The sequence below is a fragment of the Kitasatospora sp. NPDC096204 genome (assembly GCF_044763205.1).
GTDB lineage: Bacteria > Actinomycetota > Actinomycetes > Streptomycetales > Streptomycetaceae > Kitasatospora.
Genome location: NZ_JBIWFT010000002.1, coordinates 56,908 through 112,690 on the forward strand (window position 1 = coordinate 56,908; position 55,783 = coordinate 112,690).

A 55,783-nucleotide genomic window follows, 5' to 3' on the forward strand; every position below is an offset into this window, starting at 1 on the left:
GACCCGGACCAGGGTCCGCGCCGTCGACCCGACCAAGCTCGCCGCCCTGCTCGGCGACCCCGACCACGGCCTCGACGCCACCGAAGTCGGCGGCGGTGCCTGGGAGGTGAGCGGCGCCGAACCCGAGCGGATCGCCGCGCTCGCCGCCGCCGGCGGCGTGGTGCTGTACGAGATCGCCGTGCAACAGGACTCCCTGGAGGAGGCGTTCATGCGGATGACCGTCGACAGCGTCGAGTACCGTGCGGAGGCCGCCGCGTGAACGCGCCGACCCCTGCCGGGACTTCTGCGACCGCTTTCGTGCCGACGCCCGTTGCGACATCCACCGGGGCTCCTGCCGCCCACGCCCTGCGCGCCGAGTGGATCAAGCTCACCACCCTCCGCTCGCTCTGGATCACCCCGCTGCTCGCCCTGGTGCTCACGGCGGGCGTCACCACCGCCATCGGCGCGGCCCTCGGCGACAAGGACCACAGCCTCACCGACGACCCCGGCGTCGGCATCTTCTACGGCCTCAACTTCGGCCAGGCGGCACTGATCTGCTTCGGCATCCTGCTGATCGGCCAGGAGTTCAACACCCGCATGATCGACGTGTCGTTCACCGCCGTACCGAGGCGGGGCCGTTTGTACGGCGCCAAGCTCACGCTCGGCGCACTGGTCGGACTCGTGGTCGGCGCCGCCGGGACGGCGGGCGCCTTCGCCGGGTACGCGGCCACCGTTCCCATCGAATGGGACGGGCCCGCCTTCGTCCGCACCGCCGTGGCCGGGGTGCTCTACCAGACGCTGCTGGTGGTGCTCTGCCTCGGGACGGCCGCCCTGCTGGGCAATCTCACCGCCGCCATGGGGCTGCTGGTCCCGTCCCTCTTCCTGCTCTCGCCGCTGCTCAGCGGTGTGCCCGGAGTGCGGCGGGTGGTCCAGTTCCTGCCCGACCGGGCCGGCCAGTACGCGCTGCGGTACGCCGACGACCCGGCGGTCGCCTACGGCCACTGGACCGGACTGCTGATCATGGCGCTCTGGACGGCCCTGGCGGCGTACGGCGGGCTGCGGGCGCTACGACGCGCCACGTGACGCCGAACGAAAGGGACTTGGGAGATCGGACATGGAAGACCGGAGTTGGGAGCGACAATGAGCACGATGGCCGACGCCGTACGCGCCGAACGGGTCAAGTTCACCACCCTGCCCTCGCAGTGGGCGGCCCCACTGGTCGCGCTCGCGCTGACCGTCGGGGTCACGGCGGCCGTCAACGCCGCCTACGGGGCGAAGGACCACACGCCCGGCGAGGACCCGGCCGGCGGGATCTTCTACGGGCTGTTGTTCGGCCACGTCGCGGTGGCCTGCCTCGGGATCCTGCTGATCGGGCAGGAGTTCAACACCCGCATGATCGGTACCTCGCTCACCGCCGTCCCCCGGCGCGGTCGGCTGTACGGCGCCAAGCTCGCGCTCGGCGCCGGGCTGGGCCTGCTGCTCGGGCTGGCGTCGACGGCGGGCTCGTTCCTGGCCGTCGGCACCACCGTCGGCCTGGACCTCTCCACCCCGGGCCTGGCCCGCAGCTTCCTGGCCGGGGTGCTGTACCACCCGATGATGGTGCTGCTCTGCCTCGGACTGACCGCGATGCTGGGCAACTTCAGCGCCGCACTCGGTCTGCTGACCCCGATGGTGTTCCTGGGCACCACCTGGCTGGCCGCCATCCCCGGCGTCCGCGAGCTGGGCCAGTTCCTGCCCGACCGGGCCGGCCTGTACGCGACCCGCACCCAGCCCGAGCCGGGCGTCCACTACGGCCACTGGACCGGACTGCTGATCATGGCGCTCTGGACGGCCCTGGCGGTCTACGGCGGGCTGCGGGCGATGCGGCGGTACGAGCGGAGCTGACGGCCGACGAGAAGCGGCGAACGGATGACAGCTGACAGATTTCGAAATCTGTCAGCTGTCATCCGTTACCTGTTATCTGTTCGCTGCCATCTGTTCGCCGTCAGCCCTCGGCCACCGCCGCCCCGTCACCGCAGTGCCGGGTGGTCCGCGATCACCGTGCAGCTGCCCGGCGCGATCTCGGTGAAGCCCGCGTCCTGGACCACCGGCAGCCCGCTGCGCACGAGGTCCTCCCACTCCTCCGGCGCGGCCGTCCGGACCGCGAGCGCGAACCCGGCCTCGGCCCACTCCTTGCGCTGCGCCTCGTCGAGCCGCCACCACGCGAGCTGGGCGGCGTGCCCGGTCTGCGCCATCGTCTTGCCCGCGCTCATCTCCAGCTCGGGGTTGAGCCACAGCACCGGCAAGCCCGGCTCGGGCGGCCCGACCTCGGCCGTCTCCTCCAGGTCCGTCCCGGACACCTGGAGCTTGGCGAGTTCCTTCGGCCAGCCGTCCAGCGGGATCGGCGGGAACACCCGCACCTCGGCCTCCCGCCCGCGCACCGTGACGCCCGGCAGCTCGCCCGCCCGACGCCACTCACCGCCCCGGGCCCGCCGGACCACCTTGCGGATCCGGGCGTCCTCCCAGGCGGCGACCCGCTCCGCCCACTCGCCGTCCGCCTCGGTCACCCGGAGGTCGGCGAGCAGGGTGAGCACCGCCCGCGCCGAGGTCTCCAGCGCGTCCGTCCGGCCCGGCGGAGTCGCCCGCTCCACCCGGACGACCAGCGGCAGCACGTACTGCGGCCGCTCGTCACGGTCCTCGCTCGACGGGGTGTCGCCGGGCTCCGCCACCGGGGCGGGGGCCACGGCGGCCGGCGACGGAACCGAAGCCGGGGCCGGGGTCGGAGCCGTGGGCAGGGACGGGGAAACCGGAGACGGAGAAGCCGGGGCCGGAGCGGCGGAAGTCGGGGCGTCGGAAGGAGAAGTCACCCGTCCAGGATGCCAGCCCCGCTCCGACCGACTCGGCCCACCCCGTTCACCCCGACGGTTCACCCCGACGGTTCGCCTCGACGCTTCGCCTCGACGCTTCGCCTCGACGCTTCGCCTCGACAGTGAGCCCGGCACTCGCCGTCCGCACCGCCGCACCACCGCACCACCGCACCGTTCACAGCGACCGCGACCGCGACGCCCGGTCAGCGCCGGTAGCCGCGCTGCGGGTCCCGCTCCTCCGCGTCCTCGTACATCAGGAACCAGCCCTCCGGGTGGGTGGCCGCCAGCAGCAGCTCCGTGCGCTGCTCCGCCGCGAGCTCCGGATCGCCGTCGTCCGGCCCGTAGACGCCGAACAGCTCGTCGTGGCAGCCGTCCCAGTCGTAGTCGTACAGGTCGGCCGGGAGGTCGCCCATCATGTCCGCCACCGACTCGGGCTGCGCACCGAGCAGGGCCCGGGCGTCCACCAGGGCCATCCGCAGCGCTATCTCCTCGGCCAGGCAGCGCGGCAGCGGCCACTCGCCGAGCGCGAGGTCGTCGGCGAGGTCGTCGAAGGCCCGGGCCATCGCGCGGCGCCAGCCCCGGTGCATCCGCCAGGTGCGCTCGGGCAGCCGGGAGAAGACCGTCCAGTCCGTGTCGTCGCCTTCGGAGACCGCCTCGTCCCCGTGCTCGTCGAAGTCGTCGTACGCGGCGTCGGCCAGACCGATCAGCTGGGCGTGGAGCAGGCAGGCGGTGCGCGGGGTGAGCGTCCAGTCCGCGCCCGCGCCGCCGTCCTCCTCGTCGCCCTCCAGCGGGAACAGGTCCGCGAAGTCGGGGGTGAAGTCCTCCGTGACGCTGATCTCCAGCGTGCCGCCGAGCGCCTCGACCCCGGGGATGGCGGCCACCAGCCGGTCCGGGTGCAGCAGCGCGCCGAGCGCCGCGTTGGCGTCCTCGGCCACCTCGCGCAGCAGTTCGCGGCGCTGGCCGGCCGGGTCGATGCCCTCGAAGTCCAGCTCCTCGACGGCCCTGATCGCGGCCGCGCGCAGGGCCGGCCAGTCGGTGATCCGAAGGCCCAGCACCACCGTCGCCTCGATCTCCTGCGCGCCGGAGTCCTCCGCCGCGCCCGGCCCCTGTGGATGATCGCTTCGCTCGCCCATGGGCCTAACGGTACGGCCTTTCGGGCGCCCGATCACGGGTCCGGCCCAGCTTCCGGAAGCCTTCTCGGCCACCGCCCGGCCCCGCCTCGGTCACTCGGACGCAGGAACTGGCAGGATGCGTCCCATGGCTGACATCAACGAGTACGGCGGCGGGCAGGGCCCGAACGCGGACGTCCTGGTCGTGACCACGAACGACATCCCCGGCTTCCGGGTCGACCACGTGATCGGCGAGGTCTTCGGGCTGACCGTCCGCAGCCGCCACCTCGGCAGCCAGATCGGTGCCGGTCTGAAGTCGCTGATCGGCGGCGAGCTGCGCGGTCTGACGAAGACCCTGGTCGAGAGCCGCAACGAGGCGATGCAGCGGCTGGTCGAGCAGACCAAGGCGCGTGGCGGGAACGCCGTCCTGATGATGCGTTTCGACGTCACCGAGGCGGCCGATGTCGGCACCGAGGTCTGCGCCTACGGCACCGCCGCGGTGATCTCCCCGGTCTCCTGACGCCCCTCCGCCCCGGTTCGGACGGCCTTCGGCCCGGTCCGGACGGTCTTCGGCCCGGTTCGCGGGAACACCCGCCGGTCCCCCGATGTTTCATGGGCGTGACTGTTTACGGTGCAACTAACAGTGTTCCGCGGCGCGTGGACGTCCTGGTGGTGGGCGCCGGGCAGGCGGGCCTGTCCGCCGCCTACCACCTGCGCCGTCGCGGCTTCGCCCCGTACCGGGCGGGCGTCGACGGCGGCTTCGTCGTCCTCGACGCCAACCCCGTACCCGGCGGTGCCTGGGCGCACCGCTCGCCGTCCCTGCGGATGGCCACCGTGCACGGCGTCCACGACCTCCCGGACGCCGAACTCCCGCCGCCGGACCCCGAGGCCCCCGCCCGCGAGGTGGTGCCGAAGTACTTCGCGGCGTACGAGGCCCGGCACGCGCTCCCGGTCGTACGCCCGGTCGCGGTGCGTGCCGTACGGGCGGAGTCCGAGCACCCGGACTCCCGGCTGCTGGTCGAGACCGACCACGGCACCTGGTCCACCCGTGCTCTGATCAACGCCACCGGCACCTGGACCCGCCCCTTCCTCCCGCACTACCCGGGCCACTTCGCGGGCCGTCAGCTGCACTACGCCGAGTACCGCGGCCCCGAGGAGTTCGCGGGCAGGCGCGTGCTGGTGGTGGGCGGCGGGGCCTCGGCGATCCAGGTGCTGTCGGAGGTTGCCGCGGTCGGCGAGACGGTCTGGGTCACCCGCTCCGAACCCGTCTACCACGACGGACCGTTCACTCCCGAGTACGGGCGCGCGGTGGTCGCCAAGGTGGAGGAGCGGGTCAGGCGGGGCCTGCCGGTGCGCAGCGTGGTGAGCGTGACCGGGCTCGGCCCGTCCGTCGCCTACCGGCGCGCCGAGGAGCTGGGCGCGCTGCACCGCCGACCGATGTTCGACCGCCTCACCGAGCACGGGGTCGCCTGGGGCGACGAGGAGCTGGCGGTGGACGCGATCGTCTGGGCGACCGGTTTCCGGCCCGAGGTCGGGCACCTCGCCCCGCTCGGGCTGCGCTCCCCCGGCGGCGGCATCGCGCTCACCGGTACCCGCGCCACCGCCGACCCCCGCGTCCACCTGGTCGGCTTCGGCCCCTCCGCCAGCACCGTCGGCGCCAACCGGGCCGGACGCGCGGCGGTCAACGACCTGGTCAAGCTGCTCGGGAACCCGGCCCTCGGGGCGCCGACGCCCGGTGACCCGACGCTCGGGGCGCCGACGCCCGGTGACCCGACGCTCGGCGGCCCGACGCTCGACGGCCCGACGCTCCGTGGCTCGGCCACGGAGCCGGCTGCCGTCTGAGGCTCAGCGGTCGTAGTCGACGGTCACCCGGTCGGTGAGCGGGCGGGCCTGGCAGGTGAGGACGTAGCCGGCGGCCAGTTCCTTCTCCTCCAGCGCGAAGTTGCGGCGCATCTCCACCTCGCCCTCGGTGACCAGGGCGCGGCAGGTGCCGCAGACCCCGCCCTTGCAGGCGAACGGCAGGTCGGGGCGGGAGCGCTGGGCGCCGTCCAGGATCGAGCGGTCGCGCGGGAGGCAGAGCGTGCTGCCGCGGCCGTCGAGGACGACGGTGACCTCGCTCTGCGGGCCCGCGGCGCCGCCGGACGAGGCGCCACCGGACGAGGCGTCCGTCCGCTCCCAGTCCTCGTCGCGTTCGGGGAGCGGCTCGTCCTCGGCGTGGAACAGCTCCTGGTGCACCCGCTCGCCCGGCACGTCCAGCTCAGCGAGCAGCTCCTTGGCCCCCGCAACCATGCCGAACGGGCCGCACAGCCACCAGTGCCCGACGCTGCCGACGTCCACCAGCGCCGCCAGCAGCGCGCGAACCCGCTCCGGGTCCAGCCGGCCGCTGAGCAGCTCGGCGTCCCTGGTCTCCCGGGAGAGTACGTGGACCAGCTGGAAGCGGCCGAGGTAGCGGTCCTTCAGGTCGGCCAGCTCATCCGCGAACATCACGGTGTCGCTGCGCCGGTTGCCGTAGAGCAGGGTGACGGTGGAGTCGCGGTCGGCGGCCAGCACGGAGGCGGCGATCGACAGCATCGGGGTGATGCCGGAGCCGGCCGCGAGCAGCACGTGGTCGGCCGGGACGCCGAGTTCGGGGGTGAAGAGGCCGGACGGCGTCAGCACCTCGACCTCCTCGCCCGGCTTCGCCTCGCGCACCAGCCAGCGCGAGAACAGCCCGCCGGGCACCTCCCGGACGGCGATCCGCAGCGGCCCGCCGACCGGGGCGCAGATCGAGTACGAGCGGCGCTCGTCGGTGCCGTCCACCAGCTTGCGCAGGGTCAGGGTCTGCCCGGGGCGGAAGGCGTACTCCTGTGCCAGTCCGTCCGGCACCGCGAAGGTCACCGCGACGGCGTCCTCGCAGAGCCGCTCGACCCGGTCGATCGGCAGCCGGTGGAAGGTCGGGCGCCGGGCGGGGCGGACACCGGTCGCCCCGGTGTCCGAGCCGGGGGTGGAGGCGGAAGCCGCAGTGGCGGAGGCCGGTCTGACGGACGCGGAGGCCTGACCGGCGGAGGCGGAGGCCGGACCGGCGGACGCGGAGACCGGACCGGCGGACGCGGAGACCGGACCGGCGGACGCGGCAGCGGGGGAAGCGGCGGGCATTCAGATCTCCTTGACGCGTTCGAACGGCTCGCGGCAGGCCCGGCAGCGCCAGAGCGCCTTGCAGGCGGTGGAACCGAAGCGGGACAGCTCCTCCGTGGCGGTGCCACCGCAGTGCGGGCACGGCACGGGGGGCGGGGTCGCGGTTCCGGTGCGGGTCGGGCCGAGGGTGAGCGCCACCGGACCGGCCGTGGCGACGGCGGCGGTGGGGCGCGGCGGGGCGATGCCCGCCTCGGCGAGCTTGCGGCGGCCCTCGGCGGTGATCAGGTCGGTGGACCACGGCGGGTCCAGCCGCAGCCGCACCCGGACGTCCGGGTACCCGGCCGCGCGCAGCCTGCGGTCCACGTCGGCGGCCATCTCGGCGACGGCGGGGCAGCCCGAGTAGGTCGGGGTCAGCCAGGCGGTCACCGTGCCGTCGGCGCTGCCGCTGCCGCCGTCCACCTCGACCTCGGCCAGGACGCCCAGGTCGGCCAGGGTCAGCATGGGCAGCTCCGGGTCCGGGACGGCCGCGGCAACCGCCCAGGCCAGGTCCCGGGCCGTCCTGCCCGCCGGGTTCGCGGCGCCCCTCGGGTCCGCGGCGCCCCTCGGGTCCGCCGTGCCCGTCGCGATGCCGCCCGTCACCATGTCGCCCCCGGGTGGGCCCGGGCCACCACCTGGAACTCGGCGAGCAGCGGGCCGAACGCCTCGGTGTGCACGCCGTCCCGGCCGGCCCGGCCCAGGACGGTGGCCAGCGGCGGCACGTCCGGCACGGTCAGCCCGGCCTCGGCGAGGACGGCGGCGAGCGAGCGCAGCACCGGTTCACGCAGCGTCGCGGGGTCGACGCCCGCGCGCTGCTCCACCGGGTGTGCCGTGAACAGCTCCTCCAGCAGTGGCCAGACCGCGTCCAGACCGGCCTGCATCCGCTCGGCGGAGTACGGCGTGCCATCGCCCAGGCGCAGTGTCCAGGCGGTGGCGTACTCCCGGTGGTAGGCCAGCTCCTTGACGCCCCTGGTCGCGACCGCGGCCAGTACCGGGTCGGGGTGCGCGCTCAGCGCCTCGTACAGGGCGCCGCGCGCGGTGGCGAACAGCAGCAGCCGGGCGATCGAGTACGCGAAGTCGCCGTTCGGCGTCTCCACCAGGCGGACGTTGCGGAACTCGTGCTCCTCGCGCCAGTACGCCAGGTCGTCCTCGGTGCGGCCGGTGCCGTCCGCCTGGCCGGCCCGGGTGAGCAGCAGGCGGGCCTGGCCGAGCAGGTCGAGGCCCAGGTTCGCGAGCGCGACCTCCTCCTCCAGCTCGGGCGCACGGGTGCACCACTCGATCAGCCGCTGGGCGAGGACCAGGGCGTCGTCGCCCAGCATCTGGCAGTAGGCGGCGAGGTCGGCGCCGTCCAGGCCTGCGGGCAGCGCCGTGTCCACGCCGAGCAGCGGGTCGGCGAAACCCGTCCCGTACGCCCAGCGGCCCTCGCCCTCGGGGCCGGGGGCGGCGTCGGCGAGGCTGAGGTAGACGTGGTCGTCCTGGTCGGCGCCGGTGGTGGTGTCGTTGTGCACGGTGGCTCCCCCGTCAGATGTGCGGGACATCCTCGGGGATGTCGTAGAAGGTCGGGTGGCGGTAGACCTTGTCGCCGCTGGGCTCGAAGAACGGGTCGCGCTCGTCCGGGGTGGAGGCGGTGATCGCGTCCGAGCGGACCACCCAGAGGCTCACGCCCTCGTTGCGGCGGGTGTACAGGTCACGGGCGGCGAGCAGGGCCATCCGGTCGTCGGAGGCGTGCAGCGAGCCGACGTGGACGTGGTTCAGCCCGCGCCGGGGGCGCACGAACACCTCGTACAGCGGCCAGCCGGCCTTGGACCCGGCCGGGGAGCCAACCTGGGGGTCGGTCACTTTCCGTTCTCCTGTTCGGTGGCTTCGGTGGCCTCGGGGACTGCGAGAGCTTCGGGAACTGCGGTGGTCTGGGGGGCTGCGGGGACTGCGGCGGCTTCGGTGGCTTCGGCGGCGCGCTTGGCCGCGTAGGCGACGGCCGCCTCGCGCACCCAGGCACCGTCCTCGTGGGCGGCGCGGCGGCGCTCGATCCGCTGGGCGTTGCAGGGGCCCTGGCCGTGGATGACCCTGGTCAGCTCGGACCAGTCCGGCTCGCCGAAGTCCCAGCCGCCGCGCTCCTCGTTCCAGCGCAGCTCGGGGTCCGGGAGGGTGACGCCCAGGTGCTCGGCCTGCGGGACGGTCATGTCGACGAAGCGCCGGCGCAGCTCGTCGTTGCTGTGCCGCTTGATCCGCCAGGCCATCGAACGGGCGCTGTTCGGCGAGTCGGCGTCCGAGGGGCCGAACATCATCAGCGACGGCCACCACCAGCGGTCCACCGCGTCCTGGACCATCCGGCGCTGGGCCTCGGTGCCGCGCATCAGCGTCATCAGCAGCTCGTAGCCCTGGCGCTGGTGGAAGGACTCCTCCTTGCAGATCCGCACCATCGCACGGGCGTACGGGCCGTAGCTGCAGCGGCAGAGCGGGACCTGGTTGCAGATCGCGGCGCCGTCCACCAGCCAGCCGATCACGCCGACGTCCGCGAAGGTGAGGGTCGGGTAGTTGAAGATCGAGGAGTACTTCTGGCGGCCGGAGATCAGCTTCTCGGTGAGCTCGGCGCGGTCGACGCCGAGGGTCTCGGCGGCGGCGTAGAGGTAGAGGCCGTGGCCGGCCTCGTCCTGGGCCTTGGCGAGCAGGATCGCCTTGCGGCGCAGGGACGGGGCCCGGGTCAGCCAGTTGCCCTCGGGCTGCATGCCGATGATCTCGGAGTGGGCGTGCTGGGCGATCTGGCGGATCAGGGTGGCCCGGTAGGCGTCGGGCATCCAGTCCCTGGGCTCGATCCGCTGCTCGGCGGCGACGACCGCCTCGAACCGGTCCTCCGGCGTCTGCGCGGGGACCGCCTCGGCCACCTCTGCTGTCACCACGGTCCCCTCTCGTGTCCTGCCCGGTCGGTCGGGCGTCTGGGCGCCGACCAACCGACTGACCGTTCGGTCGGTACCATTCTGCGCGGCGGGACGGGGGGATGGCAAGGTGCGGAACGGATAACAGCTGACAGATTTCAGAATCTGTCAGCTGTTATCCGTCGGCGATTCGCTGTTCGCTGTCAGCTGTTCGCTGTGAGTTGTTCGCTGTTCCCTGTCCGCTGTCGCCTGTCCGCCCGTCGTCGGCCGTCAGCGGTCGGCCGTCAGCGGCTCACCGGCGGCTCATCCCTCCGCGCGGTCGCGCAGTCGCGGCAGTGGTACGGCGAGTAGCGCTGCCAGCAGGGCGACCCGGGGGGCGATCTGGTCGAGCCGGATGTGCTCGTGCCGGGCGTGCGCTCCGGCGCCCACCGCACCGAAACCGTCGAGGGTCGGCAGCCCGCGCGAGCCGGGCAGATTGGCGTCCCCCGCCCCACCCGCCGGGGCGCCGTCCAGCTGCTGCCCGAGCATGGCGGCAAGCGAACGAACGTGCCGCAACAGCGGGTTGCCCGTCCGTTCGGGCCACGCCGGACGGCTGGACAGCACCTCCGTACGGACCCGGGCGCCCGGGCGCAGCGCGGTGAGCCGGGCGAGGTCGTCGAGCGTGCGGCGCTGCGCCTCTGCCGTGGAGAAGCGCAGTCCCAGCTCGGCCTCGGCCCGGCCGGCGACCACATTGGCGCGCGTACCACCGCTGATCCGCCCGGTGTTGAGCTCGGTACCGGGTTGGCCGGCGAGATCGCGCACCAGCACGAGCTGGTCCACCAGTTCGTCGACCGCGGACACCCCGTCGTGGGCGTCGTTGCCGGCGTGCGCCTCACGGCCGGTCACGGTGAGCCGCACCCGGGTGCTGCCGCGCCGCGCGGTCTTCAACCGGCCGTCGGGGTGCGACGGTTCGAGCCCCAGGACCGCGGCGGCGCCGCGCAGCTGGCGCTCGACCAGGCGCCGCCCGTCCGGACTGCCCACCTCCTCGTCGGAGACCACGACCAGGCGGACGGTGCGGTGCGGGCGCTCGCCCAGGTCCGCGAGCAGTGCCAACGCGCCCTCCAGGATGGCGAGTCCACCCTTCATGTCGACCACTCCGGGGCCGGTGAGCCGACCGTCCTGCTCGGTCACCGGCCAGTCCGCGAGGGTGCCGACCGGCCAGACGGTGTCGTGGTGCCCGACGATCAGCAGGTGCGGCAGGGACTCGTCCCGGCCCTCCCACTCCAGCACCAGGTGGTCGCCCGCCGGCCCGGGTTCACGGCGGGCGGTGGCACCGGTGGCACGGAACCCGGCCGCCAACTCCTCGGCCAAGGCGTCGAGTCTCGGGGCGTCACCGCTGGGGGACTCGATCCGCGCCAGGTCGGCGCAGCGGCGCCGGACGGCGCCGGCGAGGCTACGGGCACGGGTGCTGAGTGCCTGCGACACACCGGGCAACGCCGTGGTGGCGGTCGCGGTCCCCGGGGTGGCGGGGGCGGCCGGTCCTGCCGTGGGCTTCGCGACAGCGGTCTTCGCCACCGTGGTCTTCGCGACGCCGGCTTTGCCGAGAGCGGATTTCGTGAGGGCGGGATTCGTGAGGGCCGACTTGGCGGCCGTGGTCTTGGCGACTGCCGCCTTGGCGACGGCCGTCTTCGCGGTAGCGGACGCGGCGGCGGTGGCCTGCCCCGAGGCGGCCGGCACCGTGGTGACCGGATCCGGAGCGACAGTTGCCGTGCAGGCGGCAGCAGTAGGACCGGTGGCGGTGGTAGCGGTGGTAGCGGCGGCGCGGGCCTCGCCGTCGGTGGCGGCCGGGACGGTGACCGGTGTCGGGGCGGGTTCCGCGGCGGCGCCCGGCACGGCGTGCGACCCGACGGTCTGGGAACTCAACGCTCGCCTCCGCGGCCGCCGCCGGTATACAGCGGCCGTACCGGCCGACCACTCCCACCCGGGCACCAGGCCCGGCCGAACCACACCGGCCGAACGGCATGATGGGCGGCCCGCCGGAGCGGCCCGACTGGCCCAAGTACGGTGGTACGGCAGGGCGGCGTGCTTGGCATGATGCGTCTCCTCGCTCGATCCGGTGGCCCCGGTCCGCCCGGAGCCCCCGTGGACGGCGGCCTCCTGACAGCGGGCGCAGTGGCCGGACCGCCGCAGGGAAGCCGAGATGTGAGCCTAGAAGAACCGTTCGGTTTCCTGCGAGGTGGCCCCGCTCCCAGCGTGCCGGTACCGGGCCCCGCTTCGGAGGCCGCCCGTCCGCGATCGGCGCGGGCGCTCGGCGCGCGGGCCTGGATCGGCGCGCGGGCGCGGTCGCCGGATCGCGCCCATCTCCACCATGGACCCGCCGCCCGAGTTCGGCAGCGCAAACGGCCAAGGCACGGCATTTCCACGCCGGATGGGTGACAGCGGCTCAGCACGCGGTACGAACCGGGGGCACGCGACGGCTCAGGGAAGCCCGCTTCGAGTCCCGCCCTGACTCCGGAGGAACGTCCGGGGAACGCCCGCGTGAACACCGCACGATACCGTGCCCCGATGTGCCCCACCTAGCCTCGACGTGCCTCGGCTGCTACCCCCGGGCACGACAGGGCGGCAGCCGGGCACGGCGGGACGGCGGCCGGGCAGGGGCGGGACAGCTGGACCGCTGGACGGCGGGACGGCTGGACGGCGCGACCTTGGAACGGCGGCTTGCTCAGCCCCCGTCGCCCACCAGCCCGGCGTCGCGCGCGAGCAGAGCCGCCTGGACCCGGTTGCCGACGCCGAGCCCGGTCAGGATCCGGCTGACATGCGCCTTGACGGTGCTCTCACGCATCCCGAGCACGCCGGCGATCTCCGCATTGGAGAGCCCGTCGGCGAGTTCGCGCAGTACCTCCGTCTCCCGCGGGGTGAGCCCGGCGACCCGGCTGCGGGCCGTCACCGACCGCGGCGCCCCCACCCGGTGGTAGCGGTCGATCAGCCGTCGCGCGGCCGCCGGGTGCAGCATCCCCTGACCGCCGGCGACGACGTGCACGGCCCGGGCGATCTCCGCGGGTGGGGTGTCCTTCAGCAGGAAACCGTCCGCCCCGGCCGCGAGCGCCTGGTACACGTACTCGTCCAGGTCGAAGGTGGTGAGGGCGATGACCCGCGGGCCGTCCGGGAGTTCGCGCAGCCGCCGGGTGGCGGCGATCCCGTCGAGCCGGGGCATCCGGATGTCCATCAGCGCGACGTCGATCCGCCGGCTGCGGGCGAGTTCGACGGCCTGCAGCCCGTCGGCGGCCTCGGCGACCACGGTGAGTGCCGGATCCTGGGCCAGCAGGTCGACCAGGCCGAGGCGGACCAGCGCGTCGTCGTCCACCACCATCGTTCGGATCATGCGATGTCCTTCGGCTGAGGCTTCGCGTCCTGCTCTGACCGTTCTGACCGCTCTGACCGCTCTGGCCGCCGTGATTCCTCGGACCGCTCCGCGCGCGGTGACCCGCGCTCCGGGTGGGGCCGCGCGGCCCCCGGTGGTGTAGCCGGACCGGCGCCACGGGTGGGACCCGGATCGGGCACCGCCCGTGGCGGGCGGTCCGGCGCGGGTAACCGGGCGGAGAGCCGGAAGCCGCCGCCTCCGTCCGGGCCGGCGTCGAGGTGGCCGCCGAGTGCGCCGACCCGTTCGGCCAGCCCCACCAGTCCGTACCCGCCACCGGTGCGGGGCTCGTCCGGCGGCGCCTCACCCGGGCCGTTGCGGATCTCGACCGTCGTCGCCGGAGCCCCGTAGCCGACCCGGACGGTGACAGGTGCGGCGTGGGCGTACTTGCGGGCGTTGGTCAGCGCCTCCTGGACCAGCCTGTGCACGGCCAGCCGGTGGGTGGTCGGGACGGTCTCCGGGTCTCCGGAGAGGGCGAGTACGACCCGCTGGCCGGCCTGGGTGGCCTCGCCGACGAGCTCGGTGAGGTCGCGCAGGGCGGGCGCCGGCACATGCCCGCCCCCGGCGGGCACGGACGGCTCGACTCCCGTGGCGGACGGCGCCGGTGGGTGGTCGGCCCGCAGCGCGCCCAGGACGTCGCGCAGGTCGTCGAGCGAACGGGCCGCCGTGGTACGCAGCAGTTCGAGGCGGTGGGTGAGCCGGTCGGGGTCGGCGGCGACGGTGCCGGCTCTGGCCTGGTCGCGCAGCACCCCGGCGTGCAGCACCAGGAGGCTGAGCCGGTGGGCCAGCACGTCGTGCATCTCCCGCGCGATCCGGGCCCGTTCGGCGGCCCGGGCCTGTTCGGCGCGCAGCTCGCGCTCACGGCGCAGCGCGTCGACCTGTTCGTGCAGGGTGCGGATCAGCACGCGTCTGCCGTGCAGCCACAGGCCGACTGCCAGGACGGCGGCCTGGACCAGGAGTTGGGACCCGGTGGCACCGACCCAGCCGAGCAGCGAATCCGCGCGCGTCGCGCCGGCCACGGCGATGACCGCGCCACCCGCCGTCGCGGGGCCCGTCCGGCCGAGGTAGGCGAGGTGGAAGACGCTGAACAGCCCGGGGAAGGCCCGGTTGAACAGCCCGCTGACGAGCACCGGCAGCACGGCCGAGGCCACCGGGTGGCGGCGGGCGAGGACGAGCGAGAGCGAGGCGAGCGCGGCCACGGCCGTGCGCGGCAGGCGCAGCGGATCGTCGGAGTGCGTCCACTGGACCAGGGCCTCCTCGATGGCCAGGCCGAGCACGCCGAGCAGCAGCAACGTGTCGATCCCGGCCCGGTGGTCCGGCTCGTACCAGCCGAGCACACTCCTGCGCATGCCCTTCCTCCTTTCCTCGCTCCGCGTTCCGAATGCCTTCCGTGGGGCCGGCGTTCGGCACTTCGGGCTCGATGCTAGGGGCGCTGCGCCGCGCAGCGCCTCTGTCTTCCGGCTACCCGCACCCTCGACTTTCGTCGGGGGTCGGCGCCGCTGACCGGCCGATTCGCGGCGGCTCCGCCCTGCCTAGCGTCGACGGCATGACCGAAGACCGGCTCCGCCACCGCCCCGACTCCCCTGCCCTCCGCCACAGTTCGCCCGTCGGCGGGGACCACCTGCTGTTCCTCGCCGAGGCCCTGCACACCTTCCACGACACCGGCGCGCTGGCCCCGAGCGGCCCCGAGCTGGTGAACGCGCTGGTGGTACCGGTCACCAGCCGCCCGAACCGTCCGATCTCGGTGCTGGAGGTGGGGGCCGGTACGGGCGTGGTCACCCGCCGACTGGCCCGAGTGCTGCGCCCGGGCGACCGGTTGCACGTCGTCGAGGCCAACCCGCGGTTCGCCGACCGGTTGCGGGAGGATCCGGTCCTGGCCGCACGGCACCCCGGGGTCGGGCTGCGGCTGTCGGCCTGCCGGGTCGAGGAGCTGCCGGAGTGCCGGCCGTCGGCGCCGGACGGGGCGCGGCCGGAGGAGGGTTCGCAGCGGTACGACGTGATCGTGTCCGGGCTGCCGTTCACCAACTTCGAGCCCGCTCGGGTGCGGGACATCCTCGACCTCTACCTTCGGCTGCTGGTGCCCGGAGGCGAGCTGACGTACTTCGGGTACCTCGGCACGACGATGGCGCGCACCCTGACCTCGGGCCCCCGCCAGGGCGCCCGCCACCGGGCGGTGGTGCGGCTGCTGCGCCGGTTCGAGGCGGAGCACGGCCTGGGCCGGCGCACGGTGTGGCGCAACGTGCCGCCGGCCCGCGCCCACCTGCTGCGGTCGCCGGGCGGGCGCGAGGCCTGGGCGCCGACGACGGGCGCGGCGGACCGGGGCAGGGTGGGGCCGGGCGCAGCGGACCGGGGCAGGGTGGGGCCGAAGAACCCGGCGGGCGGCGAGGAGGTTGAGCGTCGCCCGGCCCCGAACAAATGACAATCGACAGATTTCAACTTTCAGATAACAGACGACAGCGAACAGATTTTGAAATCTGTTCGCTGTCGTGCCATAGTGGCACCCAGGTCACCCTGCCCCCGCCTCCCCGGCACCGCAGCCGCCCCCTGGAGCCCCCGTGTCCTCTCACACCCGCCCCGCCCAGCGCCCCCTCGGCACCACCGGGCCGGTCACCTCGGCCCTCGGCCTCGGGTGCATGGGCATGTCCGACCTGTACGGCCCGGCCGACGAGGCCGAGAGCATCGCCACCATCCACGCCGCCCTCGACGCCGGGATCACCCTCCTCGACACCGGCGACTTCTACGGCATGGGCCACAACGAGCTGCTGATCCACGAGGCACTGCGCGGCCGCGACCGCGAGAGCGTCCAGATCAGCGTGAAGTTCGGCGCCCAGCGCACGCCCGACGGCCAGTGGCTCGGGTACGACGCCAGCCCCGCCGCCACCAAGACCGCGCTCGCCTACACCCTGCGCCGCCTGCGCACCGACCACGTCGACGTCTACCGCCCGGCCCGGCTGGACCCGAACGTCCCGATCGAGGAGACCGTCGGCGCCATCGCCGACCTGGTGCAGGCCGGCCACGTCCGCCACATCGGACTCTCCGAGGTCGGCGCCGACACCCTGCGCCGGGCCGCCGCCGTCCACCCGATCAGCGACCTCCAGATCGAGTACTCACTGCTGTCCCGCTCGATCGAGGCCGCCGTCCTCCCCACCGCCCGCGAGCTCGGCATCGGCGTCACCGCGTACGGCGTGCTCTCCCGCGGCCTGCTCGGCGGCCACTGGAACCGGGAACGCGCCCTCAGCGGCACCGACTTCCGCAGCCACAGCCCGCGCTTCCAGGGCGAGAACCTGGCCCACAACCTGGCGCTGGTCGAGGCCCTGCGCGAGATCGCCGCCGCCCGGGGTGCGAGCGTCGCCCAGGTCGCCATCGCCTGGGTGGCCTCGCGCGGGCAGGACGTCGTCCCGCTGGTCGGCGCCCGCCGCCGGGACCGCCTGACCGAGGCCCTCGGCGCACTCGACGTCATGCTGACCGAGGCCGACCTCGCCGCCATCGAGGCCGCCGTACCCGCCGGCTCCGCCGCCGGCGACCGGTACGGCGCCGCGCAGATGGCCCACCTGGACAGCGAACGCTGACCGCACCCCCCAGCCCCACATCCCGACCGCCGCGACCGCCGCGCCCCGACCACTCGACCCCAAGGACGGACCTCCCCGTGACCACGGACACCACACTCACCGCCGAGCAGATCCTGATCGCAGCGGAGGACGTCCTGCGGCGCTTCGGCCCGGCCAAGGCCACCGTCGTGGACGTCGCCCGCAGCCTCGGCGTCAGCCACAGCAGCGTCTACCGCCACTTCCCCAGCAAGGCCGCGCTGCGCGAGGCCGTCACCCAGCGCTGGCTGGACCAGGCGCACTTCGACCTGGCGGCCATCTCCAACGAGGGCGGCCCCGCCGCCACACGGCTGCACCGCTGGCTGCAGACGCTGTTCGCGGCCAAGCGGAAGAAGGCGCTGGACGACCCGGAGCTGTTCGCCACCTACATGGTGCTGGTCGAGGAGAACAGCGGCCTGGTGGAAGCCCACATCGACACCCTGGTCGACCAGATCGCGCAGATCGTCCAGGAGGGCACGGAGGGCAAGGAGTTCAAGCTCGCTCACATCCGGAACACCGCCCGCGCCGTCTTCGACGCCACCGGCCCGTTCCACGACCCGGCTTATGCGGCCACCTGGTCCACCCCGGGGATCGACGACCGGTTCGAGGCCGTCTGGCGGCTCGTTCTCGGCGGCCTGAAGGCGAAGTGACGGCACGTCAGTGATCGGGGTGCCGGCGAGCGGAGGGAAAACCGCTGGCCGGCGCCCCGCCCGTCGGCCAGACTGCCGCACACAGTTGATCTCACCTGGAGGATGACATGCGTGCGGCCCGCCCGGTCCTGGACAGTCTGGAGGGGCTCGCCCTCGGCGACGCCTTCGGCGACCGGTGGTTCTCGGTGCCACTGGACGAGGCGCCCGCCGCGCTGGCCACCCGGCTGGTCAGGCCGGCGCCCTGGCACTGGACCGACGACACCGCCATGGCGCTCGTGCTGGTCCGCCACCTGCTCGACGGGGGCGAGGTCCGACCGGACGCGCTCGCCCGGGAGTTCGCCGCGGAGTACGCCCGCGAGTACGGGCGCAAGTACGGCCCGTCGATGCACCGGGTGCTGCGCGGGATCGGCGCGGGCGGGGACTGGCGCACCGTCACCGCGGGCCAGTTCGAGGGGCAGGGCTCGTACGGCAACGGCGCCGCGATGCGGGTCGCACCACTGGGGGCCTGGTTCGCCGAGGACCTCGACGTGGTGGCCCGGCAGGCCGAACGGCAGGCGCTCACCACCCACTTCCACCCGGAGGCGGTCGCCGGTGCGGTGGCGGTCGCACTCGCCGCGGCGCTGGCGGTCCGCAGCCGGGGCGAAGACCCGCCCACCCGGGCCGAGTTGCTGGCCGAGATCGCCGGACGGCTGCCGGACACAGACGTCCGCTCAGGGCTGCGGATCGCCGCCCGACTGCCCGATCACACCAGTGTCCGGCACGCCGCCAACGTGCTCGGCTCGGGGACGCTGATCTCCACCCCGGACACCGTGCCGTTCGCCCTCTGGTCCGCGGCCGGGCACCTGCACTCGCTGCCCGAGACCGTCTGGCACACCCTGGAGGGCTGGGGCGACAAGGACACCACCTGTGCCATCGCCGCCGGTGTGACCGCCGCCAGGACCGGGCTCGCGGGCGTGCCGCCCGAGTGGCTCACCGCGCGTGAGCGACTCCCGGGCTGGGTCGGCGAGGTGTCCGTGGCCACCGACCGGTGAGCGGGTGCGGCGGCCGGTGACCGGAACGCCCGGTGACCACGACACCTGGAAAGCCGGGCCCCGCTTCGGGGCCCGGCGGTCAGCGCCTGGACACGAAGCGGAACACCCGGTAGGCGAGGAGCAGGACCATCGCGCCGCCGATCGCCGACACCCACGTCGTGACGTCGAGGATGCTCAGTCTCACCGTCCCGTGCATCCAGTGCGAGACGATCCAGGTGCCGATGTAGGAGCCGGTGATGCCGATCAGGGTGCTGCCGATCAGGCCTCGCTCACCCCTCGACATCGCCATCCTGGCCACGGTCCCCGACACCAGGCCCAGCACGATCCACGCCATCCAGCTCATCCGCCGCCCCTTGCGTCATCGGTGTGACGACCCCGCCGAGCCCCCTGGGTCCGACCGGAAGGACGTACGAGGGCCCCGTGCCGTTCCAGCGTACGGAAGGACCGGTACGAACCGGCCACCCGCGCAGCGGAGCCGAGGCTGAACTGCTCCGTCAGCGGCGTGAGTTACCGAACAGCAGCCGGTAGACGACCAGCAGCACCAGCGCGCCGCCGATCGCCGACACCCAGGTCGCCGCGTCGAAGAAGTGCGCGGTGACCGAGCGGTGCAGGAAGTGCGACGCGATCCAGCCGCCGACGAAGGATCCGGCGATGCCGATCAGGGTGGTCACGATCAGGCCGCCCGGGTCCTTCCCCGGCAGCAGCAGCTTGGCCAGCCCACCCGCCAGCAGGCCCAGCACGATCCACGCGACGATGCTCATCCGCGTTCTCCTCCCGTCCGAGGCGCGACGGGCCCCGTCCCGTCCGCTCTGCCCGCAAGGACGCCATCCGCCCGTCGCCCGGTTCCGGCACCCGCGGAGCCGCGGTCGAGGCAGCCGACCAGCCGGGCCGCGCCGCACCCGGCCGTACCGTGCAACGCCGCACCCGGCCGTGCCGTGCCGCACTGGAGCCGAACCGCCCGCGCGCGGCACCCTTCCGGCGGGCCGCCCGCGCCGAAATACTGCGGCCATGCGCATCCTGATCGCCACCGCCGGTTCCCGGGGCGACGTGGCGCCCTTCACCGGGCTCGGCGCCCGCCTGCGGGCCGCCGGGCATCAGGTGGCCGTCGCCACGCACGGCACCTTCGCCGAGTCGGTGCGGGCCGCCGGGCTGGAGTTCCGTCCCCTGCCCGTCGACCCGCGCGCCGAACTCGCCTCCGCCGCGGGCCGTCGTCTGCTGCGGGCCGGCAGCGGACCGGGGGCCGTCCTGCGACTCCTGCGGCTCGGCAGGAGGTTCATGCCCGCCCTCGGCGACGGCCTCGCCGACGCCACCGCACTCGGCGCCGACCTGCTGCTGACCACCAGCACCACCAGCGCGCTCGGCCAGGTGGTCGCCGAGGCGGCCGGCATCCCCAGCATCGGACTGCATCTCCAACCCCTGGCCCCCACCCGTGAGTTCGCGCCCGCCGTCACCGGCACCCGATCGCTCGGCCGGTCCGGCAACGTGCTGGCGGGGCACGCCGTCCAGGCCACGACCGACCAGCTGTTCGCCCCGGCCGTCCGCGGGCTGCGCCGGCGACTCGGCCTGCCGCCGCGCGGCGTCGCCCGGGCCCGTCGCGACCACCCGGTCCTGCACGGCTTCTCGCCGCTGGTGGTGCCCCGGCCCGCCGACTGGCACCCCCGGCTGGACGTCGCGGGCTACTGGTGGCCGGCCGACCGACCGCACTGGCAACCCCCGGCCCGGCTCCTCGACTTCCTCGCCGCCGGACCGCCACCGGTCTTCGTCGGCTTCGGCAGCCTGGTGGTCCCGGACGCCGAACGGCTCACCTCGACCGTCCTCGCCGCCGCCCGGTCCGCCCGGGTGCGCCTCCTCCTCCAGTCGGGCTGGAGCGAGCTCACCGCCGAGGACTCGGACTCCGTCCTGACCATCGGCGACACCCCGCACGACTGGCTCTTCCCGCGCACCGCCGCCGTGGTCCACCACGCGGGCGCCGGCACCACGGCCGCCGCCCTCCGCTCCGGGACGCCCACCGTGCCCGTGCCCGCCCAACTCGACGCGCCGTTCTGGTCCGCCCGGCTGGCCCTGCTCGGAGTCTCCCCCGGCCCCGTCCCCCTGCCCGCCCTCACCCCCGCCCGCCTCGCCACCGCCCTGCGCCTCGCCCTCGACGACCCCCGCTACCGCGCCCGCGCCCAAGCCGTAGCCGCCGCCCTGGCCGACGAGGACGGCGCGGCCAAGGTTCTCACCGCCGTCGAACGGGTGACGACAACAGCCGCGTGACGAGTGACAGCCGACAACGGACGGCGAACAGCGGACAGCGGACAGCAGACAGCAGACAGCAGACAGATTTCAAACTCTGTCACCTGTCAGCCGTCACCCGCCTCCCGTCATCCGTCATCCGTCAGCGCCCCCACCCCGCCCCCTCGCGACGCCCCTCTCCCGAACACCCCGGTCAGCCCCAGGTACACCAAGGCCGCCGCCGTCAGCCCGACAGCCCAGCCGTAGTCGGCGAGCGGCTTGAGGACGGGGATCAGACCGCCGGCCGGGAAGGGGCCCTGCTCGGCACCGTCGGTGTCGAGCGCGGAGTACGAGCCGCCGACGGCCAGCACCCCGCCCACCAGCAGCGCCGCGACGGCCCGCCAGTTCCAGCCGGCCGCGTACCAGTAGGCCCCGCCCGGCCGGTACAGCTCGGCGAGCCGGAGGCGGGTACGGCGAAGCGCCCAGTAGTCGGCGATCAGCACTCCGCCCACCGTGCCGAGCAGGCCGCCGACCACGCCCAGCCAGGTGAAGATGTACACGTGGGGGTCGGAGATCAGCCGCCACGGGAAGATCGCGATCCCGACCACCCCCGTGATCAGCGCCCCGGTCCGGAAGGTGACGAGGCGCGGCAGCAGGTTGGCCAGGTCGTAGGCGGGCGAGACGCCGTTGGCGGCGACGTTCACCGACAGCGTCGCGACCAGCACGGTCAGCAGCGCGAACAGGATGCCGACCGGGTTCTCCATCTTGGCGGCCAGCTGGATCGGGTCCCACACCGGCGCCCCGTAGACCGCCTCGGAGCCCGAGGTGACCAGCACGGATAGCAAGGCGAACAGCGTCATCGTGGTCGGCAGGCCGAGAGCCTGCCCGCGGATCTGGGCCCGCTGACTGCCGCCGAAGCGGGTGAAGTCGGGAATGTTCAGCGAGAGGGTGGACCAGAACCCGATCATGCCCATCAGCGCCGGGAAGAAGACCTTCCAGAAACCGCCGCCCCACCCCAGCCTGGACGGCTGGTCCAGCAGCGGCCCGAGCCCGCCCGCCTTGACGGTGATCCACACCAGCAGCGCGAGCGCGCCGACGATGACGAACGGCGCCGCCCAGTTCTCGAACCGCCGCAGCGCCTCCATCCCCCGCGCGATGACGGCCATCTCGATCAGCCAGAACAGCAGGAACGAGAGCCACTGCGTCCACGGGTGGCCGCCGAACTCACCGGCCGTGCGCCAGGATTCGCCGAACAGCTTGCCCGCCAGCAGGAAGATGCCCTCGCCGCCGATCCAGGTCTGGATGCCGAACCAGGCACAGGCCACCGCCGCCCGCAGCAGGGCGGGCAGGTTGGCGCCGCGCAGCCCGAAGGCGGCGCGGGCGAACACCGGGAACGGGATGCCGTACTTCGTGCCGGCGTGGCCGGTGAGCAGCATCGGTATGAGCACGAGGAGGTTGGCGAGCGCGATGGTCAGCACCGCCTGCTTCCAGTCCATGCCGAGCGTGACGAGGCCCGAAGCCAGCGTCCAGGACGGGATGTTGTGGGCCATGCCGACCCAGAGCGCGAGGAAGTTGTACGTGGTCCAGGTGCGCCGCGCCACCGGGACCGGCCGCAGGTCGTCGCTGGCGAAGCCGTTGGGGGGCAGTTCCCCGGCGGCCGGGTCGAGTTCGACCCGGCCGTCGGGGTGGTGCCACTGTCTTCCGCCACTGGTCGCGGTGTCGGGCATGGGCAACTCCCCTCCGCCGCGGGAGAGTCCGCGGCTGAGCTCAGGTGGAGGTCACAGGCGGACTCGCGGGCAGGTTCACAAGCCGGCTCGGGGGCGGCGCCACAGCGGGTCGGCACCACAGCCGGAAGGGCGTCACGCAGAACATCACAGGCACAACATCGCAGGCACAACATCGCAGGCAGAACATCACAGGCGGGCCATCACGAACAGGGCATCACAGGTGCGGGATGACGTCCGTCCCGTACGCGTCGATGGTCGCCTCGATGGCGTCGTGCATGGCGTAGACGGCGAACTGGTCGACGCCGAGCGAGCGGAGCTCCGCCAGCCGGGCCCGCTGCGCCTCCACCGGGCCGATCAGGCAGAAGCGGTCCACGATCTCGTCGGGGACGAAGGCCGTGTCGGGGTTCCCGGCCCTCCCGTGGTGGCTGTAGTCGTAGCCCTGGCGGCCCTTGATGTAGTCGGTGAGCGCCTCCGGCACCAGGTCGGAGTGCTCGCCGTAGTGGCTGACCAGGTCGGCCACGTGGTTGCCGACCATGCCGCCGAACCAGCGGCACTGCTCCCGGGCGTGGGCGAGCGCCTCGGGCGAGTCGTCCGCGGTGACGTAGGCGGGGGCGGCGACGCAGATGGTGATCGAGTCCGGGTCCCGGCCGGCCTCGACGGCGGCGGCCCGTACCGCCTTCACCATGAACTCGGTGAGGTAGGTGTCGGCCAACTGCAGGATGAACCCGTCCGCTTGACGTCCGGTCAGGTTCAGCGCCTTCGGCCCGTACGCCCCCATCCAGATCGGCAGGGAGGCACCGGCGCCGACCCACGGCAGGTGCATCTCGGTGCCGTCCACCTCGGCGGTGCGCCCCTCGGCCAACTCCTTGATGGCGTGCATGGCTTCGGAGAGCCGGGCGAGGGTGGCGGGGCGTCGCCCGGCGACCCGCATGGCGGAGTCGCCGCGGCCGATGCCGCAGACGGTCCGGTTGCCGTACATGTCGTTGAGCGTGGCGAACATGGAGGCGGTCACCTCCCAGGTGCGGGTGGAGGGGTTGGTGACCATCGGGCCCACGACCAACCGCTCGGTCTCCGCGAGGATCCGGCTGTGGATGACGAAGGGCTCCTGCCACAGCACGCAGGAGTCGAAGGTCCAGCCGTGGCTGAACCCGGCCCGCTCGGCGCGGATCATCCGGTCGATGAGCAGCCGGGCGGGCGGGTCGGTCTGAAGGACGAGGCCGATGTCCATGAGGGGCTCCAGGTAAGGGTTTCGACCGCCGCCGCCCGGTCGCCGGTCGGGTCGGAGCGACGAGCGCACGGGCGGCGGCGGGTGGGCGTTCAGAGCGGGAGAGGCAGGCGGACGTTCAGGACGGGAGGGGCGGGAAAGACGGGAGGGGCGGGAGGGACGGGAGAGGCGGGAGGGACGGGAAGCGGAGAGAATGTCAGAGCAGGTACTGGCAGGTGTCCCGGCGCAGGAAGGTGCCGTGCCCGGCCCGGCCGAGCCAGTGGCCGTCGTCCAGCACGACGGTGCCGCGCGACATCACCGTCCGTGCCCGGCCGGTGAGTCGGCGGCCCTCGTAGGCCGAGTAGTCCACGTTCATGTGGTGGGTCGCGGCGGAGACGGTCTGCACCGCGGCGGGGTCGTAGACCACCAGGTCGGCGTCGGCACCCGGGGCGATGGTGCCCTTGCGCGGGTGCAGGCCGAACATCCGGGCCGGGGTGGTGCAGGCGATCTCGACCCAGCGGCGCCGGCTGATGTGCCCGTCCAGCACGGCCTGGTGGAGCAGGTCCATCCGGTTCTCGACACCCGGCAGGCCGTTGGGGATCTTCGAGAAGTCGCCCCGGCCCAGCTCCTTCTGGCCGACGAAGCAGAACGGGCAGTGGTCGGTGGAGACCACCTGGAGGTCGTTGGTGCGCAGTCCGCGCCAGAGCGCGCCCTGGTGCTCGCGCGGCCTGAGCGGCGTGCTGCACACGTACTTGGCGCCCTCGAAGCCGTCGGCCCCCTCCTCGGCGAGGTTGTCGGTGGAGAGGAAGAGGTACTGGGGGCAGGTCTCGCCGAAGACGTTGAGGCCTTCGTCCCGGGCCCGGGCGAGTTCGGCGAGCGCGGCGGCGGCGGAGACGTGCACCACGTAGAGCGGGCTGCCGGCCACCTGGGCGAGCCTGATGGCCCGGTGGGTGGCCTCGGCCTCCAGCAGTTCGCGGCGGACCTCGCCGTGGTGGCGGGGGGCGGTCCTCCCGGCGGCGAGTGCCTGTTCGACCAGGACGTCGATGGCGATGCCGTTCTCCGCGTGCATCATGATCAGCCCGCCGTTGGCGGCGCCGCGCTGCATGGCGCGCAGGATGCGGCCGTCGTCGCTGTAGAACACGCCGGGGTAGGCCATGAACAGCTTGAAGGAGGTGGACTCGCCGGAGTCCACGAGGGCGTCCATCTCCTTCAGCACCGCGTCGTTGACGTCGGAGACGATGGTGTGGAAGGCGTAGTCGATCGCGCAGTTGCCCTCGGCCTTGGCGTGCCAGGTGTCCAGGCCCTCGCGCAGCGAGCCACCGACCGGCTGGACGGCGAAGTCCACGATGGTGGTGGTGCCGCCCCAGGCGGCGGCCCGGGTGCCGGTCTCGAAGGTGTCGGAGGCCGCGGTGCCGCCGAACGGCAGCTCCATGTGGGTGTGGGCGTCGACTCCGCCCGGGATGACGTAGTGGCCGGTGGCGTCGATGACGGTGTCGGCGGTCCAGGCCTCGGCGGCGGAGCTACCGGTGGCGGCGAGGGCGGCGATGCGCTCGCCCTCGATCAGGACGTCGGCGTGGAGTTCCTCGGTGGCCGTGATGACGAGGCCGCCGCGGACGACGGTGCGCCGGTGCGGGCCGCGGGCGGTCCGCACGTCGTTGGTGGTCATCGCGCTGCTCCTCACGCCTCGGCGAGCGGCCCGTAGGCGTCCGGGCGGCGGTCGCGGTAGAACGCCCACTGCTGGCGGACCTGTTCGATCAGGCCGAGGTCGAGATCGCGGACGACGAGTTCCTCCTCCTTGTCGGAGGCGACGTCGCCGACGAACTGACCGCGCGGGTCCACGAAGTAGGAGGTGCCGTAGAAGTCGTTGTCGCCGTACTCCTCGGTGCCGACGCGGTTGATCGCGGCGACGAAGTACTCGTTGGCGACGGCGGCGGCGGGCTGTTCGAGCTGCCAGAGGTAGCCGGACAGGCCGCGGCTGGTGGCGGAGGGGTTGTAGACGATCTGCGCGCCGGCCAGGCCCAGGGCACGCCAGCCCTCTGGGAAGTGGCGGTCGTAGCAGATGTACACGCCGACCTTGCCGACGGCGGTGTCGAACACCGGCCAGCCGAGGTTGCCGGGCTTGAAGTAGTACTTCTCCCAGAAGCCCTTGACCTGCGGGATGTGGTGCTTGCGGTACTTGCCGAGGTAGCTGCCGTCGGCGTCGATGACGGCGGCGGTGTTGTAGTAGACGCCGGTCTGCTCCTCCTCGTAGACCGGGACGACCATCACCAGCCCGAGTTCGCGGGCGAGGTCCCGCATCCGGCGCACGGTCGGGCCGTCGGGGACGGCCTCGGCCCACCGGTAGTGCTCGGCTTCCTGGACCTGACAGAAGTACGGGGAGTTGAAGACCTCCTGGAAGCCGATGATCTTCGCGCCCTGGGCGGCGGCCTCGCGGGCGTACCGCTCGTGGAGCGCGATCATGCTCTCCTGGTCACCGGTCCAGCGGGTCTGGACGAGCGCGGCACGGACGATCTGCGACATGGGTACCTCCGCAACTCCGCGGCCCGGCCGTGCGGTCGGGCCTGCGGTCTGAGGGTTGACGGGGCGGGTCCGACCCGCGGTTCCGCTCGGGGAACCACTGGGTCTACGTGCGTAGAAAGCGATCTGTAGACGGTAGGCCCGGCCTCGGTGGCCTGACAATACGTCGACCGAAACGCGTCTGGGGCGATCTTGTTGCGTGGACACGCGGACGGTCCCGGGTGGGATGAAAGGCTGATCTACCCCGGGAGTTGCCCTCTTACTCGTTCGAGTGAAACCGGGTGCTCCTGGTGCGCAATCGGCAAGGGTGGGGTAAGACCCGCGTGGACATCGTCGCGGACCACTACAAACCGTCAGTTTCCCGTGGTCTCCTGCGAGTTCACGGCCCGGTCACGGGGGATCGGGCCGACGAAGCGGGGGGTGTGGTGGTGGTGAGGAATTCCGCGGCGGACACCGCGAGATCGGCGGAACCGACGGGCACGGCGCCCACGGCAGCGGGCACGCCCACGGCACGGCCGCCCGCCCTGCCGGCCTGGGCGGGTCTGCTGCTCGCCCTCGGCGCGCCGCTGCCGCTCGTCCTCGGTGGGCTGCTGTTCCACCGCCAGGCGCCGCCCGTACGGGACGTCGCCCTCCAGTTGGCCGGTTCCCGCACGGCAGCCGAGGCGGTGGTCGGCGGGCGGGTCGCGGACCACCTGGCCGCCCTGCGCGCCGACGGCTGGCTGATCGGCGGCTACGGGCTGACGCTGGTCGCCGCGGCGCTGCTGGGCGGGTACGTGCTCGGGCCGGCTCGCCGGCGGGCGCAGGCGCTCGCGGCCGGCGGCGCCGGGCTGCTCGCCGCCTGCTGCGACCTCGGCGAGGACGCGCTGCTGCGCGCGGGGCTCGACGGTCTCCACCCGGGCGCGGGCGGCTCCGACGCCCCCTTCGCCGCCGCCACCGCGCTCGCCACCGTCAAGTGGCTGCTGCTCCTGCCCGCCGGGGCGGCCGCCGCGGGGCTGTTGCTGGTGACGGCCACCCGGGCGGTGCGCGGGATGCGGCCGTCGCGCGTGGACGCGAAGGCCTTCGGCGCCGACTCCCCCGACCGGCCGGCGCTGATCCCGCCCTGGCCGATCGCCACCCGGCGCGCCGCCCCGCCACCCGCCCACGCGGCGCCGGGCGCCTGCGCCACACCGGGCGCCCGGGAAGCACCCGTCCGGCACGCCCACTGGCGCGACGCCGCCCGGGTGCCGCCCGGCCGCGAGCCCGCCGAGCTCGGCTTCTGCGCCTCCGGCGGCGGCATCCGCTCGGCCTGCGTCACGCTCGGCGCGCTCCAGTCGCTGCGGCCCTGGCTGAAGCGGGCCCGCTACCTGGTCTCCGTCTCGGGCGGCGGCTACACCGTCGGCGCGCTCCAGCTCGCGCTCAGCGACTCGGCCCCCGGCAGCCCGGTGCGCGCCGTCTCGGGCCTGACGGCCGACACCGTGCTGGAGCCCGGCTCCCCCGAGGAGGACCACCTCCGCCGGCACGGCAAGTACGTCGCCGACGGCGCCGGGGAATGGCTGGTCGCCCTCGGGACACTGCTGCGCGGCCTGCTGTCCGCCCTCACCCTGCTGCTGGCCGCCGTCCTGACGCTCGGACTCGGACTCAGCCGCTTCTACCGCGCCGTGCCGCTCACCGACACGGGCCGGCTGGCGGCGGTCGGACTGCGCCACGCCGGGGCCGTCGCAGGGCCGTTGGAGTTCCGGGCGCCGGCGCTCGCGGCCCTCGGTGCCCTCCTGGCGTCGGCGGCCGGGTGCTGGCTGCTCTGGCTGCTGGCCTTCCCGTCGCTCGGCTGGCAGGCGCTGCTGCCGCGCGCGCTGCGCCGGGTCAACCTCGGCCTGCTCGGGCTGGCCGCCCTACTGGCCGTCGGGGTACTGGCGGTGCCGGGGCTGGCCTGGGGCGCGGTGCGGCTCCAGCAGGCGCTGGCCGCGGGGCCGCAACTGACCGGCGCGGGGCTCGGCCTGACCTTGGTGCTCAGCTACCTGGCACTGCTGCTCGGCATACTCTGGCGCGACCGCCGGGCGCCCGGCCTGGGTGTCGGCGCGCCGGGCGCGGCCGGAGCGGCGGGCCGTGGCGCGGTCCGGCCCCGCGGCGTCCGCGCCGCCGGCCTCCCCCAGACCCTCGTGGTGTGGTCCGCCCTCCTGGCGCTGACGGCGGGTGCGCTGCTGGCCCTCGGCTGGGCGGTCGCCACCGGGTACGCCTGGCCGGCCGCCGTCCAGGTGCTGCTGCCGCTGCTGCTCGTCGCGGTCGGGCTGAACCTCGACCAGACCTGGATGAGCCTGCACCCGTTCTACCGGCTGCGGCTTGCCTCGGCGTTCGTGGTCCGGCGGGTCACCGAGGACGGCCGTTCACTGGCCCGCCCGTACCACTTCTTCCGGGAGCAGACCTGGCTGAGCCACTACGGCGCCCGGCGCCCCGACTTCCCGCAGGTGATCTTCTCGGCGGCGGCCAACCTGTCGGGCAACTCCCGTACACCACCGGGCCGTCCGGCGGTCTCCTTCTCGCTCTCGTACGACTACGTGGGCGGTCCGGACATCGGGTACGCGCGTACCGACCTGCTCGAGCGGCGCACCCGTCCGCACATCGCCAGGGACCTCACCGTGCAGTCGGCGATGGCCGTCTCCGGCGCGGCCTTCTCCTCCGCGATGGGACGGGAATCCCGGGTCTACCAGCGGCTGTTCGCGGTCACCAACGCCCGTCTCGGCACGTGGCTGCCCAACCCCGCGGCGCTCGGCCCGGACTGGTCCGGGCCGCCGGACTGGCGCCGCTCCGCGCAGCCCGCCGTCCGCCGCCTCCTGTACCAACTGCGGGAGCTGATCGGGCGCTTCCCGGCCGACGACCGCTTCCTGCTCACCACCGACGGCGGCCACTACGAGAACCTCGGGCTGGTCGAGCTGCTGCGGCACCGGGTGCGCACGGCGGTCTGCATCGACGCCAGCGGGGACGCCGGCTACGCCACCAACCTGGCCGCCGCGATCACCCTGGCCCGCGAGGAGCTGGGTGTCGCCATCACCCTGCACGAGCCCGAGCTGCTGATCCCGGGCAGCGCCGCCGACCAGCCCACCGAGGGCGCCGTCACGCACGACGGCGCGAACGACGGCCCCTGCGGTGGCCAGGGCGCCGGTGCGAACGGCCGCGCGGGCGGCCGACCGCCGCTGCGCGGGCTGGCGGCGCAGCTGTCCGCCAGGCTCTCGGCCCGGGCGGTGGTCACCGGGGACATCCGCTACCCGGACCTGGGCGAGGGCCCCGGGGCCGTCCGGCACGGCCGCCTGATCGTCCTCCAGGCGGTGCTGACTCCCGACATGCCGTACGAGCTGCACGCCTACGCGACGGCGAACCGGGCCTTTCCGAACGACCGCACCAGCGACCAGTGGTTCGACCACCAGCAGTTCGACGCCTACCAGACGCTCGGCCGCCACCTGGGCGAACAGGCCGCACCGCTGGTCGAGCGGGCCCTGTCCGGCCCCGGGCCGGACAGCGGCGCCGGGTCGCTGGCCGTGCGGCCGGCGGGTGACGCCGTTCCGGCACCGTCGGCCACTGCCCCGCCGGCGCCGCGCGGCCCGGCCGAGGGGTAGCGGCCGATGGGTCGTCGACACGTGGTCGAGGGGCGGTTGGCGGGTGGCCGAGGGGGTCGCCCGGCACCGGCGGTGACCGGCGGCGGGCCGTCGGCTCGGCTTGACTTCGTCCGGTTCGCTCGGGAAGGATCCGGCGCATGGAATCCGGCACCACTCTGGTCTGCCGCCTGCACGTCGATCTGCGACGCCAGGCGAGTTCCATCTGTGCCTGTTGACCTTGCTCTTCCCCGCCGGTCCCGCCCTGTGACGTCTGCCAGGGCCCGTGCCGTGCGACCGCACCCGCAGTCCTGACTTCCGCCCTCGCCCCGGCGCTCCCGTGCGTGCCGGGCCGCTCCGTCGGCCCGCGCCGGTCCACGGCCGCCGGACGGCGGGCGCATCCCATCGACGTTCCCCGCCGCACCCGAGGACGCCCCCCATGAGCCTGAGCCCGAGCATCAGCCCCGCCGCCCGACCGGCCGCCGACGCCGGCCCCAACCCCGCCACCGCCCCCGGCGCCACCCCTCGCACCGGCACCGACGCCGGCTCCGCGCGCCCCTCCGACAACGCGGGCACGGCAGGCAACGCGGGCGAGACCGGCAACGCGAGCACCGCCGCCAACCCCGAGCCGCCACCGACGCCGCCCGCCGGCTCCACCCCCGCGCCACTCACCCCCGGCACCCTGCGGACCATCGTCCGCGAGCTGGCCGAGCGGCCCGAGGAGTGGATCCACCACGTCCGCCTCTCCACCGAGGAGCGCTGGTACCGGCGGCTGGCCGCCGACGGGGACCACGAGGTGTGGCTGATCAGCTGGTTGCCCGGCCAGTCCACCGGTTTCCACGACCACGGCGGCTCGCGCGGCGCCTTCACCGTCGCCCTCGGCGAGTTGGAGGAGCTGTCCCTCGGCGGCCCGGACCAGGGCCTGCTGATCCGGAGGATCCCGGCCGGCACCGCCCGCGCCTTCGGCCCCGAGTACGTCCACGACGTGCGCAACACCGCCGTCGGCCCGGCCGTCACCCTGCACGCCTACTCGCCGCCGCTGAGCTCGATGGCGCACTACGACCTGCGGGCCGGCGGGCTCGTCCGCACCTCCGAGGAAGGACCCGAACAGTGGTGACCACGATCGACGACCTGGTGGAACGCGCCCGGGAGGGCGTCCACCGGCCGCGCGCCCGGGAGGCGTACCAGGCCCAGCTGGACGGCGCGCTGCTGGTGGACATCCGTCCGGCGGCGCAGCGGGCGGCCGAGGGGGAGATCCCCGGCTCGCTGATCATCGAGCGCAACGTGCTGGAGTGGCGGCTCGATCCGACGGGCAGTCACCGGATTCCCGAGGCCTCGGGCTACGACGTGGAGGTGATCGTGGTCTGCTCCGAGGGCTACGCCTCCAGCCTGGCCGCCGCCTCCCTGCGCGAGCTGGGGCTCCATCGGGCGACCGACCTGGACGGTGGTTTCGTCGGCTGGGCGGCGAGCGGCCTGCCGACCCGTCAGGGCGGCTGAGCACACGGGCGCACCGCGTGCCGGGGCGGTAAATCAAGGACAGGAGATGATGCAGGTCATAGTCTGATCAGAGTTTCCGCCGGTCCAAAGCTGGGCAGCTACGCGGGCGGAAGTACGCCTGGGCGCTTGAAACTGCCGTCATCGAACGACCCGACCGAACGACCGAACGACCCAGGCGCCACCTCCCCGGGGCGCCCTGACGAGGAAACTCCACGTGATCAGATTCGAGGGCGCGGGAAAGCGCCACCCCGACGGCACCATCGCCGTCGAGGGCCTGGACCTGGAGGTCCCGACCGGTCGGATAACCGTCCTGGTCGGGCCTTCCGGCTGCGGAAAGACCACCCTGCTGCGCATGGTCAACCGGATGGTCGAGCCCACCTCCGGCCGGGTCCTGCTGGACGACACGGACGTCGCGAAGCTGGAACCCGCCAAGCTGCGCCGTGGCATCGGCTACGTGATCCAGCAGGCCGGGCTCTTCCCGCACCGCAAGGTGATCGACAACATCGCCACCGTCCCCTACCTGCTCGGCTGGGACCGCAAGAAGGCCCGCGCCCGCGCCGCCGAACTGCTCGAACTGGTCGGGCTCGCACCGGAGACCGCCAAGCGGTACCCGTTCCAGCTGTCCGGCGGCCAGCAGCAGCGCGTCGGTGTGGCGCGCGCGCTGGCCGCCGATCCGCCGGTGCTGCTGATGGACGAACCGTTCAGCGCGGTCGACCCGGTGGTGCGGGCCGGGCTCCAGGAGGAACTGCTGCGGCTCCAGTCCGAGCTGCACAAGACGGTGCTGTTCGTCACCCACGACATCGAGGAGGCCGTCCGGCTCGGCGACCAGGTGGTGGTGCTCCGCGAGCACGGCCGGATCGCCCAGCTGGCCGACCCGCACACCCTGCTCACCACCCCCGCCGACGACGGCGTGGCCGCCTTCCTCGGGCGCGACCGGGGCCTGCGCGGCCTCGGCCTGCGCCCCGCGAGCACCGTCGAGCTCCGCCCCGTGGAGGGAGGACTCCGCTACGGGGGCTGGGAGTTGGCGCTGGACGACGAGCGCCGCCCGATCGGCTGGATCGACCGCGACGCCGTCACCGCCGAACTGCACCCGACGGCGGGCTTCCGCCCGGACACCGACACCCTGCGCACCGCGCTGGACGCCGCCGTCCTCTCCCCCGCCGGGGTCGCGGTCGCGCTGGACGCCGGCGGCCGGGTCACCGGTACGGCGAGCCGCGACGCCGTCCTCGCCGCGCTGCGGCCCGACGGCTCCGGCCCCGGCTCCGGCTCCGGCTCCGGCTCGCCAGAGGCCGGCCCGGGCGTCCGCGTCGACAAGTCCCCGGCCGGCGCGGACGGAGCCGACGGTGGACGATGAACCGATCGTCCGCTGGTACTGGATCGGCGACCACCTCGGCTACCTCGGCAACCTGCTCGCCGACCACGCCGTGATCGCCCTCGTTCCCGTGCTCATCGGCCTGCTGCTGGCCGTCCCGCTCGGCCTGGCCTGTGCCCGCTACCCCCGGCTGTACCAGCCGCTGTCCGCCGTGTTCAACATCGTCTACGCGCTGCCCTCGCTGGCCGTGTTCGTGGTGCTGATCCCGTACACCGGCCTCGCCACCCAGGCGACCGTGATGATCCCGCTCACCTTCTACGCCCTCGCCGTGCTGCTGCCGACGACCGTGGACGGGCTGCGCGCCGTCCCGGACCCCGTCCGGCAGGCCGCCACCGCGATGGGGTACGGGCCGTGGCACCGGCTGACCTCGGTCGAGCTCCCGGCCGCCGTGCCGTACCTGATCGCCGGACTGCGGGTCGCGGCGGTGTCCAGCATCTCGCTGGCGAGCGTCGGCGCGCTGGTCGGTCGCGGCGGGCTCGGGTACCTGTTCGTCGACGGCTTCCAGCGCACCTTCCCGACCCCGATCGTGGCCGGCATCGTGCTGATCGCCGTCCTGGCCCTGGCCGTCGACCTGCTGCTGGTGGCCGCCCGGCGCCTGCTCGCGCCGTGGGCCGTCCGGGAGAAGGGAGCCGGCTCGTGAACTGGCTGAACTGGCTGAGCGACTTCTTCACCGCCCCGGACCACCTCAGCGGGCCGGACTCGATCGTACGCCGGGTCACCGAGCACCTGGTGCTCTCCGGCGAGGCCCTGCTGTTCGCGGCACTGATCGCCGTCCCGCTCGGGCTGCTGATCGGCTACACCGGTCGCGGCGTCACCGCGGTGACCGCGCTCGCGGGTGCCGCCCGCGCCCTGCCCACCCTCGGCCTGGTGACGCTGGCGGTGCTGCTCGCCGGGGTCGGCGACACCGCCGTGCTGGTCCCGCTGGTCGCGCTCGCCGCACCACCGCTGCTGGTGGCCGCCGTCGAGGGGGTGCGCGGCACCGATCCGGATGTCCGGGACGCCGCGCGCGGCATCGGACTGACCCACCCCCAGGTGCTGCGGCAGGTCTGCCTGCCCTCGGCAGCGCCGACCCTGCTGGCGGGCTTCCGCACCGCGACCGTGCAGGTCATCGCGACCGCCACGGTGGCCGCCTACGTCGGCCTGGGGGGCCTCGGCCGCTACGTCATCGACGGGCTGGCGACCCGCCAGTACGCGGTGACCGTGGGCGGCGCACTGCTGGTGGTGCTGCTCGCGGTCGCCGCCCAGCTGTTCTTCGCGCTGCTCGCCCGGTTCGCGCTCCCGCCCGGGGTGCGTGCCCAGCAGCAGCCCAACTGACCCCGTCCGCCCTCCTCTCCAACTCCGGAAGGACATCTATCACCATGTCGACAATCAACCGAAGCCGCCGCGTCGCCGCCATCGGCGCCCTCGCCGCGCTCGCCCTCGGCGCCACCGCCTGCGGTTCCTCCGGCGGCGACCCGCTCGACGGGGGCGCGGGCGCCTCGGCCTCGGCGGGCGGCTCGGGCGGCTCGGGCGGTTCCGGGTCGACCATCGTTGTCGGCTCGGCGAACTTCCCGGAGAACGTCCTGCTCGGATCGATCTACTCGCAGGCACTCAAGGCCAAGGGCGTCAAGGTCCAGGAGAAGTTCAACATCGGCAGCCGCGAGGTGCTCTACGGGCAGCTGCAGAGCGGCAACCTGACCGTCCTGCCGGAGTACAACGGCTCGCTGCTCGCCTACCTGGACGCCAAGTCCGCCGCCGTCACCACCCAGGACGTGAACGCGGCGCTCACCACGACGCTGCCCGCCTCGCTGGGCATCCTCGACTCCTCCCCGGCCGAGGACAAGGACTCGCTCAGCATCACCCAGGAGACGGCCGACAAGGACAACCTCAAGAGCATCGCCGACCTCGCCGCCAGGGCCGGCGAGTTCACCATCGGCGGGCCGCCGGAGTTCAAGACCCGCCGCGAGCAGCAGCTCAAGGACGTCTACGGGCTGACCTTCAAGGAGTGGAAGCCCACCGCCGACACCACCGCGAACGCGCTGAAGGACGGCAGCGTCCAGGTCGGCAACGTGTTCACCACCGACCCGAAGATCGCCCAGTACAAGCTCGTCCCGCTGGCCGACCCGAAGAACATCTTCGGCGCCCAGAACGTCACCCCGCTGGTCTACAAGGCGGGCGTGGACGCGACCGCGACGGCGGCGCTCAACGCGGTGTCGGCCAAGCTCGACACGGCCGGGCTGATGGCGCTGATGAAGCGCGTGTCGGTGGACAAGGAGGACCCGTCGGCCGTCGCCAAGGACTGGCTGAAGTCCAACGGCCTCGGCTGACGACCGGTCGGCCAGTCGGCAGGCCGGCAGGTCGGCATGCGCGGCCCGCGGCGGCCCCGGAGGAGCTTCCTCCGGGGTCGCCGCGCTGTCGCTCCGGAGATCGCCCTCCGACCGTCGAGGGGGACCTTCCCTTCCACGCCGCGAACATGACAGTCTGGGCGCCATGCGCACTCGTCTCCTCGCCGCCACCCTCACGGCACTCGCCGCGGTGAGCCTCGCTGCCTGCTCCGGCTCAGGATCGGGCTCAGGATCGGGCTCGGACAAGGCCACCTCCGCGGCCGGCTCCCCCACCGCCGCCGCCTCGGCCACCGCGTCCTCCGGCACCGCCACCACGCCCGCGGCCCCCGCGCCCGACTCGGCCGCCCCCACGGCCGACGGCGCCACCGGCGCGCCCGCCCCCGACGGCGGAGCCTCGGGAGCCCCCGCGCCGGCCAAGCCCGCGCCGCCCGCCGACGCCGGACTGCCCACCAAGCCGGGCACCGACCTGACGGTCAAGCTGGTCTCCGCGCTGGACGCGATCGACCCGGCGATCGTCGACGGCAAGCCGGACCAGGCCGTGGACCGGGCGCGCAACCAGTGCCAGTCGATCTACCAGTTCCCCAAGGACAAGCAGAAGTTGACCGATCTGGCCAACCAGCGCTTCACCTCGGCCGCACACCCGCAGGGCTTCGGACCGGACACCGCCGCGAAGATCAACGAAGCGCTGCTCGCCACGCTCTGCCCGCCGGGCCGCTGATCCGGACGACGAATCCCCGGCACCATGAACCGCCCGGCGTCCTGAGCGCCGGGCCCGCCGTGGCCGCGCCCCCTCGCGGGGTGCGCGGCCACGGCTTTCTCGTTCCGGCGCCTCCCGCCGCCGTCGGCATCCCATCCGCCCCGGGCATCAGAGCGTCCCCTTCCGGCACGCGGACCGTCCGCTGACGAACTGTTAGGTGTCTTGACAGACCAGTGGTCTAGTCCAAACATAAGCATGTCGATCCGACCGGGATGCACTGTGGGGGTGTGACCACCGGCGGCTGAGGCACTGCCCTGCCATGCTCCGCTCCACCCCCGCTCCGTACGGCGCACGCGTCCGCACGCCGCCCGCGTCCGCGCGAGTCGGTGGGCCTTCGCACGCCCGAAGGCCCGCACTCACGCACGCATGCACTCCCGATGTCCGACCCGGTCCCGAGGTCGCGGCCGACCCCACACGGCCACCCCCGGATCGAAAGCACCTCCCCAACGTCCTGCCCCACCACGTCTGTTGGAGAATTCATGCGCCTTCGCCGAACAGTCCAGGCCGTGTTCACGGCCTGCGCCACGCTGGCCGCCTCGGCCGGCCTGGTCGCCGCCGGGACGAGCTCCGCCCAGGCCGCCACCCCGCTCCCCAGCCGGGTCTTCGCCCCCTACTTCGAGGCCTGGACCGGCCAGAGCCCGGCCCAGCTGGCCGCGCAGTCCGGCGCCAAGCACCTGACCATGGCGTTCCTCCAGACCGCCACCAAGGGCTCCTGCACGCCGTACTGGAACGGCGACTCCTCGATGCCGGTGTCCTCCGCCACCTTCGGCGCCGACATCGCGACCATCCGTGCCAACGGCGGGGACGTGATCCCGTCCTTCGGCGGCTACACCGCCGACAACACCGGCACCGAGCTGGCCGACAGCTGCACCGACGTCAACCAGATCGCGGCCGCCTTCGAGAACGTGATCACCACCTACGACGTCAGCCGGATCGACCTCGACATCGAGGACAACTCGCTGACCAACACCGCCGGGATCGACCGCCGCAACAAGGCGATCAAGATCGTGGAGGACTGGGCCGCCGCCAACGGCCGGAGCATCCAGTTCTCCTACACGCTGCCCACCACCACCTCCGGGCTGGCCAGCAGCGGGCTCGCGGTGCTGAAGAACGCGGTCAGCAACAACGCGCGGATCGATGTCGTCAACATGATGACCTTCGACTACTACGACAACGCCGCCCACGACATGGCGGCCGACACCCAGACCTCCGCGCAGGGCCTCTACAACCAGCTCGCCAAGCTCTACCCGTCCAAGACCCCGGCCCAGCTGTGGGGTTCGATCGGGATCACCGAGATGATCGGTGTCGACGACTTCGGCCCGGCAGAGACCTTCACCGTGGCCAACGCCACCACCGTGTACAACTGGGCGGTCTCCAAGGGCATCAACACGCTGTCCTTCTGGGCGCTCCAGCGCGACAACGGCGGCTGCCCGGGCACGGCCGGCAGTGACTCCTGCTCCGGGATCTCCCAGAACACCTGGGACTTCACCCACATCTTCGCGCCGTTCACCAGCGGCTCGACGGTGAGCAACGACTTCTCGGTGTCGGTCAGCCCGAACTCCGCCACGGTCGCGGCCGGTTCGTCCACCTCGGCGACAGTCGCGACGGCCGTCACGGCGGGTTCGGCGCAGAGCGTCAACCTCACGGTCAGCGGCGCCCCGGCCGGCGTCACCGCCACCGTCACCCCCGGCAGCGTCACCGCCGGCAACAGCGCCACGCTCAACATCAGCACCACCTCCGCGGTGGCGCCCGGGAGTTACCCGATCACGGTCACCGGCGCGGCGGCCTCCGGCAGCCACACCGGCACCTTCACCCTGAACGTCACCGGCACCCAGCCCGGCAACGACTTCTCGGTCGCGGTGAACCCGACCTCCGGTACGGTCGCGGCCGGCTCGTCCACCTCCGCCACCATCGCGACGGCGGTCACCTCGGGCTCGGCGCAGAACCTCAACTTCACGGTCACCACCGTCCCGGCCGCCGGCGTCACCGCCACCGTCACCCCCGGCAGCGTCACCGCCGGCAACAGCGCCACGCTCAACATCTCCACCACCGCGGCCGCGAACCCGGGCTCCTACCCGCTGACCGTCACGGCCACCGGGGCCTCCGGCAGCCACAGCGCGACCTACACCCTGACCGTCACCGGGACCGGCCCGACGACCGGCCTGGTCAACGGCGACCTGGAGAGCGGCAGCCTCGCCCCGTGGACCTGCCAGAGCGGCGGCGCCGTGGTCTCCACCCCGGTCCACTCCGGCACCAAGGCGCTCCAGGCCGCGGCCACCGCCGCCCAGACCGGCGAGTGCTCGCAGACCGTCACACTGAAGCCCAACACCAGCTACACCCTGAGCGGCTGGGTGCAGGGCAACTACGCCTACGTCGGTGTCAGCGGCGGTGCCACCGCCAGCGCCTGGTCCAACTCCTCCGGCTGGACCAAGCTGTCCGTCCCCTTCACCACCGGGGCCAACGGCACCGTCACCGTGTACCTGCACGGCTGGTACGGCCAGGGCAACGTGTACGGGGACGACTTCTCCATCGCCTGAGTCCCTTCGGGTGGCGAGAGACCACTGGCCACTAACGACTGACGACTGACGAACGACGGATGACAGCTGACAGATTTCAACATCTGTCAGCTGTCATCCGTTTTCCGTTCGCTGTTCTCCGTTCGCTGTTCTCCGTTCGCTGTCGTCCGCTTGCTGTCGTCCGCCCGCCGTCAGCTGCCCGCCGTTCGCATCCGCTCCGGCCGGCACAGCACCAGGTACGCCACCGTCGCCAGCACCCCGCAGACCAGGACCACCAGCGCCAGCAGCACCGCCGACGGCCGGCCGCCGAGGCTGCTCAGCGGTGCGACCACCGCGCCGCACAGGAAGTTGCCCGTCCCGAGCAGCGCCGACGCCGTGCCCGCCACCTGAGGCTCGACCAGGCCGAGCGCCTGGGCGGCGGTGTTCGGCAGCAACACCCCCAGGCTGCCCATCATCACGAACAGCGGCGGACAGAACCCGGCCAGCCCGAAGTCCCACACCGTCGTCAGCAGCACCAGCGCCACCCCGGCGGCGACCGCCGACGCGAGGCTGCCCAGCATCAGCGCCCGCTGCGTGAAGCGCGGCGCCAGCACCCGCCCGTTCAGCTGGGTCATCACCACGATCGCGAACGAGTTCAGCCCGAACAGCAGGCTGTAGGTCTGCGGCGAGACCTGGTACACGTTCTGGAGCACGGTCGACGACCCGCTGATGTAGCCGAACAGCGCCCCGAAGGCGAGGGAGCTGGTCAGCGCCAGCCCGAGGAACGGCAGGTTGCGCAGCAGCCGCCCCATCGTCCGCAGGGCCGCGCCCACCCCGCCGCGGTGCCTGGTCTCCGGCGGCAGCGTCTCGCGCAGCACACCGAACGAGACCAGGGCGAGCAGCAGCCCGAGCGCCGTGAGCACGCCGAAGGTGCCGCGCCACGAGGTGAACCGCATCAGCTGCGCGCCGATGATCGGGGCGAGGATCGGCGCCAGCCCCGATATCAGGGCGATCGAGGCGAGGAAGCGCAGCAGGGCGACGCCCTGGAAGCGGTCCCGGGAGACGGCGCGCCCGATCACCAGTCCGGCGGAGCCCGCCGCGCCCTGGACGAACCGGCCTGCGATCAGCACCGACAGGTTGGGCGCGAACACGCACACCAGGCTCGACAGGGTGTAGAGGACGAGCCCCGCGAGCAGCGGCGTGCGGCGCCCGAAGCGGTCGCTGAGCGGCCCGAAGAGCAGCTGCCCGGCGGCGACCCCGAGCATCGAGAAGGTCAGGGTGAGCTGGACGGCGGCCGGCTGGGCGACCAGGTCGTCGGCGATCGCGGGCAGGCCCGGCAGGTAGAGGTCGGTGGTGAGCGGGCCGAGCGCGGTGAGTCCGCCGAGGGCCGCGATCACGGCCCAGCCGGGACGGCCCTGGCCGGTGGCGGGTGTGGCGGCGGGTGCGGGGGTGGGTGTGGTGGCGGCAGCGGTCGACGTGTCGTCGGTGGGGCCGACGGTCGGGCCGGGCATGGTGCTCCTTACGGACGGGTGACGTGGGGTTCGTTCGCGCTCCGTCCTATCGCAGCCCGGTCGGGTTCCGACAGCGGGGGTGCGCACTGTTCGGCCGTCGGCGTGCTCCCGGGCTGATCGTCCGCCACCGCCGCGGCCCGCACACGACGGCGGCCCGCCCGCACCGGAAGGTGCGGGCGGGCCGTTGCGTTCTCCGTGCCCGGGGTGCGCCGCGCCGTCCCGGGCCGCCGGCCTCGACGCTTGGCGACTCGACGGTCTCGGCGTTTGGCGACGTGCTCGACGGTCTCGGCGCCTGGCGACGTGCTCGGCGGCCTCAGCGCCTGGCGACGTGCTCGGCGCGCAGCGCCGCCTGCATCGCCGCGCCGTCCTGCCATGCGTAGAGCTGGTTGCCGGTCAGCGCCACGTTGTAGTGCCCGCAGGTGCCGGTGGCCCTGGTCGCGACGTTCTCGGGGAACCAGCCGGCCTTGAGCGCTTCCGGCACCGGGTGCGCGCTCTTGCCGGGCAGCCCGGTGCTGCAGCCGGCGGGCAGCCGGCCCTCCGGGAGGGTGGCGAACAGCAGGCGGTCGTCACCCCTGGTGGACATCATGTACTTCACCCCGGAGGCGTTGTCGGGGAGCCAGGTCGGCATCGACCGGCGGTCGGCCTTGGCCTGGACGCCGGTCTCGTACGAGCCCTGCTGCTGGTGGTGTTCGTCGTACCAGTCGGACACCCGCGGGCCGATTGCCACGGCCGCCACGGCGACGGCCATGCCGGTGCCCGCGACTCCCATCGCGACCTTGCTCACGATGCTCTTCATGCCCGACTGCCCTCTCCGTGTCGTGACCGGTGCGGCTGTCGCCGCTCGTCTCCGCCGCCGACGGCCGCTCGGACCGCTCGGACCGCACCGCCGGCCCGGTCGGCGTGCTCCGCCGTCCGGTGCAACCATCCTGGCCCGTCCGCACCCGTCGGATCGTCACCACCAGGTCGCGATCCTGTCTCCGACCCACGGGGTACCGTCTCCACCTTCAGACGTACGCCCGCCGGCGGGGACCCTGGGGTCTTCGGGCACCGGGCCCCGATCGAGCCTCGCCGAAGCCCGGGGCCGCCGCAGCCCGGCCTGCTGCACCCGGGGCACCGGGGGCTCCCCGGCGCGGCCGTCCGGGTCTCAGACCGACGCCGGTACCGGCCGGGCGACCGGGAACGGGCGGCCGTCGAGGGTCCAGTGCGGGTCGATCGGGCGCAGCAGCGAGGCGTACACCTGCGCGGCGACGTCGGGGTGACGGATCTCGCCGGTGGGCGGGCCGGCCGGGATGTCGTGCCCGGCGCAGGCCACCCAGGCCGTCCGCTCCTCGGCCGTACGGCCGCCGTGGCCGCCGGCGTCCACGTGCCCGTGGTCGGTGACGACGATGACCGTCCACTGTTCCTCGGCGTGGGTCTCCCGACCGCGGACGGCGTCGAGGAGGCGGCCGAGGCGCTCGTCGGCGGTGCGCATGGACGCTCGGTACTCGTCGCCGCAGCCCAGAAAGTGGGCGGTCTCGTCGACGGCGCCGAGGTAGACGAAGGAGGCCTCCGGGTCGGCGGTGCCGAGGACGTGGACGGCCTCCCGGGTGACCTCCTCGTCCACCGCCTCCCAGGCCTCGGGGGTGTCCTCGGCGGGGGCCATGTACGAGAGCCGGCCGGGGGCGCGGAACAGCGGGCCGCCGGACTCGTTGATCATCAGCGGGTCCCAGCCGGCCGCGACGAAGGTGCGGCGGCGGTCGCCCCGGGCGAGGCGGGTGGCGAAGTCGGGGAACACGTCGAGGCGGTTGCCGCCCAGGTGGTTGCCCCAGACCCCGTGCTTGGCGGGCTCGACCCCGGTCACGATGGTGGCCCAGCACGGCCCGGACATGGTGGGCGTGGTGTCCGCGACGGTGACCGGCACCAGGAACCCGGCCTCGGCGACCTCCCGCAGGCGCGGCATCGGCACCTGCTCCAGGTAGTCGTGGCGGACTCCGTCGATTCCGACGACGAGCACGCGGGGGCGGGGCCACTGGGCAGCGGACATGGGCGGTTCCTTTCGGTGGTGCGCACCCGGCCGCGCCCGCCGAGGGCGCCGCCGACCGCGCCATGCTTCACCGGCCGCCGTACCGGTCGGCGTCGCACCACCGAACGCCGGGTGTCCACCAGGTGTCGGGAAGTCGCCGTTCCGCTCTCGGCCGGCCGGCGCGCGTCGGGTTGCCGTCAGCCGGCCGGTCCGGCGGCGCGCAGCACCACGTCGAGGACCTGTTCCGGGTCCGCGGCGTGGCAGTGCGCGAACCAGGGCTGGTTCGCCTCGGCCACGGCCCGGTGCTCCGCCGGGTCGTACGGATCGGTGGTCGGGCCGACGTCCGGGACGACGGCGCCGGGCAGCGAGTCGGCGGTCTCGGCGAGCAGGACGGCGGTGCCGGCCCGCTGGGCCGGGGTGAGCGGGACGCGCTCCCCCGTGCCCGGGGCGTCGGCGGGCGATGTCACGGCTGCGGGCGGAACTCGTGGACGACCTCGATGCGGCCGACGATGTGGCGGTTGAACTCCTCCAATTCCTCGGCTGGCACCCAGAATTCGAGGATCGTCCGGCCGCCCGCCCGCTGCACGGGGTAGCGGGCGAGGAAGGCGGTGTCGACCTGGAAGCGGGTGACGTAGCCGGCGCCGGAGGCGGGGACGTTCCAGTCCCGGGCGATGCGGATCGCGTAGTCCTCGTTGAGGACCGGGTAGAAGATCGGCTGCTCGGGCAGACGGGGCGGCCAGGCGCGCCAATCGGCGGCCTCGACCAGGGCCAGCTCCTCGGGGCCGGTGGGGCGCCAGAGGGTGGTGGTCGGGGGCGACGTCGTGGCGAACCGGCTGTTCATGGCAGGGACGGTAGCCGGGCCGCGACGGGCCCGGCCACCGGTTTTCCCGGGCCGGCGCGGGCCCGCGGGGGAAGGTCCCGGGGGAAGGTCCTGGGGGAAGGACGGGGGAGGACGGGGGGGGAGGACGGGGGTGAGGCGGGGCCGTCAGCGGTAGGCGGACTCGCCGGTGATGGCCTCGCCGAGGACCAGGGTGTGGATCTCGCTGGTGCCCTCGTAGGTGAGCACCGACTCCAGGTTGTTGGCGTGCCGCAGCACCGGGTACTCGGTGGTGATGCCGTTGGCCCCGAGGACGGTCCGGGCACTGCGGGCGATCTCCAACGCGGTGCGGACGTTGTTGAGCTTGCCGAAGCTGACGTGCGGCGGGCGGGCCGCGCCCTGCTCCTTGAGCCGGCCGATCCGCAGGGCGACCAGGTACGCCTTCTCGACCTCCAGCATCATCTCGACGAGCTTCTGCTGGGTCAGCTGGAAACCCGCGATCGGGCGGTCGAACTGGATCCGGGTCTTGGCGTAGTCCAGGGCGGCGGTGTAGCAGTCGCGGGCGGCGCCGACGGTACCCCAGAGGATGCCGTAGCGGGCCTCGTTGAGGGAGGAGAGCGGTCCGCGCAGGCCGACCACCCCGGGCAGCACGGCGTCGGCGGGCAGCACCACCTCGTCGAAGGCCAGCTCGCTGGTGACGGAGGCGCGCAGCGAGAGCTTGCCGTGCACGTCGGTGGCGGTCAGGCCGCGGGTGCCGCGCTCGACCAGGAAGCCGCGCACGCCCTCCTCGGTCTGCGCCCACACCACGGCGACGTCGGCGATGCTTCCGTTGGTGATCCACATCTTGCTGCCGGACAGCACCCAGTCGCCGCCCTCGCCGCCCTTGCGCACCGCCCGGGTGCGCATGTTGGCCGGATCCGAGCCGAAGTCCGGTTCGGTCAGGCCGAAGCAGCCGATGAGTTCACCGGCGGCCATGCCGGGCAGCCAGCGCTGCTTCTGCTCCTCGGAGCCGAAGGCGTGGATCGAGCGCATGGCCAGCGAGCCCTGGACGGAGACGAAGCTGCGCAGCCCGGAGTCGGCCGCTTCCAGCTCCATGCAGGCCACCCCGTACGCCACCGCGTCGGCGCCCGCACAGCCGTAGCCGTCGAGGTGCATGCCGAGCACGCCCAGGGCGCCGAGCTCGGGGGCGAGTTCACGGGCCGGGAAGACCCCGCGCTCGAACCAGTCGCCGATGTGCGGGCGGATGCGCTCCTCGGTGAACCGGCGGACGGTGTCGCGGATCAGCCGTTCCTCGTCGGAGAGGAGGTCTCCGACGGCGAGCAGGTCGGAGGGGTCGATCCGGGTCGGCTTCGTCATTGAAGCTCCTTGTACTCTCGGCGGAATACCGGCGAGTATCGCGCACCCGGCCGGGCCGTGGGCGGGCGCGAACAAGTGAGGATGGCGACATGTCCGACGACGCGTACGTGGTCAGCGAGCTGACGGCCGGGGAGCTGGACGGCTCGGCCGAGGAGCTCGCCGCACTGCTGGTGGAGACGGTGCACGCGGGCGCGTCGGTCGGGTTCCTCGCCCCGCTCGCGCCCGAGGAGGCCGCGGCGTGGTGGCGGGCGCTCGGCCCGGACGTCGCGGCCGGGCGCCTGGTGCTGTGGACCGCGCGGACCCGGGTCGGCGGGCGGCTCGCCGGCACCGTGCAGCTGCGGCCGGCCACCACCGCGAACGGCCGGCACCGGGGCGAGGTGGCCAAGCTGATGGTGCACCCGGCCGACCGGGGGCAGCGACTGGCCGGACGGCTGCTGGCGGCCCTGGAGGCGCGGGCGGTGGCGCTGGGCATCCGGCTGCTGGTGCTGGACACCGAGACCGGCAGCCCGGCCGAGCGGCTATACGAGGGGGCCGGCTGGAGCCGGGTGGGTTCGGTGCCGGACTTCGCGGCCGACCCGGCGGGTACGCTCCGGCCGACCACCATCTTCTTCAAGTCGCCGACGGACCGGGCGGCGGTGACGGACCGGGCCGCGGTGACGGGCTGACGCGCTGACGGGCCGGGCGGCCGAAGTGGCGGCCGGCGGGGCACAACGGATCGGAACGGAGCGGGGGCAGGACATGGCACGTTGGGCGCTGGTCGTGGAGGAGACGGTCGGCAGCGGGCACGACCGGACCTGGGGCAGCAAGGTGCTGGCCGAGGTCGAGGGCAGCCGGGAGGAGGCCGTCGAGGAGCTGAAGCGGCTCGTCCCCTCCTACACGCCGCAGCACCCGTTCAACAGCCGGCGCCGGACGCTGCTCCGCGACGGGGACGCCTACCTGCTGATCTCGCAGGGGAGCATGCGCGACTACCACTGCGTGTTCAAGGTGTGGGAGCTGCTCTGGGACAGCAAGCGGCCGGAGGTCCAGGGGGAGCGCCTGGCCGAGGGCGCCGGGGAGGGGCAGTGACCGGTGGCCGGCGACGGGCGGACGGATGAGGGCGGACGAACGGCGGCGGACAGGTGACGGCGAACAGATGACAGCGAACAGATAGCAGCCGACAGATTTCAGCTGACAGATTTCAAACTCTGTCAGCTGAAATCTGTCACCCGTCCGCCGTCACCCCACCCCGCACAGCCGCAGCACCGCCGTCGTCGCCGCACCCGCGACGACCACCGCCGGGAACGGCGCCCGGCGCAGCGCGAGCACCCCCGCGACCAACACGCCCGCCGGGCGGGCCCATCCCGCGAAGCCGTGCCCCTGGGTCAGCGCACCGGTCGCGACCAGGGCCACCAGCAGCACCGCCGCAGCGACCGCCAGCAGGTGCCGCAGTCGCTCCGAGAGGGCGAGCCGGTCGGCGAGCAGCGGCCCGGCCAGCCGGTAGGCGTACGTTCCGGCCGCCAGCAGCAGGATCGCGTACAGCGGCATCATCGGACCGCCTCCTTCTTCCCGTTCACCGCGCCCACGCCGTCCGCCGCCTTCCGGTCCGCCTCCCCTGCCGCCGGCCGTCCGGCGAACAGCAGTCCGACGAGGGCGAGCAGCACCGGCAGCCCGGCCGGGACGAACGGCGTGGCCGCCACCGCGACCACCGCGCCCACCAGCGCCGCCGTACGGGTGCGGCGGTCCTCGAGCGAGGGCAGGACGAGTGCGAGCAGCACCGCGGGGAAGGCCGCGTCCAGGCCGAGCACGTCCGTGTCGCCGATCAGCCCGCCCGCGAGCGCTCCGAGCAGCACGGAGACGTTCCAGATCACGAACAGCGCGATCCCGCAGAGCCAGTAGACGGCCCGGCGCCGACGCGGTTCGTCCTGCTGCAGGGCGAAGGCGGCGGTCTCGTCGGTGAGCAGTTGCGCGCCCAGCAGGCGTCGCCACCACGGGCCGTCGAGCACACCGGCCACGGTGAAGCCGAAGGGCAGCAGCCGGGCGTTGAGGACCAGTCCGGTGGCGACCGCGGCGAGGGCGCCGCCGCCGGAGAGCACCACGCCGACCGCCGCGAACTGGGAGCCGCCGGCGAACACCAGGACGGAGAGGGCGACGGGCACCCAGAGGGGCAGGCCACCGGAGACGCTGATCGCGCCGAAGGAGGCGCCGACGAGGGCGTCGGCCAGACAGACCAGAGCGACGTCCCGAAGGGTGGCACGCTCCAGTGTTCGGATTAGCGAACGCATGTTCATTAGAGTGAACCGCACCGGCATCGTTCGTCAAGGCGAACAGGTAGACCGATCGGGCGAACGATGGTCGACTCGGCCGACCGTGGCAGCATGAACGGCGGCATCAGCCGCACCGGGAGCCGTGGAAGGGGCCAGGAGGAAGCGTGAGTGGCGAGCATGAGTGACCAGACCACCCCGGCCACGAGCCCCGGAGGGCCCGGCAGCACGGGCGGCCCCAGCGGCCCCAGCGGCACCAGCGGCGTCGAGCTGATCGGCCAGATCGCCGCCTCGATCCGGCGCGAGCGCGAGCGCAGCGGCCTGTCGATGGCCGAGCTGGCCCGGCGCGCGGGCATCGCCAAGTCCACGCTGTCCCAGCTGGAGTCGGGCTCGGGCAACCCCAGCGTGGAGACGCTGTGGGCGCTCGGGGTCGCGCTGAACGTGCCGTTCAGCCGGCTCGTCGACCCGCCGCGCCCGGCCGTCAAGGTGATCCGGGCCGGCGAGGGCCCGGTGACCCACTCCGAGCGCGCCGACTACGCCGCCACCGTGCTCTCCTCCTGCCCGCCCAACGCCCGGCGCGACATCTACCGGATCGAGGCGCAGCCGGGCGAGACCAGGGCCTCCGACCCGCACATGCCCGGCACCGTCGAGCACGTGATGATCGGCGCCGGGCGGGCGCTGGTCGGGCCGACCGAGGCGCCGGTCGAGCTGGGCCCGGGCGACTACGTGAGCTACCCGGGCGACGCTCCGCACGTGTTCCGCGCGCTGGCTCCCGACACCCTCGCGGTGATCGTCATGGAGCACATCTGACGCTCCGTCAATACCGCGAGGGGATGCAGGAGGCTACTTCAACAGGCCGTCCAGGAAGGGGTTTCCGAACACCCGGTGCGGGTCGTGGCGGTCCAGCACGGCGACCGCCTCGTCCCAGCCCGGCCCGCCGCCCGCCCGCAGGCTGTCGGGGATGACCCGGCCGAGCAGGTCGGGATCGGACCAGGCGGCTTCGTCGGTGTACGCCCACCCCTTGGACCACTCGACCCGCAGGCCCGCCCTGGCGCCGTCGAAGGTGCGCAGCAGCCACTGCTCCAACTCCCGGGCGAAGCGCTCCAGTCCGGGCGTGCCGGGGAAGGCCAGGACGTCCAGCCAGATCGCCGTGTCCCAGTCCGGCCGGTCGGCGCGCGGGCGCAGCGCGGACAGCAGCGGGGGCCGGGCGCCGGGGACGCCGGAGGAGGACGGGTCGTCCAGGCCGGTGACCCGGATCTCCACCGCGCCGTTCACCGGGAACTCGCCCCGGGCCTGGTAGGAGGCGAGCAACTCCCGGTAGTGGGCGGCGAATTCGCTGACGGCCCACTGGAGGTCGGCGCGCTTGACGAGGATCGCGTACCCGTTGGCGGTGACCCGCAGGGTGGTCGGGCGGACGTACTGGAGCAGGGTGCGCGAGGGGCCCCAGAGGTCGGAGCGCAGTCCGCCCGCGAGCAGGTGGGTGAGCACCTCGCCGCTCAGCAGTTGGCGCAGCAGGTCGCCGGAGAGCAGGACGTCCGTGATGTCGCCGATGAGCGCGACCTTCGCGACCAGGTACTGGAGTTGGCCGAACAGCGGGGCCGAGGCCCAGGCGCCGGTGACGATCTCGCCGGCGAGTCGGGCGACCGGTTCCGGGATGCTGTCCGAGAAGGGGTAGTTGTACGGGTGGTCGACGGACAGCGAGGCAAGCGGCTTCGTCGGGGTGACGGTCCAGGTCTTGAGCCACGGGTACTCGGTGTAGGCGAACCAGATCGCCTCGACCCGTCCGTCGCGTTCCACGAAGTCGGCGAGGGTGCGCGGGCCTCCCCCGGTGCCGAGGACTCCGCCCAGCACGCCGCCGACGACTCCGCCGAGCACACCCCCGAGCCCACCGCCCTCGCCGCCCCCGGCGCCACTCCCCGCGCCGCTCCCGGCTCCGGCCCCGGCCCCGGAGCCGGCTCCCGTTCCGGCGACCGGGCGGGCGAAGAGCTCGCTCGCCGGGATGTCGAGCCGGCTGACGCAGCGCAGCGGTCGGTCGGCGCCGGCCCGCAGCACCACCTCGGTGAGGAAGGCGCGGCCCAGGTGCACCAGGAAGGCGGCGCTGTCGGCCTCGGAGCGGTCGAAGGTGCGCAGCGTGTAGCGGTCGGTGGCCGGGTCGAGGACGACGGCGGTGAGCCGGACGACCTGGTTGCTGACCGAGCCGTAGCCGTGGCCCTGCGGCCGTACCTCCCCGGCGGCCGGGGCGGCGGTGCCGTGGCCGCCGATGGCGAGCACGCCTCCGACGGTGAGCTCGCCGGGGGCCGGGCACGCGGTCAGGCCGAGGCCTCGCCCGGCCAGGTGGGCGAGCAGTGCCTCCATGGTGGCGCCGGTCTGCACCCGGACGGTGTCGGCCGAGCCGGCACCGATGGCGGTGAGGTACCGGCTGGTGTCGACGAGCAGGACCCGGGCGCTCTCCGGGGTCCCGGCGGCGACGGTGAGCGGCGCCCAGGTGTGCCGGTAGCCGGAGGCGCGCAGCCGCCAGCCGTTGGCGTGCGCCCAGTCGGCCAGCGCCGGGACCTCCTCGGGGGTGCGGGGCGCGCAGGTCCACAGCTGGTCGGTGTGGATCTCGCCGGACCAGTTCTGGAAGACCCGCTGGTAGAGCTCGGTGCCGGTGGGCAGTCCGGGCGGTACGGGCGCGGCCGCCTCGGCGCTGTCGGGTCCGACGGTGCCGCGCAGCAGCCACGCCGCGCCGCCGAGCGCCGCCGACGCACCCAGCAGCTGCCGACGGGTGAGGCCCCCATGGGTGCTCTTCGAGGGCCTCACCGGTGCGTCCGTCCGGGCGTTCATCGGGATCATCCCCTCCGGTGTCGCCCCGCCGCCCGTTCCGCCCGTCGGGCCGTGTCCTGTGGTCATCCGCGTCTCCGCCCCCTCGTGCTGGTCCCCGGGCCGAGCTGCTCCGATCCGGGTCCGGCCGGAGTCCGCCCGGCCCGGTTCGGAGCGTATGAAGGGGCGCACGGCAGTTTGAAGCGCCTGACCGCGATCTCACTCCTTCGAGTGAGATCGGCCCGATCGACCCCAGTCGGCCCGTTTGACCTGCCCACTCCTCCCCGGGCACGGTTGCCCGCCCGCTCGGCGGGCGCATAGGTTGATCACGATCACCCCACCCGCTCGCCGGAGGCTCCGCCATGCCCTCGTCCGCGAACTCTTCCGTGCCCGCGCGTCCCGAGCCCGCACACCCCGTGCCCGCGCGTCCCGTCCCCGGAGCGCCGGCCGGCCCCGGAGCGCTGACCGTCGCCGTCGCCCAGCCCGTCTGCGCCGCCGCCGGCCGTCCGGACACCGTGTCCGAGAACGTCGCCCGGCACGCCGAGGCGGTGCGCGAGGCGGGCACCCGGCTGGTGGTGTTCCCCGAGCTGTCGCTGACGGGCTACGACCTGGCCGCGCCGGCCGTCGACCCGGCGGACGCCCGGCTCGCGCCGCTGGTGGCGGCCTGCGCCGCGACCGGCGCCGTCGCCCTGGTCGGGGCGCCGGTCCTCGAGGCCGACGGGCGCGAGTCCATCGCCACGCTGGCGGTCACCGGGACTGGCGCCGAGGTCGTCTACCGGAAGACGCGCCTGCACGGTGCCGAGGTGGAACGCTTCGCCCCCGGCGAGAAGCCCGTCGTCCTGGAGCTGGACGGCCTGCGGCTCGGCCTCGCCGTCTGCGCGGACGCCGCCGACCCGGCGCACGCCGAGGAAACCGCCGCGCTCGGCATCGACGCCTACGTCGCCTCCACCCTCTACGGGCCCGGCGCCGCCCAGGCCGAGCGCCGGGACGGCCACTTCCGCGACCGGGCCGCCGCCCACGGGGTGTGGTGCGTGCTCGCGACCTGTGCCGGAGCCACCGGCGAGTACCCGGACAGCTCGGGCGGCTCCGGTGTCTGGGCCCCGGGCGGAGACCTCGTCGTCCAGGCCGGCACCGCCCCGGGCGAGCTGGTCCGCGCCGAGCTGCCCAGGCAGTAGGCCTCGGAGATAGGCCCCTCGTCGACCTGCTCCCCGATGGGCGCCGGGCCCGGAACCGGATCCCCCGACCGGAAGAACCCGGGCCCGGGCGGAAATACCCGGGCCCCGCTCGCGGCTGTGGTGACCGAAGATCCGTTCCGGGCCGCTCCGGCCCGTACAGGAGGTGCAGCGCGCGATGAGTGGCGAGCAGGCGAAGCCGCAGGAGTACCGGATCGAGCACGACTCGATGGGCGAGGTCCGGGTGCCGGCCGACGCGAAGTGGCAGGCGCAGACGCAGCGGGCGGTGGAGAACTTCCCGGTGTCCGGTCAGCGGCTGGAGCGGGCGCACATCGCCGCGCTGGCCCGGATCAAGGCCGCCGCGGCCCGGGTGAACGCCCGGCTCGGGGTGCTGGACGAGGAGACGGCGGAGGCGATCGCGGCGGCCGCCGAGGAGGTCGCGGAGGGGCGCTGGGACGACCAGTTCCCGGTGGACGTGTTCCAGACCGGCTCGGGCACCTCCTCCAACATGAACACCAACGAGGTGATCGCCACCCTGGCCGGGGAGCGGCTGGGCCGGCCGGTCCACCCGAACGACCACGTCAACGCCAGCCAGTCGTCCAACGACGTCTTCCCCTCCTCGATCCACATCGCCGCCACCGCCGCCGTCACCCACGACCTGGTCCCGGCACTGGAGCACCTCGCGGAGGCGCTTGAGCGCAAGGCCACCGAGTTCGCCGGGGTGGTCAAGTCGGGCCGCACGCACCTGATGGACGCCACGCCCGTCACGCTCGGCCAGGAGTTCGGCGGCTACGCGGCGCAGGTGCGCAACGGGCGGGAGCGACTGCTGGCCTCCCTCCCCCGGGTGGCCGAACTCCCACTCGGCGGAACGGCGGTGGGCACCGGCATCAACACCCCGCCCGGCTTCCCCGCGGCCGTCATCGCGGAGGTCGCCCGCGCCACCGGCCTGCCGCTGACCGAGGCGCGCAACCACTTCGAGGCGCAGGGCGCGCGGGACGCCCTGGTCGAGCTGAGCGGTCAACTGCGCACGGTGGCGGTCGGGTTCACGAAGATCGCGAACGACCTGCGGTGGATGGGCTCCGGGCCGCGCACCGGGCTCGGCGAGATCAACCTGCCGGATCTCCAGCCGGGTTCGTCGATCATGCCGGGCAAGGTGAACCCGGTGCTGCCCGAGGTGGTGCTGATGGTCGCCGCCCAGGTGGTGGGCAACGACGCGACGGTCACGCTGGCGGGCGCCAGCGGCAACTTCGAGCTGAACGTGATGCTCCCGGTGATCGCCCGCAACGTGCTGGAGTCGGTGCGGCTGCTCGCCAACAGCGCCCGGCTGCTGGCCGACCGGACGGTGGACGGGGTCACCGCCAACGTCGAACGGGCCCGGGAGTACGCGGAGTCCTCGCCCTCGGTGGTGACCCCACTGAACCGCTACATCGGGTACGAGGAGGCGGCGAAGGTCGCCAAGCAGGCGCTGGCCGAGCGCAAGACGATCCGTCAGGTGGTGCTGGAGCGCGGCTACGTCGAACAGGGCAGGCTCACCGGGGAGCAGCTGGACGAGGCGCTGGACGTACTGCGGATGACGCACCCGTAACGGGGTCGGGCCGCGCCGCCTGCCGGGACGCGCGCCGGGGCGCGGCGGGCGGTTGCGCCCTCCGCGCCCCGGTCACGGGCTGCGGGGAGGATCAGCCCTTGGCGCGGCCGGCCCGGCCGCGCCGCATCGATGCTCCGTTCGACGTCATGGTCGCCATCGAGATCGCCGCGAGGCCGAGCAGGAACATCACGGCGCCCGCGATGATGCAGGTCACGATGTTCTTGCCGTGCGCGACGGACCCGGAGACGACCCACGGGGAGATGATCGTCCAGACACCGAGCGCGGCGGCCGCCCAGGCCCGCGCGTGGGTGCGTTCGTAGGCCGATCCGTAGCCGGCCATGAGGGCCGTGTAGGCCAGACCCACGATCAGGCAGGTCACGGTCAGGGTGTTGTACGCGGTGAAGCCGACGATCCATGGCGATGCCGCCAGGAAGAGACCGGCCAGAACGGCCAGGGCTTCGATGCCCTGGGCACGGGGGGTCGAAGTGGCCCGCTCGTAGCGTTCGCGGAGTTCGACGATGTCCGGATGGTGCTCCATGCCCGTCGTCGGGATATGGGTTGCCACCGATACCACCTCCTGTGGTCGGAACCGGTAAGGCGCTTGCCCCGTACCCATTCTGGCCCTTATCCACCGTTTTGCACCCGATGGTCTGGAATGGTGGGTAACCATCCGATCACGTCGGTGACCTGCGTCTCAACCGTCCGGGCCGCCATTGCCTATGCAACTCGTTGCATAGCAGGATGCGGGCCATGGCACTGGAGCACGCGATCCTCGTCTCGCTGCTGGAGCAGCCCGGTTCCGGCTACGAGCTGGCCCGACGCTTCGACCGCTCGATCGGACGCTTCTGGACCGCCACCCACCAGCAGATCTACCGGGTGCTGCGGCGGATGGAGGCGGACGGCTGGGTGGCCGCGCAGGAGGTCACCCAGGACGGGCGCCCGGACAAGAAGGTCTACTCGGCGGCCGAGGCGGGACGCGCCGCCCTGGCCGGCTGGCTGCGTGAGCCCGTCGAGCCGGAGACCGTCCGGCACGAGCTCGCGGTCAAGATCCGGGCCGCCGCCTTCGACGACCCTGCCGCGCTGCTCTCCGAGGTCGAACGCCACCGCGAGAGCCACGCCGCCCTGCTCGCCCGCTACCTGCACGGCGAGCAGCGGGACTTCCCCGACACCACCGCACTCGACGCCCGTGAGCAGCTCCAGCACGTGGTGCTGCGCGGCGGCATCGAGTACGAGCGGATGACCCTCGCCTGGCTCGACGACGTGCTCGCCACCCTGCGCCGCCTCGCCGCCGACCGGTCGGGCCAGTCGGACCGGTCGGGCCGGTCCGACCGACAGGTCTGACCGGCCTAACCGGCCGCCTCCCCTTCGCGCGCTCGACCTCTCACACCCTCGACCTCTCACACCCTCGACCCCGGGAGCCCCTCGATGCTCTTCAACCCGCGAAGCTACGACCCCGTACAGTTCGACGAGCCGACCCGCCGACTGCTGCGCGCGACGGTGGACTGGTTCGAGTCCCGCGGCAAGAAGGCGCTGATCGACACCTACATCGACCGCAGCTGGTACGCGGACTTCCTGGACTTCGCCGCGAAGGAGGGCCTGTTCGCGGAGTTCCTGACCCCCGCCGCAGCCGACTCCGACAAGCGCTGGGACACCGCGCGGATCGCCGAGCTCAACGAGATCCTCGGCTTCTACGGCCTCGGCTACTGGTACACCTGGCAGGTCACCATCCTGGGCCTCGGCCCGGTCTGGCAGAGCGAGAACGAGGCCGTCCGCGCCCGCGCCGCCAAGCTGCTCACCGACGGGCACGTGATGGCCTTCGGCCTCTCCGAGCGCACCCACGGCGCCGACATCTACTCCACCGACATGATCCTCACCCCGGACGGCGAGGGCGGCTTCACCGCGAGCGGCTCCAAGTACTACATCGGCAACGGCAACGTGGCCGGCCTGGTCTCGGTGTTCGGCCGCCGCTCGGACGTCGAGGGCCCGGAGGGCTACGTCTTCTTCGCCGCCGACAGCCGCCACGACGCGTACCACCTGGTCAAGAACGTGGTGAACGCGCAGATGTACGTCAGCGAGTTCCGCCTGGAGGACTACCCGGTGCGCGCCGAGGACGTGCTGCACACCGGCCAGGCCGCCTTCGACGCCGCGCTGAACACCGTCAACGTCGGCAAGTTCAACCTCTGCACCGCCTCGGTCGGCATCTGCGAGCACGCGATGTACGAGGCCGTCACGCACGCCCACAACCGGGTGCTGTACGGCAGGCGGGTCACCGACTTCCCGCACGTCAAGCGGGAGTTGACCGACGCGTACGTCCGCCTGGCGGCGATGAAGCTGTTCAGCGCGCGGGCCGTGGACTACTTCCGCAGCGCCTCTCCCGAGGACCGCCGCTACCTGCTGTTCAACCCGATGACCAAGATGAAGGTCACCACCGAGGGCGAGAAGGTCATCGACCTGATGTGGGACGTCATCGCGGCCAAGGGCTTCGAGGCGGACACCTACTTCGACAAGGCCGCGAAGGACATCCGCGGCCTGCCGAAGCTGGAGGGCACCGTCCACGTCAACCTGGCGCTGATCCTCAAGTTCATGGGCAACTACCTGTTCGCGCCCGCCGACTACGCCCCGGTGCCGACCCGCCTGGACGCCGCCGACGACGCCTTCCTGTTCCGGCAGGGCCCCGCCCGCGGCCTCGGCGCGATCCGGTTCCACGACTGGCGCACCGCCTACGACCGCCACGCCGAGCTGCCCAACGTCGCCCGCTTCCGCGAGCAGGCCGACGGCTTCTGCGAGTTGCTGCTCGAGAACGCGCCGAGCAAGGAGCAGCAGGCGGACCTGGACTTCCTGCTGGAGATCGGCCAGCTGTTCGCGCTGATCGTCTACGGGCAGCTGGTGCTGGAGCAGGCCGAGCTGACCGGCCTGGAGGCGGACGTCCTGGACCGGATCTTCGACGCGCTGGTCCGCGACTTCTCCGCGCACGCCACCGAGCTGCACGGCAAGGCCTCCGCCACCGAGGAGCAGGCCGCCTGGGCCCTGGCGAACGTGCGCCGCCCGGTCGCCGACCCGGCGCGGGACGCTCGGGTGTGGGCGCGGGTCGAGGCGCTCTCCGGCGCGTACGAGATGCAGCCGTAGGGCTGCGCGGCAGGACCCCGGGGGTGCCGGTCGGCGGGCCGGCACCCCCGGTTCATCCCTCCGGGGAGGACCGGCACCCCCGGTTCACCTCTCCCGGGAGGACCGGCTCCCCCGGTTCACCTCTCCCGGGAGGACCGCCTCCCCCGGTTCACCTCTCCGGGGAGGGCCGGCCGTCCCCGAGGCCCATGTCGCGGGCCCGGGCGACCGCCTCGGCGCGCGTCGCGACGTGCAGCTTCTCGAAGATGTGGGTGATGTGGTTGCGGACGGTCTTCTCCGCGACCACCAGCTCCCGGGCGATCCGCCGGTTGTCCAGCCCGCGCGCGACCAGGTCCAGCACCTCGGCCTCGCGGGCGGTGAGTTCGGGAAAGAGCTGTCCCGCCTCGCGCATCCTCGCCCCGGCCAGCAGGGCGGTGATCCGCCCGGCCACCTCGCCGCCGAACACCGCGCCGCCCGCCGCGACCGTCCGCACCGCGTGCAGCACCTCCTCCCGGCCCGCGCCCTTGACCAGGTAGCCGCGCGCGCCGGCCTGGAGGGCGCCGAGCAGGTTTCCGTCGTCGTCCGACATGGTCAGCATCAGCACCGGCGGTGGGGCCTCCTGGGCGGCGAGCTGCCGGACGGCCTCCAGTCCGGAGCCGTCGGGCAGCGAGAGGTCCATGATCACCACGGTCGGGCGGTGCCGGGCGACCGCCCGCGGGACGTCGGCGACCCGCTCGGCCTCGGCGACGACCGAGATGCCGTCCGCGCTCTCCAGGGCCGCCCTGAGGCCCTCCCGGAAGAGGGGGTGATCATCGACGATCAGTACACGGACGGTCCTTTCCGCACTGGGGTCCGGAGGTTCCACTGGCTGCTCCTCATCCACGCGGGCGACACTATCAGCGGCGATAGC

Annotated in this window: 54 protein-coding genes (1 of these 54 cut by a window edge); 27 read left to right on the plus strand and 27 right to left on the minus strand. The window is 73.6% G+C overall.

All coding sequences use genetic code 11. From position 1 onward, the window contains the following. The 3 genes in view from ACIQ87_RS02010 to ACIQ87_RS02020 are tightly spaced (at most 57 nt apart) and all read left to right on the plus strand, a layout consistent with a single transcriptional unit that may run on beyond the window. On the plus strand, positions 1-259 hold the 3' portion of the coding sequence (locus tag ACIQ87_RS02010; RefSeq protein WP_402400147.1) for an ATP-binding cassette domain-containing protein. It extends 659 nt beyond the left edge of the window; 259 of the gene's 918 nt are visible here — the last part of the coding sequence; its start codon lies off the left edge, out of view; its stop codon occupies positions 257-259. Positions 260-297: 38 nt separating this feature from the next. Further along, positions 298-1,062, plus strand: coding sequence for a hypothetical protein (locus tag ACIQ87_RS02015; RefSeq protein ID WP_402400150.1), 765 nt, complete (start codon positions 298-300; stop codon positions 1,060-1,062). A gap of 57 nt (positions 1,063-1,119) precedes the next feature. Further along, positions 1,120-1,863, plus strand: a complete 744-nt coding sequence (locus ACIQ87_RS02020) for a hypothetical protein (RefSeq protein ID WP_402400153.1) — start codon at positions 1,120-1,122, stop codon at positions 1,861-1,863. A 125-nt stretch (positions 1,864-1,988) separates the two neighbouring features. Here ACIQ87_RS02020 and ACIQ87_RS02025 read toward each other — a convergent pair whose 3' ends face one another. Further along, a complete protein-coding gene (locus ACIQ87_RS02025) occupies positions 1,989-2,702 on the minus strand; it encodes a peptidyl-tRNA hydrolase (protein WP_402400156.1) in 714 nt (237 codons plus the stop codon). Positions 2,703-3,028: 326 nt separating this feature from the next. Next, entirely contained in the window at positions 3,029-3,958 is a 930-nt protein-coding gene (locus ACIQ87_RS02030) for a hypothetical protein (protein ID WP_402400157.1), read from the minus strand. Positions 3,959-4,082: 124 nt separating this feature from the next. On the opposite strand from ACIQ87_RS02030, the gene ACIQ87_RS02035 reads away from it, so the two are divergent. Both ACIQ87_RS02035 and ACIQ87_RS02040 read left to right on the plus strand, forming a co-directional pair. Beyond that, positions 4,083-4,454 (plus strand): YbjQ family protein, encoded by a 372-nt coding sequence (locus ACIQ87_RS02035; RefSeq protein WP_392871918.1) that lies wholly within the window; start codon positions 4,083-4,085, stop codon positions 4,452-4,454. A 92-nt stretch (positions 4,455-4,546) separates the two neighbouring features. After that, positions 4,547-5,776 carry a flavin-containing monooxygenase gene (locus tag ACIQ87_RS02040; RefSeq protein ID WP_402400161.1) on the plus strand — a complete coding sequence of 410 codons (1,230 nt, stop codon included), beginning with the start codon at positions 4,547-4,549 and terminating at the stop codon, positions 5,774-5,776. Positions 5,777-5,779: 3 nt separating this feature from the next. Here the strand turns inward: ACIQ87_RS02040 and paaE are convergent, their stop codons facing one another. The 8 genes from paaE to ACIQ87_RS02080 form a co-directional block, all read right to left on the minus strand. Next, positions 5,780-7,069 (minus strand): 1,2-phenylacetyl-CoA epoxidase subunit PaaE, encoded by a 1,290-nt coding sequence (paaE, locus tag ACIQ87_RS02045; protein ID WP_402400164.1) that lies wholly within the window; start codon positions 7,067-7,069, stop codon positions 5,780-5,782. Further along, the gene (paaD, locus tag ACIQ87_RS02050) at positions 7,070-7,690 is read right to left on the minus strand and encodes a 1,2-phenylacetyl-CoA epoxidase subunit PaaD (protein ID WP_402400167.1); all 621 of its coding nucleotides are present in this window, start codon (positions 7,688-7,690) and stop codon (positions 7,070-7,072) included. Beyond that, positions 7,684-8,592 (minus strand): 1,2-phenylacetyl-CoA epoxidase subunit PaaC, encoded by a 909-nt coding sequence (paaC, locus tag ACIQ87_RS02055; protein WP_402400169.1) that lies wholly within the window; start codon positions 8,590-8,592, stop codon positions 7,684-7,686. The genes paaD and paaC overlap by 7 nt, the downstream gene beginning before the upstream one ends. 13 nt (positions 8,593-8,605) lie before the next feature. Further along, positions 8,606-8,923 (minus strand): 1,2-phenylacetyl-CoA epoxidase subunit PaaB, encoded by a 318-nt coding sequence (gene paaB / locus ACIQ87_RS02060; protein ID WP_387757691.1) that lies wholly within the window; start codon positions 8,921-8,923, stop codon positions 8,606-8,608. Then, the gene (gene paaA / locus ACIQ87_RS02065) at positions 8,920-9,981 is read right to left on the minus strand and encodes a 1,2-phenylacetyl-CoA epoxidase subunit PaaA (protein ID WP_402400172.1); all 1,062 of its coding nucleotides are present in this window, start codon (positions 9,979-9,981) and stop codon (positions 8,920-8,922) included. The genes paaB and paaA overlap by 4 nt, the downstream gene beginning before the upstream one ends. Before the next feature lie 279 nt (positions 9,982-10,260). Beyond that, entirely contained in the window at positions 10,261-11,859 is a 1,599-nt protein-coding gene (locus tag ACIQ87_RS02070; protein ID WP_402400175.1) for a M20 family metallopeptidase, read from the minus strand. Between the two features lie 799 nt (positions 11,860-12,658). Further along, a complete protein-coding gene (locus tag ACIQ87_RS02075) occupies positions 12,659-13,318 on the minus strand; it encodes a response regulator (protein ID WP_402400177.1) in 660 nt (219 codons plus the stop codon). Next, complete coding sequence (locus ACIQ87_RS02080; RefSeq protein ID WP_402400180.1) at positions 13,315-14,703, minus strand: histidine kinase; 1,389 nt, start codon at positions 14,701-14,703, stop codon at positions 13,315-13,317. The genes ACIQ87_RS02075 and ACIQ87_RS02080 overlap by 4 nt, the downstream gene beginning before the upstream one ends. Positions 14,704-14,900: 197 nt before the next feature. Here ACIQ87_RS02080 and ACIQ87_RS02085 point away from each other — a divergent pair, with 197 nt between their 5' ends. The 4 genes from ACIQ87_RS02085 to ACIQ87_RS02100 all read left to right on the plus strand — a co-directional run bounded on the left by ACIQ87_RS02085 (position 14,901) and on the right by ACIQ87_RS02100 (position 18,619). Then, positions 14,901-15,773, plus strand: a complete 873-nt coding sequence (locus tag ACIQ87_RS02085) for a class I SAM-dependent methyltransferase (protein WP_402400183.1) — start codon at positions 14,901-14,903, stop codon at positions 15,771-15,773. Between the two features lie 214 nt (positions 15,774-15,987). Beyond that, positions 15,988-16,923 (plus strand): aldo/keto reductase, encoded by a 936-nt coding sequence (locus tag ACIQ87_RS02090; protein ID WP_402400900.1) that lies wholly within the window; start codon positions 15,988-15,990, stop codon positions 16,921-16,923. A 77-nt stretch (positions 16,924-17,000) separates the two neighbouring features. After that, complete coding sequence (locus ACIQ87_RS02095; protein WP_402400185.1) at positions 17,001-17,588, plus strand: TetR family transcriptional regulator; 588 nt, start codon at positions 17,001-17,003, stop codon at positions 17,586-17,588. 107 nt (positions 17,589-17,695) lie between these two features. Next, positions 17,696-18,619, plus strand: coding sequence for an ADP-ribosylglycohydrolase family protein (locus ACIQ87_RS02100; RefSeq protein WP_402400188.1), 924 nt, complete (start codon positions 17,696-17,698; stop codon positions 18,617-18,619). Between the two features lie 79 nt (positions 18,620-18,698). Here the strand turns inward: ACIQ87_RS02100 and ACIQ87_RS02105 are convergent, their stop codons facing one another. Both ACIQ87_RS02105 and ACIQ87_RS02110 read right to left on the minus strand, forming a co-directional pair. Further along, the gene (locus tag ACIQ87_RS02105) at positions 18,699-18,962 is read right to left on the minus strand and encodes a GlsB/YeaQ/YmgE family stress response membrane protein (RefSeq protein WP_392871954.1); all 264 of its coding nucleotides are present in this window, start codon (positions 18,960-18,962) and stop codon (positions 18,699-18,701) included. A gap of 151 nt (positions 18,963-19,113) precedes the next feature. Then, positions 19,114-19,380 carry a GlsB/YeaQ/YmgE family stress response membrane protein gene (locus ACIQ87_RS02110; protein WP_402400190.1) on the minus strand — a complete coding sequence of 89 codons (267 nt, stop codon included), beginning with the start codon at positions 19,378-19,380 and terminating at the stop codon, positions 19,114-19,116. Between the two features lie 247 nt (positions 19,381-19,627). Between ACIQ87_RS02110 and ACIQ87_RS02115 the strand changes: the two genes are divergently transcribed. After that, complete coding sequence (locus ACIQ87_RS02115) at positions 19,628-20,875, plus strand: glycosyltransferase (RefSeq protein WP_402400193.1); 1,248 nt, start codon at positions 19,628-19,630, stop codon at positions 20,873-20,875. 107 nt (positions 20,876-20,982) lie between these two features. Here ACIQ87_RS02115 and ACIQ87_RS02120 read toward each other — a convergent pair whose 3' ends face one another. The 4 genes from ACIQ87_RS02120 to ACIQ87_RS02135 form a co-directional block, all read right to left on the minus strand. After that, positions 20,983-22,560 carry an NCS1 family nucleobase:cation symporter-1 gene (locus ACIQ87_RS02120; protein WP_402400195.1) on the minus strand — a complete coding sequence of 526 codons (1,578 nt, stop codon included), beginning with the start codon at positions 22,558-22,560 and terminating at the stop codon, positions 20,983-20,985. Between the two features lie 214 nt (positions 22,561-22,774). Next, entirely contained in the window at positions 22,775-23,788 is a 1,014-nt protein-coding gene (locus tag ACIQ87_RS02125) for a TIGR03842 family LLM class F420-dependent oxidoreductase (RefSeq protein ID WP_402400197.1), read from the minus strand. Between the two features lie 193 nt (positions 23,789-23,981). Next, positions 23,982-25,430 carry a dihydropyrimidinase gene (gene hydA, locus ACIQ87_RS02130; RefSeq protein ID WP_402400199.1) on the minus strand — a complete coding sequence of 483 codons (1,449 nt, stop codon included), beginning with the start codon at positions 25,428-25,430 and terminating at the stop codon, positions 23,982-23,984. 11 nt (positions 25,431-25,441) lie between these two features. Further along, on the minus strand, positions 25,442-26,284 hold the full coding sequence (locus ACIQ87_RS02135) for a nitrilase-related carbon-nitrogen hydrolase (protein ID WP_392871972.1): 843 nt from the start codon (positions 26,282-26,284) through the stop codon (positions 25,442-25,444). Between the two features lie 425 nt (positions 26,285-26,709). On the opposite strand from ACIQ87_RS02135, the gene ACIQ87_RS02140 reads away from it, so the two are divergent. The 10 genes from ACIQ87_RS02140 to ACIQ87_RS02185 all read left to right on the plus strand — a co-directional run bounded on the left by ACIQ87_RS02140 (position 26,710) and on the right by ACIQ87_RS02185 (position 38,331). Further along, on the plus strand, positions 26,710-29,868 hold the full coding sequence (locus tag ACIQ87_RS02140; protein ID WP_402400203.1) for a hypothetical protein: 3,159 nt from the start codon (positions 26,710-26,712) through the stop codon (positions 29,866-29,868). Between the two features lie 137 nt (positions 29,869-30,005). Further along, positions 30,006-30,083 (plus strand): putative leader peptide, encoded by a 78-nt coding sequence (locus ACIQ87_RS02145; RefSeq protein WP_350736542.1) that lies wholly within the window; start codon positions 30,006-30,008, stop codon positions 30,081-30,083. Positions 30,084-30,283: 200 nt separating this feature from the next. Continuing rightward, on the plus strand, positions 30,284-30,961 hold the full coding sequence (locus ACIQ87_RS02150; RefSeq protein ID WP_402400206.1) for a cysteine dioxygenase: 678 nt from the start codon (positions 30,284-30,286) through the stop codon (positions 30,959-30,961). Then, positions 30,955-31,341 carry a rhodanese-like domain-containing protein gene (locus ACIQ87_RS02155; protein WP_360251340.1) on the plus strand — a complete coding sequence of 129 codons (387 nt, stop codon included), beginning with the start codon at positions 30,955-30,957 and terminating at the stop codon, positions 31,339-31,341. The genes ACIQ87_RS02150 and ACIQ87_RS02155 overlap by 7 nt, the downstream gene beginning before the upstream one ends. A 214-nt stretch (positions 31,342-31,555) precedes the next feature. Then, on the plus strand, positions 31,556-32,695 hold the full coding sequence (locus ACIQ87_RS02160) for an ABC transporter ATP-binding protein (protein ID WP_402400208.1): 1,140 nt from the start codon (positions 31,556-31,558) through the stop codon (positions 32,693-32,695). Then, positions 32,685-33,353 (plus strand): ABC transporter permease, encoded by a 669-nt coding sequence (locus ACIQ87_RS02165; protein ID WP_402400210.1) that lies wholly within the window; start codon positions 32,685-32,687, stop codon positions 33,351-33,353. Before ACIQ87_RS02160 ends, ACIQ87_RS02165 begins: the two co-directional genes overlap by 11 nt. Then, positions 33,350-34,027 (plus strand): ABC transporter permease, encoded by a 678-nt coding sequence (locus ACIQ87_RS02170; RefSeq protein ID WP_402400213.1) that lies wholly within the window; start codon positions 33,350-33,352, stop codon positions 34,025-34,027. Before ACIQ87_RS02165 ends, ACIQ87_RS02170 begins: the two co-directional genes overlap by 4 nt. 44 nt (positions 34,028-34,071) lie before the next feature. Beyond that, positions 34,072-35,019, plus strand: a complete 948-nt coding sequence (locus ACIQ87_RS02175; RefSeq protein ID WP_402400216.1) for an ABC transporter substrate-binding protein — start codon at positions 34,072-34,074, stop codon at positions 35,017-35,019. 163 nt (positions 35,020-35,182) lie between these two features. Further along, positions 35,183-35,755 carry a hypothetical protein gene (locus tag ACIQ87_RS02180; RefSeq protein ID WP_402400218.1) on the plus strand — a complete coding sequence of 191 codons (573 nt, stop codon included), beginning with the start codon at positions 35,183-35,185 and terminating at the stop codon, positions 35,753-35,755. Between the two features lie 518 nt (positions 35,756-36,273). Beyond that, positions 36,274-38,331 carry a glycosyl hydrolase family 18 protein gene (locus ACIQ87_RS02185; protein WP_402400221.1) on the plus strand — a complete coding sequence of 686 codons (2,058 nt, stop codon included), beginning with the start codon at positions 36,274-36,276 and terminating at the stop codon, positions 38,329-38,331. Positions 38,332-38,501: 170 nt separating this feature from the next. Here ACIQ87_RS02185 and ACIQ87_RS02190 read toward each other — a convergent pair whose 3' ends face one another. The 6 genes from ACIQ87_RS02190 to ACIQ87_RS02215 all read right to left on the minus strand — a co-directional run bounded on the left by ACIQ87_RS02190 (position 38,502) and on the right by ACIQ87_RS02215 (position 43,975). Next, positions 38,502-39,800 carry a multidrug effflux MFS transporter gene (locus ACIQ87_RS02190; protein WP_402400224.1) on the minus strand — a complete coding sequence of 433 codons (1,299 nt, stop codon included), beginning with the start codon at positions 39,798-39,800 and terminating at the stop codon, positions 38,502-38,504. Positions 39,801-40,113: 313 nt separating this feature from the next. Further along, positions 40,114-40,596: a hypothetical protein gene (locus ACIQ87_RS02195; protein WP_402400227.1), complete on the minus strand. Its 483-nt coding sequence runs from the start codon at positions 40,594-40,596 to the stop codon at positions 40,114-40,116. Positions 40,597-40,944: 348 nt separating this feature from the next. Then, positions 40,945-41,823 (minus strand): alkaline phosphatase family protein, encoded by an 879-nt coding sequence (locus ACIQ87_RS02200; RefSeq protein ID WP_402400229.1) that lies wholly within the window; start codon positions 41,821-41,823, stop codon positions 40,945-40,947. A 176-nt stretch (positions 41,824-41,999) separates the two neighbouring features. Beyond that, positions 42,000-42,269, minus strand: coding sequence for a hypothetical protein (locus ACIQ87_RS02205; RefSeq protein ID WP_402400232.1), 270 nt, complete (start codon positions 42,267-42,269; stop codon positions 42,000-42,002). Next, on the minus strand, positions 42,266-42,643 hold the full coding sequence (locus tag ACIQ87_RS02210; protein ID WP_402400235.1) for an ADP-ribosylation/crystallin J1: 378 nt from the start codon (positions 42,641-42,643) through the stop codon (positions 42,266-42,268). The genes ACIQ87_RS02205 and ACIQ87_RS02210 overlap by 4 nt, the downstream gene beginning before the upstream one ends. Positions 42,644-42,787: 144 nt before the next feature. Further along, the gene (locus ACIQ87_RS02215; protein ID WP_402400238.1) at positions 42,788-43,975 is read right to left on the minus strand and encodes an acyl-CoA dehydrogenase family protein; all 1,188 of its coding nucleotides are present in this window, start codon (positions 43,973-43,975) and stop codon (positions 42,788-42,790) included. A gap of 89 nt (positions 43,976-44,064) precedes the next feature. Here ACIQ87_RS02215 and ACIQ87_RS02220 point away from each other — a divergent pair, with 89 nt between their 5' ends. Both ACIQ87_RS02220 and ACIQ87_RS02225 read left to right on the plus strand, forming a co-directional pair. Then, entirely contained in the window at positions 44,065-44,640 is a 576-nt protein-coding gene (locus ACIQ87_RS02220; protein ID WP_402400241.1) for a GNAT family N-acetyltransferase, read from the plus strand. A 73-nt stretch (positions 44,641-44,713) separates the two neighbouring features. Beyond that, a complete protein-coding gene (locus ACIQ87_RS02225; protein ID WP_402400244.1) occupies positions 44,714-45,040 on the plus strand; it encodes a hypothetical protein in 327 nt (108 codons plus the stop codon). A gap of 150 nt (positions 45,041-45,190) precedes the next feature. On the opposite strand, the gene ACIQ87_RS02230 is transcribed toward ACIQ87_RS02225, so the two are convergent. After that, complete coding sequence (locus ACIQ87_RS02230) at positions 45,191-45,502, minus strand: AzlD domain-containing protein (protein ID WP_402400247.1); 312 nt, start codon at positions 45,500-45,502, stop codon at positions 45,191-45,193. Further along, positions 45,499-46,236, minus strand: a complete 738-nt coding sequence (locus tag ACIQ87_RS02235) for an AzlC family ABC transporter permease (RefSeq protein ID WP_402400249.1) — start codon at positions 46,234-46,236, stop codon at positions 45,499-45,501. Before ACIQ87_RS02235 ends, ACIQ87_RS02230 begins: the two co-directional genes overlap by 4 nt. A gap of 159 nt (positions 46,237-46,395) precedes the next feature. Between ACIQ87_RS02235 and ACIQ87_RS02240 the strand changes: the two genes are divergently transcribed. Beyond that, positions 46,396-47,025: a helix-turn-helix domain-containing protein gene (locus ACIQ87_RS02240; RefSeq protein ID WP_402400903.1), complete on the plus strand. Its 630-nt coding sequence runs from the start codon at positions 46,396-46,398 to the stop codon at positions 47,023-47,025. Between the two features lie 33 nt (positions 47,026-47,058). Here ACIQ87_RS02240 and ACIQ87_RS02245 read toward each other — a convergent pair whose 3' ends face one another. Next, positions 47,059-49,104, minus strand: coding sequence for a cholesterol oxidase substrate-binding domain-containing protein (locus ACIQ87_RS02245; RefSeq protein ID WP_402400252.1), 2,046 nt, complete (start codon positions 49,102-49,104; stop codon positions 47,059-47,061). 326 nt (positions 49,105-49,430) lie between these two features. On the opposite strand from ACIQ87_RS02245, the gene ACIQ87_RS02250 reads away from it, so the two are divergent. Then, positions 49,431-50,189 carry a carbon-nitrogen hydrolase family protein gene (locus ACIQ87_RS02250; protein ID WP_402400255.1) on the plus strand — a complete coding sequence of 253 codons (759 nt, stop codon included), beginning with the start codon at positions 49,431-49,433 and terminating at the stop codon, positions 50,187-50,189. A gap of 175 nt (positions 50,190-50,364) precedes the next feature. Then, the gene (locus tag ACIQ87_RS02255; protein ID WP_402400257.1) at positions 50,365-51,771 is read left to right on the plus strand and encodes a class II fumarate hydratase; all 1,407 of its coding nucleotides are present in this window, start codon (positions 50,365-50,367) and stop codon (positions 51,769-51,771) included. A 91-nt stretch (positions 51,772-51,862) separates the two neighbouring features. On the opposite strand, the gene ACIQ87_RS02260 is transcribed toward ACIQ87_RS02255, so the two are convergent. Continuing rightward, the gene (locus ACIQ87_RS02260) at positions 51,863-52,336 is read right to left on the minus strand and encodes an SPW repeat protein (protein WP_402400260.1); all 474 of its coding nucleotides are present in this window, start codon (positions 52,334-52,336) and stop codon (positions 51,863-51,865) included. Positions 52,337-52,521: 185 nt separating this feature from the next. Between ACIQ87_RS02260 and ACIQ87_RS02265 the strand changes: the two genes are divergently transcribed. Then, positions 52,522-53,112, plus strand: a complete 591-nt coding sequence (locus tag ACIQ87_RS02265) for a PadR family transcriptional regulator (RefSeq protein ID WP_402400263.1) — start codon at positions 52,522-52,524, stop codon at positions 53,110-53,112. A gap of 84 nt (positions 53,113-53,196) precedes the next feature. Next, the gene (locus ACIQ87_RS02270) at positions 53,197-54,897 is read left to right on the plus strand and encodes an acyl-CoA dehydrogenase family protein (RefSeq protein WP_402400266.1); all 1,701 of its coding nucleotides are present in this window, start codon (positions 53,197-53,199) and stop codon (positions 54,895-54,897) included. A 148-nt stretch (positions 54,898-55,045) separates the two neighbouring features. Here the strand turns inward: ACIQ87_RS02270 and ACIQ87_RS02275 are convergent, their stop codons facing one another. Beyond that, positions 55,046-55,738 carry a response regulator gene (locus tag ACIQ87_RS02275; RefSeq protein ID WP_402400269.1) on the minus strand — a complete coding sequence of 231 codons (693 nt, stop codon included), beginning with the start codon at positions 55,736-55,738 and terminating at the stop codon, positions 55,046-55,048. Positions 55,739-55,783: the final 45 nt, after the last annotated feature.

Bases quoted from the DNA above. Each gene is read 5' to 3' on its own strand.
- ACIQ87_RS02020 (WP_402400153.1), top strand. From the start codon at position 1,120: ATGAGCACGATGGCCGACGCCGTACGCGCCGAACGGGTCAAGTTCACC.
- ACIQ87_RS02030 (WP_402400157.1), bottom strand. From the start codon at position 3,958: ATGGGCGAGCGAAGCGATCATCCACAGGGGCCGGGCGCGGCGGAGGAC.
- ACIQ87_RS02035 (WP_392871918.1), top strand. From the start codon at position 4,083: ATGGCTGACATCAACGAGTACGGCGGCGGGCAGGGCCCGAACGCGGAC.
- ACIQ87_RS02040 (WP_402400161.1), top strand. From the start codon at position 4,547: ATGGGCGTGACTGTTTACGGTGCAACTAACAGTGTTCCGCGGCGCGTG.
- paaE (WP_402400164.1), bottom strand. From the start codon at position 7,069: ATGCCCGCCGCTTCCCCCGCTGCCGCGTCCGCCGGTCCGGTCTCCGCG.
- paaD (WP_402400167.1), bottom strand. From the start codon at position 7,690: ATGGTGACGGGCGGCATCGCGACGGGCACGGCGGACCCGAGGGGCGCC.
- ACIQ87_RS02075 (WP_402400177.1), bottom strand. From the start codon at position 13,318: ATGATCCGAACGATGGTGGTGGACGACGACGCGCTGGTCCGCCTCGGC.
- ACIQ87_RS02080 (WP_402400180.1), bottom strand. From the start codon at position 14,703: ATGCGCAGGAGTGTGCTCGGCTGGTACGAGCCGGACCACCGGGCCGGG.
- ACIQ87_RS02085 (WP_402400183.1), top strand. From the start codon at position 14,901: ATGACCGAAGACCGGCTCCGCCACCGCCCCGACTCCCCTGCCCTCCGC.
- ACIQ87_RS02090 (WP_402400900.1), top strand. From the start codon at position 15,988: ATGGGCATGTCCGACCTGTACGGCCCGGCCGACGAGGCCGAGAGCATC.
- ACIQ87_RS02100 (WP_402400188.1), top strand. From the start codon at position 17,696: ATGCGTGCGGCCCGCCCGGTCCTGGACAGTCTGGAGGGGCTCGCCCTC.
- ACIQ87_RS02105 (WP_392871954.1), bottom strand. From the start codon at position 18,962: ATGAGCTGGATGGCGTGGATCGTGCTGGGCCTGGTGTCGGGGACCGTG.
- ACIQ87_RS02110 (WP_402400190.1), bottom strand. From the start codon at position 19,380: ATGAGCATCGTCGCGTGGATCGTGCTGGGCCTGCTGGCGGGTGGGCTG.
- ACIQ87_RS02115 (WP_402400193.1), top strand. From the start codon at position 19,628: ATGCGCATCCTGATCGCCACCGCCGGTTCCCGGGGCGACGTGGCGCCC.
- ACIQ87_RS02120 (WP_402400195.1), bottom strand. From the start codon at position 22,560: ATGCCCGACACCGCGACCAGTGGCGGAAGACAGTGGCACCACCCCGAC.
- ACIQ87_RS02125 (WP_402400197.1), bottom strand. From the start codon at position 23,788: ATGGACATCGGCCTCGTCCTTCAGACCGACCCGCCCGCCCGGCTGCTC.
- hydA (WP_402400199.1), bottom strand. From the start codon at position 25,430: ATGACCACCAACGACGTGCGGACCGCCCGCGGCCCGCACCGGCGCACC.
- ACIQ87_RS02135 (WP_392871972.1), bottom strand. From the start codon at position 26,284: ATGTCGCAGATCGTCCGTGCCGCGCTCGTCCAGACCCGCTGGACCGGT.
- ACIQ87_RS02145 (WP_350736542.1), top strand. From the start codon at position 30,006: ATGGAATCCGGCACCACTCTGGTCTGCCGCCTGCACGTCGATCTGCGA.
- ACIQ87_RS02150 (WP_402400206.1), top strand. From the start codon at position 30,284: ATGAGCCTGAGCCCGAGCATCAGCCCCGCCGCCCGACCGGCCGCCGAC.
- ACIQ87_RS02175 (WP_402400216.1), top strand. From the start codon at position 34,072: ATGTCGACAATCAACCGAAGCCGCCGCGTCGCCGCCATCGGCGCCCTC.
- ACIQ87_RS02180 (WP_402400218.1), top strand. From the start codon at position 35,183: ATGCGCACTCGTCTCCTCGCCGCCACCCTCACGGCACTCGCCGCGGTG.
- ACIQ87_RS02185 (WP_402400221.1), top strand. From the start codon at position 36,274: ATGCGCCTTCGCCGAACAGTCCAGGCCGTGTTCACGGCCTGCGCCACG.
- ACIQ87_RS02190 (WP_402400224.1), bottom strand. From the start codon at position 39,800: ATGCCCGGCCCGACCGTCGGCCCCACCGACGACACGTCGACCGCTGCC.
- ACIQ87_RS02195 (WP_402400227.1), bottom strand. From the start codon at position 40,596: ATGAAGAGCATCGTGAGCAAGGTCGCGATGGGAGTCGCGGGCACCGGC.
- ACIQ87_RS02200 (WP_402400229.1), bottom strand. From the start codon at position 41,823: ATGTCCGCTGCCCAGTGGCCCCGCCCCCGCGTGCTCGTCGTCGGAATC.
- ACIQ87_RS02210 (WP_402400235.1), bottom strand. From the start codon at position 42,643: ATGAACAGCCGGTTCGCCACGACGTCGCCCCCGACCACCACCCTCTGG.
- ACIQ87_RS02215 (WP_402400238.1), bottom strand. From the start codon at position 43,975: ATGACGAAGCCGACCCGGATCGACCCCTCCGACCTGCTCGCCGTCGGA.
- ACIQ87_RS02220 (WP_402400241.1), top strand. From the start codon at position 44,065: ATGTCCGACGACGCGTACGTGGTCAGCGAGCTGACGGCCGGGGAGCTG.
- ACIQ87_RS02225 (WP_402400244.1), top strand. From the start codon at position 44,714: ATGGCACGTTGGGCGCTGGTCGTGGAGGAGACGGTCGGCAGCGGGCAC.
- ACIQ87_RS02230 (WP_402400247.1), bottom strand. From the start codon at position 45,502: ATGATGCCGCTGTACGCGATCCTGCTGCTGGCGGCCGGAACGTACGCC.
- ACIQ87_RS02235 (WP_402400249.1), bottom strand. From the start codon at position 46,236: ATGCGTTCGCTAATCCGAACACTGGAGCGTGCCACCCTTCGGGACGTC.
- ACIQ87_RS02240 (WP_402400903.1), top strand. From the start codon at position 46,396: ATGAGTGACCAGACCACCCCGGCCACGAGCCCCGGAGGGCCCGGCAGC.
- ACIQ87_RS02245 (WP_402400252.1), bottom strand. From the start codon at position 49,104: ATGACCACAGGACACGGCCCGACGGGCGGAACGGGCGGCGGGGCGACA.
- ACIQ87_RS02255 (WP_402400257.1), top strand. From the start codon at position 50,365: ATGAGTGGCGAGCAGGCGAAGCCGCAGGAGTACCGGATCGAGCACGAC.
- ACIQ87_RS02265 (WP_402400263.1), top strand. From the start codon at position 52,522: ATGGCACTGGAGCACGCGATCCTCGTCTCGCTGCTGGAGCAGCCCGGT.
- ACIQ87_RS02270 (WP_402400266.1), top strand. From the start codon at position 53,197: ATGCTCTTCAACCCGCGAAGCTACGACCCCGTACAGTTCGACGAGCCG.